The 57671-nt window shown below is 68.7% G+C and carries 43 protein-coding genes and 3 pseudogenes (2 of these 46 running past the window's edge); 22 read left to right on the top strand and 24 right to left on the bottom strand.

The features are described 5' to 3' along the window. The 9 genes from QEG98_RS25825 to QEG98_RS25790 all read left to right on the top strand — a co-directional run. Positions 1-797: the 3' portion of a hypothetical protein gene (locus QEG98_RS25825; RefSeq protein WP_316563178.1), read on the top strand. The gene continues 673 nt to the left of window position 1, outside the view; 797 of the gene's 1470 nt are visible here — the last part of the coding sequence; its start codon lies off the left edge, out of view; the stop codon is at positions 795-797. Then, a complete protein-coding gene (locus QEG98_RS25820) occupies positions 794-2569 on the top strand; it encodes an AAA domain-containing protein (protein WP_316563177.1) in 1776 nt (591 codons plus the stop codon). The genes QEG98_RS25825 and QEG98_RS25820 overlap by 4 nt, the downstream gene beginning before the upstream one ends. Continuing rightward, complete coding sequence (locus QEG98_RS25815; RefSeq protein ID WP_316563176.1) at positions 2479-4122, top strand: DEAD/DEAH box helicase; 1644 nt, start codon at positions 2479-2481, stop codon at positions 4120-4122. The genes QEG98_RS25820 and QEG98_RS25815 overlap by 91 nt, the downstream gene beginning before the upstream one ends. A 100-nt stretch (positions 4123-4222) precedes the next feature. After that, positions 4223-5647, top strand: coding sequence for a hypothetical protein (locus tag QEG98_RS25810; RefSeq protein WP_316563175.1), 1425 nt, complete (start codon positions 4223-4225; stop codon positions 5645-5647). Positions 5648-5652: 5 nt separating this feature from the next. Continuing rightward, on the top strand, positions 5653-8310 hold the full coding sequence (locus QEG98_RS25805; RefSeq protein WP_316563174.1) for an AAA family ATPase: 2658 nt from the start codon (positions 5653-5655) through the stop codon (positions 8308-8310). After that, positions 8307-10592 (top strand): hypothetical protein, encoded by a 2286-nt coding sequence (locus QEG98_RS25800; RefSeq protein WP_316563173.1) that lies wholly within the window; start codon positions 8307-8309, stop codon positions 10590-10592. The genes QEG98_RS25805 and QEG98_RS25800 overlap by 4 nt, the downstream gene beginning before the upstream one ends. 48 nt (positions 10593-10640) lie before the next feature. Next, entirely contained in the window at positions 10641-10826 is a 186-nt protein-coding gene (locus tag QEG98_RS25795) for a hypothetical protein (RefSeq protein WP_316563172.1), read from the top strand. A gap of 159 nt (positions 10827-10985) precedes the next feature. Next, positions 10986-11324 carry a helix-turn-helix domain-containing protein gene (locus tag QEG98_RS42185; RefSeq protein ID WP_410477838.1) on the top strand — a complete coding sequence of 113 codons (339 nt, stop codon included), beginning with the start codon at positions 10986-10988 and terminating at the stop codon, positions 11322-11324. A gap of 440 nt (positions 11325-11764) precedes the next feature. Beyond that, complete coding sequence (locus tag QEG98_RS25790; RefSeq protein WP_316563171.1) at positions 11765-12721, top strand: pirin family protein; 957 nt, start codon at positions 11765-11767, stop codon at positions 12719-12721. A gap of 6 nt (positions 12722-12727) precedes the next feature. Here QEG98_RS25790 and QEG98_RS25785 read toward each other — a convergent pair whose 3' ends face one another. Then, complete coding sequence (locus tag QEG98_RS25785; protein WP_316563170.1) at positions 12728-14683, bottom strand: RecQ family ATP-dependent DNA helicase; 1956 nt, start codon at positions 14681-14683, stop codon at positions 12728-12730. A gap of 186 nt (positions 14684-14869) precedes the next feature. Here QEG98_RS25785 and QEG98_RS25780 point away from each other — a divergent pair, with 186 nt between their 5' ends. Both QEG98_RS25780 and QEG98_RS25775 read left to right on the top strand, forming a co-directional pair. After that, positions 14870-16543 (top strand): amidase, encoded by a 1674-nt coding sequence (locus tag QEG98_RS25780; protein WP_316563169.1) that lies wholly within the window; start codon positions 14870-14872, stop codon positions 16541-16543. A gap of 153 nt (positions 16544-16696) precedes the next feature. Beyond that, the gene (locus QEG98_RS25775) at positions 16697-18175 is read left to right on the top strand and encodes a glycoside hydrolase family 6 protein (protein WP_316563168.1); all 1479 of its coding nucleotides are present in this window, start codon (positions 16697-16699) and stop codon (positions 18173-18175) included. A gap of 26 nt (positions 18176-18201) precedes the next feature. On the opposite strand, the gene QEG98_RS25770 is transcribed toward QEG98_RS25775, so the two are convergent. The 3 genes from QEG98_RS25770 to QEG98_RS25760 form a co-directional block, all read right to left on the bottom strand. Then, positions 18202-19665 carry an MDR family MFS transporter gene (locus QEG98_RS25770; protein WP_316563167.1) on the bottom strand — a complete coding sequence of 488 codons (1464 nt, stop codon included), beginning with the start codon at positions 19663-19665 and terminating at the stop codon, positions 18202-18204. 182 nt (positions 19666-19847) lie between these two features. Continuing rightward, positions 19848-20414: a hypothetical protein gene (locus QEG98_RS25765; RefSeq protein WP_201421337.1), complete on the bottom strand. Its 567-nt coding sequence runs from the start codon at positions 20412-20414 to the stop codon at positions 19848-19850. Between the two features lie 74 nt (positions 20415-20488). Then, on the bottom strand, positions 20489-20923 hold the full coding sequence (locus QEG98_RS25760) for a hypothetical protein (protein ID WP_011554819.1): 435 nt from the start codon (positions 20921-20923) through the stop codon (positions 20489-20491). A gap of 164 nt (positions 20924-21087) precedes the next feature. On the opposite strand from QEG98_RS25760, the gene QEG98_RS25755 reads away from it, so the two are divergent. The 6 genes from QEG98_RS25755 to QEG98_RS25730 all read left to right on the top strand — a co-directional run bounded on the left by QEG98_RS25755 (position 21088) and on the right by QEG98_RS25730 (position 28668). Next, on the top strand, positions 21088-23742 hold the full coding sequence (locus tag QEG98_RS25755) for an ATP-dependent Clp protease ATP-binding subunit (protein WP_316563166.1): 2655 nt from the start codon (positions 21088-21090) through the stop codon (positions 23740-23742). A 98-nt stretch (positions 23743-23840) separates the two neighbouring features. After that, entirely contained in the window at positions 23841-24473 is a 633-nt protein-coding gene (locus QEG98_RS25750; RefSeq protein WP_316563165.1) for an Isoquinoline 1-oxidoreductase subunit, read from the top strand. A gap of 53 nt (positions 24474-24526) precedes the next feature. After that, positions 24527-24931: a (2Fe-2S)-binding protein gene (locus QEG98_RS25745; RefSeq protein WP_244172106.1), complete on the top strand. Its 405-nt coding sequence runs from the start codon at positions 24527-24529 to the stop codon at positions 24929-24931. 10 nt (positions 24932-24941) lie between these two features. Then, positions 24942-27203 (top strand): xanthine dehydrogenase family protein molybdopterin-binding subunit, encoded by a 2262-nt coding sequence (locus QEG98_RS25740; protein WP_316563164.1) that lies wholly within the window; start codon positions 24942-24944, stop codon positions 27201-27203. A 357-nt stretch (positions 27204-27560) separates the two neighbouring features. Beyond that, positions 27561-28061, top strand: coding sequence for a flavin reductase family protein (locus QEG98_RS25735; RefSeq protein WP_090493046.1), 501 nt, complete (start codon positions 27561-27563; stop codon positions 28059-28061). A gap of 25 nt (positions 28062-28086) precedes the next feature. Beyond that, positions 28087-28668 carry a superoxide dismutase gene (locus tag QEG98_RS25730; protein WP_316563163.1) on the top strand — a complete coding sequence of 194 codons (582 nt, stop codon included), beginning with the start codon at positions 28087-28089 and terminating at the stop codon, positions 28666-28668. A gap of 45 nt (positions 28669-28713) precedes the next feature. Here QEG98_RS25730 and QEG98_RS25725 read toward each other — a convergent pair whose 3' ends face one another. The 7 genes and pseudogenes from QEG98_RS25725 to QEG98_RS25695 form a co-directional block, all read right to left on the bottom strand. After that, positions 28714-28986, bottom strand: coding sequence for a hypothetical protein (locus tag QEG98_RS25725; protein WP_316567967.1), 273 nt, complete (start codon positions 28984-28986; stop codon positions 28714-28716). A 98-nt stretch (positions 28987-29084) separates the two neighbouring features. Further along, positions 29085-29288: pseudogene (locus tag QEG98_RS25720) on the bottom strand (AAA family ATPase); the annotation flags it as partial. Between the two features lie 149 nt (positions 29289-29437). Continuing rightward, positions 29438-30766, bottom strand: a pseudogene (locus QEG98_RS42180) (AAA family ATPase); the annotation flags it as partial. 241 nt (positions 30767-31007) lie between these two features. Further along, positions 31008-33569 (bottom strand): AAA family ATPase, encoded by a 2562-nt coding sequence (locus QEG98_RS25710; protein WP_316563162.1) that lies wholly within the window; start codon positions 33567-33569, stop codon positions 31008-31010. An 11-nt stretch (positions 33570-33580) separates the two neighbouring features. Beyond that, on the bottom strand, positions 33581-34390 hold the full coding sequence (locus QEG98_RS25705; RefSeq protein WP_316563161.1) for a hypothetical protein: 810 nt from the start codon (positions 34388-34390) through the stop codon (positions 33581-33583). Between the two features lie 4 nt (positions 34391-34394). Then, complete coding sequence (locus tag QEG98_RS25700; RefSeq protein WP_316563160.1) at positions 34395-36656, bottom strand: AAA family ATPase; 2262 nt, start codon at positions 36654-36656, stop codon at positions 34395-34397. Between the two features lie 104 nt (positions 36657-36760). Beyond that, positions 36761-36940, bottom strand: a pseudogene (locus QEG98_RS25695) (hypothetical protein); the annotation flags it as partial. Between the two features lie 1294 nt (positions 36941-38234). On the opposite strand from QEG98_RS25695, the gene QEG98_RS25690 reads away from it, so the two are divergent. The 5 genes from QEG98_RS25690 to QEG98_RS25670 all read left to right on the top strand — a co-directional run bounded on the left by QEG98_RS25690 (position 38235) and on the right by QEG98_RS25670 (position 43478). Then, complete coding sequence (locus tag QEG98_RS25690) at positions 38235-39245, top strand: sulfate ABC transporter substrate-binding protein (protein ID WP_316567966.1); 1011 nt, start codon at positions 38235-38237, stop codon at positions 39243-39245. Positions 39246-39257: 12 nt separating this feature from the next. Then, complete coding sequence (gene cysT, locus QEG98_RS25685) at positions 39258-40100, top strand: sulfate ABC transporter permease subunit CysT (RefSeq protein ID WP_316563159.1); 843 nt, start codon at positions 39258-39260, stop codon at positions 40098-40100. Between the two features lie 5 nt (positions 40101-40105). Continuing rightward, positions 40106-40954 (top strand): sulfate ABC transporter permease subunit CysW, encoded by an 849-nt coding sequence (cysW, locus tag QEG98_RS25680; protein ID WP_090493258.1) that lies wholly within the window; start codon positions 40106-40108, stop codon positions 40952-40954. Next, complete coding sequence (locus QEG98_RS25675) at positions 40951-42018, top strand: sulfate/molybdate ABC transporter ATP-binding protein (RefSeq protein WP_316563158.1); 1068 nt, start codon at positions 40951-40953, stop codon at positions 42016-42018. Before cysW ends, QEG98_RS25675 begins: the two co-directional genes overlap by 4 nt. 92 nt (positions 42019-42110) lie before the next feature. Beyond that, on the top strand, positions 42111-43478 hold the full coding sequence (locus QEG98_RS25670; RefSeq protein ID WP_316563157.1) for a glycoside hydrolase family 16 protein: 1368 nt from the start codon (positions 42111-42113) through the stop codon (positions 43476-43478). Positions 43479-43496: 18 nt separating this feature from the next. Here the strand turns inward: QEG98_RS25670 and QEG98_RS25665 are convergent, their stop codons facing one another. From QEG98_RS25665 to tssM, 13 genes are all read right to left on the bottom strand, one after another. Beyond that, positions 43497-44054, bottom strand: a complete 558-nt coding sequence (locus tag QEG98_RS25665; protein WP_316563156.1) for a peroxiredoxin family protein — start codon at positions 44052-44054, stop codon at positions 43497-43499. A 59-nt stretch (positions 44055-44113) separates the two neighbouring features. Then, positions 44114-44479 (bottom strand): HPF/RaiA family ribosome-associated protein, encoded by a 366-nt coding sequence (locus QEG98_RS25660; protein ID WP_090493031.1) that lies wholly within the window; start codon positions 44477-44479, stop codon positions 44114-44116. 149 nt (positions 44480-44628) lie between these two features. Beyond that, positions 44629-45723, bottom strand: coding sequence for a hypothetical protein (locus tag QEG98_RS25655; RefSeq protein WP_316563155.1), 1095 nt, complete (start codon positions 45721-45723; stop codon positions 44629-44631). 8 nt (positions 45724-45731) lie between these two features. Continuing rightward, positions 45732-48389: a type VI secretion system ATPase TssH gene (gene tssH / locus QEG98_RS25650; RefSeq protein WP_316563154.1), complete on the bottom strand. Its 2658-nt coding sequence runs from the start codon at positions 48387-48389 to the stop codon at positions 45732-45734. 83 nt (positions 48390-48472) lie between these two features. After that, complete coding sequence (tssG, locus tag QEG98_RS25645) at positions 48473-49516, bottom strand: type VI secretion system baseplate subunit TssG (RefSeq protein ID WP_316563153.1); 1044 nt, start codon at positions 49514-49516, stop codon at positions 48473-48475. After that, positions 49480-51231 (bottom strand): type VI secretion system baseplate subunit TssF, encoded by a 1752-nt coding sequence (gene tssF, locus QEG98_RS25640; RefSeq protein ID WP_316563152.1) that lies wholly within the window; start codon positions 51229-51231, stop codon positions 49480-49482. Before tssF ends, tssG begins: the two co-directional genes overlap by 37 nt. 37 nt (positions 51232-51268) lie before the next feature. Further along, positions 51269-51664 (bottom strand): type VI secretion system baseplate subunit TssE, encoded by a 396-nt coding sequence (gene tssE, locus QEG98_RS25635; RefSeq protein ID WP_090493023.1) that lies wholly within the window; start codon positions 51662-51664, stop codon positions 51269-51271. Between the two features lie 83 nt (positions 51665-51747). Beyond that, positions 51748-52239 (bottom strand): type VI secretion system tube protein TssD, encoded by a 492-nt coding sequence (gene tssD, locus QEG98_RS25630; protein WP_090493021.1) that lies wholly within the window; start codon positions 52237-52239, stop codon positions 51748-51750. Positions 52240-52358: 119 nt separating this feature from the next. Further along, positions 52359-53843 carry a type VI secretion system contractile sheath large subunit gene (gene tssC, locus QEG98_RS25625; protein WP_011554794.1) on the bottom strand — a complete coding sequence of 495 codons (1485 nt, stop codon included), beginning with the start codon at positions 53841-53843 and terminating at the stop codon, positions 52359-52361. 25 nt (positions 53844-53868) lie between these two features. Then, complete coding sequence (gene tssB, locus QEG98_RS25620; protein ID WP_011554793.1) at positions 53869-54363, bottom strand: type VI secretion system contractile sheath small subunit; 495 nt, start codon at positions 54361-54363, stop codon at positions 53869-53871. A gap of 82 nt (positions 54364-54445) precedes the next feature. Beyond that, positions 54446-56392: a type VI secretion system protein TssA gene (tssA, locus tag QEG98_RS25615; RefSeq protein WP_316563151.1), complete on the bottom strand. Its 1947-nt coding sequence runs from the start codon at positions 56390-56392 to the stop codon at positions 54446-54448. 92 nt (positions 56393-56484) lie between these two features. Continuing rightward, on the bottom strand, positions 56485-57417 hold the full coding sequence (tagF, locus tag QEG98_RS25610) for a type VI secretion system-associated protein TagF (RefSeq protein ID WP_316563150.1): 933 nt from the start codon (positions 57415-57417) through the stop codon (positions 56485-56487). Position 57418: 1 nt separating this feature from the next. Beyond that, positions 57419-57671, bottom strand: the final stretch of a protein-coding gene (gene tssM, locus QEG98_RS25605; protein ID WP_316563149.1) for a type VI secretion system membrane subunit TssM. It continues 3440 nt past the right edge of the window; 253 of the gene's 3693 nt are visible here — the last part of the coding sequence; the start codon falls outside the window, past its right edge; it ends in the stop codon at positions 57419-57421.

Genomic DNA, 57671 nt, shown 5'->3' with positions numbered 1-57671 from the left:
CCGTTGCGCAGGGCGAGCCGGAGCAAGAGGAGAAGGCGCTACGGGGTGAGCTGCCCTGGATCGATCATCCCGAGGATGAGCGCAATCGCTCCAGCGTGGGCTTGCCTCGGGATTTCGTCCTGTCGAACAGGCTGAAAGAACTCTGTCAGCTTGCCTTCGGCAAAGGGCTGCGAGATCGCACAGCGCGCCCCGGGCTCTCGCTGTGGGCCGAGCGCCTGCATGCCGCCGCGGACGCCACGCTCTCGTGCCCGGGGTGTACCAGTACCTACTATGTGAACTCCCCGGACTGTCCCTGGTGCGGGGTGGCCAAGCCGCGCTACGTGCTGGCGAGCTTCTTCCTCTCGGACCCGGCGGTGGTCTCCTGCGAGAGCTGCAAGGCTGGTTACACTGTGGAGGAGGCAGAGTGTCCCCGCTGCCGCGCCCCCCGTCCCGAAGGGGTGACACGCCTGGCGCTGGTGCGGGGGCCAGACCCGAAGCGGACGCGGCTCACTCAAGCCGTGCTCACGGAGCACTCGCCGCTGCTCATCAGCGATCGGCTGTTGAAAGGCCAGATGGGGCGGGGCTCCCACACCCCCAGGGTCGAGGTACGGCTCGAGGGGGGCCGCTTGTGGCTCCGGAGCCTGGACGGTGTGGTGTACACGCTCGTCTCGATGAGCGGCAGCCGCAACCTGCCGGTCGGCCCTCAGGCCATGAACGTGCCGATTGATTCAGGCCGGGGCACGTGGCGGCTGCACCTGGGCAGCCTGGAGAAGCTCCACCGCATCGTCAACTTCGAGCTTCGTCAGGAGGGCACATGAAGATCCACGAGGTCCCCTGCGGAGAGAAGACCACCCTCGAGGTCAGGGCCGTAGGGGCCAGGGACTTCGGCAAGCCAGTGGCCCGCCTGGCCGAGGCGCGGCTCCAGTTCCCCGAGGGCCTGGACCAGGTGCTGCTGCAGGTGGGGAACCAAGCCTGGAGCGTCGAGGGTACGGACTCCCGGAGCGAAGGCCTGCTGGCCAAGCTCGCTGAGCGCAATCTCCCGCGCCTGTGCTGGGTGGCCCATGTGCTGCCAAAGCTGGGCGACACCCAGCGGCTCATGCTCCAGGTCCACGAGTTCCCCCAATCCTACACTTGGCCTGGCGACATGGACCTGGGCGTGGACGACAAGCTGCTGCAGGACATCCGGAAGAAGCGTCCGCAGTTGGACTCCGTACAGCGCGTGGTGCCCTGGCTGGCCGAGCGGGTGTTGCTGGCCACTCGCGAGCCGGGCTCGGAGCGGGTGTTTCTCTCTGGAGGCACGCAACCTCAGGCGGGACTCCTGGGGGCCTTCCGGTTGTATGGCCATGGCCTCAACGTGGATGTGGCGAGGGGGCCCGACGAACGGCTGCGCATCACCCGGGTGGTCGAGCAGCGCCAGCCAGAGCGCAGCGACGAGCGCCGGCCCGTGCTGATGGTGGAGGGGCGCTGGCGCTTCTGTGACATGACGTTGGCGGGCGAGTTCCGCGGCACGGCGCGCACCCAGCTCGACCAGTTGGTGGAGCGGGCGGACAGCTACCTCCACCTCTGGAAAGAGTACAACGCCCTGGAGCGCAAGAGCATCGAGCGTCGGGCACAGGCCTTTGGCACGCTGCGCTACACGCGGTGCGAGCAAAAGCCGAATGGCCTGTGGCGCTTTCACCTCCCGGAAGGGGAGGGCGCCGAGGAGAAGCTGCGGCAACTGCAGGAACTGGAGGAGGTGGACCTGGAGGCCAAGGTGGCGCACTTCTCCGAGCCAAGAAACGAGGTGTCCCCCGAGCAGGGGGCGCTGGCGAAGCCCCAGCAACGCAAGCGGCGCGAGCGCGTCTTCGCTGGGACCTTCGTGGGGTTCCAGTCCCATCAGCGCGTGCTCGATATCCGCCCTCGCTTCGAGGAGGGTGTGAAGCCGCCCGAGAAGGGAGTTCTCTCCATCGACAAGAGTGGGGATGACAAGCGCCTGGAGCGGCGAGAGGAAGCTCAGCGGCTCATCGCCTCGGCCCAGAACCCCATGCCGCAGTTGGGACTGCTGATCGAGGGGGAGAGTGTGCCCGAGCGCCGGCGCCGCCAGGAGAAGGTGCTGACACCCGCGGTGCTAGAGATCTTCGGGGGCAACCCCACCGAGAAGCAGCGCAGGGCCCTGGAGATCGCGCTGAACACCCCCGATATCGCCCTCATCCAGGGCCCGCCCGGCACTGGGAAGACCAAGGTCATCACCGCGCTCCAGGTGCGGCTGGCAGAGCTGGACGACATGGACATCATCTCTGGGCAGACTCTGCTGACGAGCTACCAGCATGACGCGGTGGAGAACGCCGCCTCCCGCACGCGGGTGTTCGGCCTGCCCGCTATCAAGGTGGGGCGCAGGCGGGGCCAGTCCGAGGCCGATGCGATGGATGGCTTCGAGAAGTGGCGCCGAGAGCGCGTCGATGCCGTACGCGCCGCGCTGGCTCGGGTGTCCGAGCGGCCCGTGTCGGAGGTACTCCGCCGGTGCGCAACCGTGCCGCGGCCTATGTGGGGGCGCCTCGCCAGGAGGGCGAGGCGGTGTCCCTGCTGCGCGAGGTGTCCCAGTTGGCGCTAGAGCACCTGCCGCCGCCGCTGCAAGACCGGCTGCTGGGCCTGCTCCAGCAGTTGCAGCGCGGGCCAGCGAGCCCCAGCGGGCAGCAGGAGGATGAGGCGCGGGCGCTGGAGGCGGTGCGGCGCCTGCGCACCGAGGCCATTCCCTTCTCGGATGATGGCCCACGCAACGCCCGCCAGCTGCTCAATCGGCTGGAGCCCCTCCAGTTGCTCACGATCGGGGACCGACAGCTGCTTGAGCACGCCTCAGGGTTGGACCCGGATGGGCCGCCGCCGGCGGCGGACCTACTAGCACAACTCAAGGGGTTGCAGGATCGGCTCCTGGACCGGCTGTCACCAGGCGCGCTGCCCGCGGGTGCGCCCGCCGTCCACGCGGATGTGGAGGCGCTACTCACGGACATCGTGGACGTGCTCTATCAGCGGGTCCGTCAGTCCGCCGCGGGGCCGGACGCGGTGCTCCACGACTACCTGGATGATCTGGAGCATGACGTGGGGGGCGTGCGCGACGCGGTCATGAACTACACGGTGGTGCTGGCGGCCACGTGCCAGCAGGCGGTGGGCTACGAGATGAGCCAGGCGAAGGGGGACGGCGTCCTGTTCCGCAACGTCATCGTCGACGAGGCCGCCCGCGCCAACCCGCTGGACCTGCTCATTCCCATGTCCCGGGCCGAGCGCCGCGTCATCCTCGTGGGAGACCAGCGACAGTTGCCGCACATCCTCGAGCCGGACGTGGAGAGCCAGCTTGAGATGGCCTCTCTTGGGACCCGGAAGACGCTGAAGAAGAGCCTGTTTCAGAGACTCTTCGATTTCTTGAAGGAACTCGAGGTCAAGGATCGCATTCCACGTACCGTCACGCTGGACGTGCAGTTCCGCATGCACCCGGTGCTGGGGGACTTCGTCAGCAAGACTTTCTACAAAGACGGCGAGCAGTTCCGTTCCGAGCGCCCACCGTCCGAGTTCGTGCATGGGCTGGAAGGCTATGGAGAAGCGGTGGCCGCGTGGGTGAACATCCCGATGGCTCAGGGTCGGGAGATCAGCGGGCGCAGCAAGTCCCGCCGGGCCGAGGCGCGGTGGATCGCGGACGAGGTGCAGCGGCTGACGAAGGCGCGGGACGATCTGAGCTTTGGAATCATCGCCTTCTACGCGGCGCAGGTGCAGCTCATCTTCCAGGAGCTGGAGAAGCGGGGCCTGGCGGACCAGGACGAGGATGGTAACTACCGCATCGCCTCCTCCCTTCGGTGGACGAAGGACCACCGGGAGCAGCTACGGGTGGGCACCGTGGATGCCTTTCAGGGCAAGGAGTTCGATGTCGTGCTGCTGTCGATGACGCGCAGCAACGACGTGCGCGCCACGGACGAGCTCTCGCAGCGCCGCAAGTACGGACACTTGATGTTGGAGAACCGCCTGTGCGTGGCCATGAGCCGCCAGCAGCGCCTGCTCATCATGGTAGGCGACGAGGGCATGCTGGCCACCAAGGAGGCCTCCTCGGCGGTTCCGGAGCTGGTGGAGTTCCGCAAGCTATGTGAGGGGAACCATGGCCGCGTTATTTCAACGTGAGGATCCCATCCTCTTGTTTCGGCTTCGCCCGGACCCGCCAGCGGGAGATCGCCGCTACCTGCTCTGGCCCGCCTGGGCGTGGCGTGTGGTGGCTCCCGAGGTGCGCGACCGGCAGCTCAACGTCCTTCAGAAGGCCGTACTGAGCCTGAGCCAGGCGGGGGTGGTGTCCGCCGAGAGGGTGAGCCGCACGCTCTGCCTCGAGCTGGATCTGGCAGCCTTCATCGCCAGCGAGCTTCTGCAGCGCAAGTGGACCGACTCCAAAGGGCAGATTACCCCCGAGGGGCGGCAGGTGCTGGAGGAGGAGACACTTCAGTCACGCAAGCTGGTCACCGGCTTCGTTTTTCAGGATCCATGGAGCCATGAGCTCTGGCCGCGCTTCGTCGAGACCTTGGAGTACGCGCGGACCACTCCGGGAAAGAAAGGCTTTCCAGACCTGATCCTGGGCTCGACGGGTGATCCCAAGCCGCCGCGCCCGGCCTACATGCACCTGCCAGTGGACGTGAACCCCGCCTCCAGCCCTGATGCGCAGGACATCATCGACGTGGCGCGCCGTCATCAGCGCGCCCTGCGCCATCAGGATCGCTCGGTGGATGCGGACGAGGAGGACAGCAGCACGTTCGAGCCGAACCCCGTCGACATCGACCGCGTCTCGCTCATCGAAGAGCGGCCCCTGCGCGTCTTCCTGAGCACACACATTTACCTGCCCAAAGACTCCGAGAAGTCGGTGGACTGGCAGGTGTGTGATCCGTTCGGGCTGGGCTCCAGCCCCCTGCTGCGCCGGGCCATCATCCGGCAACTGGAGCACTCCCCCCTGCTGCGTGAGCGGGTGGAAGGCTTGCTGAGCGACGCGCTGAAGGAAAACCTGGGGGAAGTGCGCGCCTGGATGGAGCGGCTTCAGAGCAAGGCGGAGCTGGCCCTTGAGAGGCGGCTGACTCCCGAGGTTCGTCGGCTGCCTTACCATGGGCAACTGCTGGAGCTGATGCTGGCGTACGTCGAGGCCGAGGAACTGGGGGAGGACAAGGCAGCCTCGAGATTCCCAACGGTGCTGCTGGCGGCGCGCAAGGTCGTCGAGGCGCTCTTCGCTCAGCTGTTCGAGGAGTATCCCGGCGTGGGGCTGACCCGGCGGCTCTCTCACGAGCAGGAGCACTGCGCCAGGGTCTATGATTTCACGGCGAAGGAGCTTGGCTTCCAGACACCGCTGCCACGGGCGCTGGCGAATGTGAGGCGCACGGATATCGAAGCCATCGTCAGGCGCAAGGACTTCTGGCGCCTGCGCTCATTGATTGTCGCCAACCTGCTGGCGGCCCGGGATGACTCCCGGCATCCACTGCGCAAGGTGGCTCGCCTCGAGCAACGGCTGTTCGCTGAACTGGACGACATTGCCACTGTCCTGGGCAGCCAGATGCACCATGGCTCCAAGGGACTTGGGGGGAGGGCTGTTCAGGACACGGTGCACCGGGTCTATCGCGTCGTGGGGCTCATCTCGGGGCTCGATGACGGTTCACGCAATCCACCGCTTCGGTAAGGGACATGGGAAAGAACAAGAACAAGAACAAGAATCAGTCCCCGCCTCCGCGGCAGCCCGCCCCGGCAGCAGCCATGGCCCAGAAGCCGGAGCAACTGGGTGCACAACCTCCAGGGCCGGAGCTCCCCGGGACGAAGTCCGATTCCCTGCTCGCCAAGGCCAAAGGGCTCTTCCAGTCCGTGACGGGGACAAGCACCCCTGAGCCTGAAGCGGACTCCGCGTCCACTGCCATTGCCTCCTTGGAGGCCCGGCTTGAGGAGGCGCTGGAGAAGACCCGCCTGACCTTCGAGGCGTGCCTGCAGCGAGAGCAGCAGGCGAGCACCGCCAAGCAGGACGCTCAGGCGGAGCAGGTGCGCCTGGCGGAGTGGGAGCAGAAACTGAAGGCCGAAAACGCCAGCGTTCAGCAGCGGCTCCAGGCGCTGGAGCAGCGGGGCACGGCGGTGTCTGAGCAGGAGACGTGGCTCCAGGCGCGGGAGGCGGAGCTCAAGCACTCACAAGGCCAACTGCTCCGTGAGCGAGAAGCGCTGAGGACCCGAGAGCTGAACGCGGAGGCGGGCTTCGCGGAGCAGCGGCGGCACTCGCTTGAGCAGCTGGAGCGGGAGGCGCAGGCGCTGCACCAGCAGCTCTCCGAGCAGCGGGAGCGGATCTCCAGCGAGCGGGCGGCGTGGGAGAAGGAGCGCACCGAAGCTCGGGAGAAGCTCGACACGGAGCAGCGCCAGAAGCGCGCCAGGCACGAGGACGAGCTCCAGAAGGAGGCCACCGCGCACGGCAACCAGCTTCGCAAGGAGCGCGCCGAGCGCGAGGAGGAACTGCGCGGGGAGCGCGCCGCGCACGATGCGAAGCTGCGGGACGCGTGGAACGAGCACGAGTCCGCACTGCGGGAAGCGCGCCGGAAGTTCGAAGCCGACCGTGCCCAGTTCGAGGAAGACAAGGGCAAGCTGACCAAGGAGCAGCGGCAACTCCAGTGGGATCGCGAGGACCTGAAGGACGACCGGAAGCACCTGGAGGAGCGGGCGCAGCAACTGGCGGCCCGGCAAGTGGAGGCGCTGCAGCATGTGCGCAACGCGGCCGAGGAGCGCTTGAAAGAAGCGCAAGCGGAGCGGGATCGGCTGACGAAGGTCCTCGCTCAGCGTGAGGAGGTGGACCGGCGCTTTGGGCACATGGCTCCCGAGGAGGTGCTGACGGAGCTGCAGGAACTGCGCGGCAAGCGGACCGAGTTGGAGCAGGCGCTCGCGGCCAGGCCCAGCACCCACGCGGCGGAGCGGCTGCTGGCGCTGGAGACCGAGAAGGACCAGTGGGAGCAGGCGCGCACCCAGCTCTACCAGGAGAACCAGTCGCTCAAACACGAGCTGTCACGCTACCGGATGGGGGTGGTGGAGCTGGAGACTATCCGCGACCAGAAGGCCATGCTGGAGAGCAGCCGGAATCTACTCCAGGCCAACATCAACGAGCTGCGCAAGGACGTCGATGACCGCATCCGCCGCTCGGACGGCCGCAGTCCGTTCCCCTCGCTCAGCGAGATGGACGCCACAGAAGAGCTGCAGAACCCCCAACTGGTGCGCGAGGAACTGCCGAAGCTCGATGAGTTCGTGCACGAGCTCCAGCACCGCATCGCGCGGGACCCCGAGGCGGTCAAGGCGGGCAAGAAGCTGATCTATCCCGTGGACATCATCCGCAGCTTCCTTGGCGGGGTGGCCATGAGCCCGCTGCTGTTGCTGCAGGGGATCAGCGGTACAGGCAAGACGACCCTGCCGCTCGCCTTCGCCCGGGCCATTGGTGCCGGCAACGAGGTCATCGAGGTTCAGGCGGGCTGGCGTGACAAGCATGATCTGATTGGCCACTTCAATGCTTTCGAGCGGCGCTTCTACGAGGAACCCTTCCTCCGGGCGCTCTACAGGGCCCGGTGCCCGAAGTTCAGGGACGTGCCCTTTCTCATCGTGCTGGATGAGATGAACCTGTCCCACCCGGAGCAGTACTTCGCCGATCTGCTCTCGGCCATGGAGCGTGAGGCGGGTAGCCAGAAGCTCCACCTGATGACTGCGTCCGTGGAGCCGGCGCCCCATGGACTGGAGGAGAAGGGCAAGCTCTTGCCCCTGCCGCCCAATGTCTGGTTCGTGGGCACGGCCAACCATGACGAGACAACGAAGGAGTTCGCCCCCAAGACGTATGACCGCGCGCATGTGATGGAGTTCGACAGCGCGCAGCATCAACAGCAGTTCGAGGCGAAGCCCTACGAGGCAGCCCCGCCGTTGAGCCTCCAGGCCTTGAGGAAGGCCTTCGCGCAGGCGAAGGAGAAGCACGCGGATCAGGCGAAAAAGGCGCACCTCTTTCTACGCAGCGAGCTCTCGCCGCTGCTCAAGGAGCGCTTCCGCATCGGCATGAGCAACCGGCTGGAACGCCAGTTGATGGATTACGTGCCCGTGATCATCGCCGCGGGAGGCACTCTGGGAGAGGCGGTGGACCACATCCTCGCGACGAAGCTACTGCGCGGTCTGCGCAACCAGCATGACACGCGCCCAGAGGATTTGATCGAGCTTCAGCAGCGGTTGCTGACGGCTTGGGCCAAGCCGCCAATCAATCAGGCTCAGCCCAAGGCATCGCTGAAGTTCATCAAGGATCAGCTCAAGCGGCTGGGCGCGCCTGACGAGGAGGAGGCCGCATGAGTCCCCGGTACCGTAACCGCCTCACGGAGGAGGTTGCCCTGGAGCCGGAGTTGCCGCTCCTGATGGGGCTCTGGCAAGTGGTGAGTGAGGGCCCGGAGATCTTCCTGAACACGGTGCCGCTGGCGAGCGGGGACTTCCTGGTCCCTGACCTTCAGGGGAACTGGAGCCTGCTAGACAGCGGCAGCGGGCGGCGGCAGGCCGGAAGCTTCGGCCGGTATCAGTTGCCCGAGGAACTGGAGGCACAGAGCCTGCGCGAGATGGGCAGAGGGCTCCAGGCGCTCATCGCGGGAGGAAAGGGTTGGCTGGAGTGGTCGGACGTGACGCCGGTCGTCCCGGGGATGTCGGAGGAGGTAGAACTCCAGAAGCTCGATCGGGCCATTGCCGAGCACTTGGGACACCTGAAGCAGGTATGCTGCGGGCCTCGCGCGCACCTGCGCGTGGAAATCGAGCGGGTGCCTGTCTCTCGCGCACGGCGTATTCCCAAGTCGGCGGCTCAGTACTTGGCCGCGCACACGGAGGACTGGGAGCGGCCCACTCTGCGCGCCGTGCACCCCAAGCGTATCCAGTCGTTGGTGCGCGACGACCTGCTGGACATCTACGAGAACCGGGTGGCGGCGCGGCTGGTGGATAACCTGCTGCGCTATGTCCGTGGGCGCATCCGCCGCGTCCGGAAGATGCGCCATGTCTTCGCAAGGACGAAGGCTTACGAGGCGCAGGCCGCCCTCTCGGGCTCGCACTGGCGGCGCAAGCGGGTTTGTGGACTGTGGGGTGAGGCCATTGATCTGGACGAGCGCCACCGCAAGGCGGAACTCACCCTCGAGCAGTTGGAACGGCTCCGGCTCAAGCTGTTGGCGTTGATGGACACGCCGCTCTACCGAGGAGTCCCCCGCCGGGCCCAGGTGAGCGACGCGCTGATCCTGACCAACATCCTCTCCAACGACCCCCACTACCGCCACGTGGCGCAGCTGTGGCGTGAGTGGCTCGAGTTCAACCGCAAGCGGACGCTCACACCTCAGGAGGTGTATCGCGGCCAGCAGGAATTCTGCCGCGGCTTCGACGTCTTCTGCCTGCTGCTGGTGATCCGGGCTCTTGAGCAGATGGGGTACGAGCCGCGAGAGCTTGAGGTCCCCATCCGTCCCGGGGTGGAGATAACGCTCGATGGCCCTGGGGGCTTGGCCCAACTGCGGTGGGAGCAGGAGGGGGTGCTGATATTCTCCACGGACGTGGGGAGCAGCCTGCGCGTGGTGCCCATGCCAGCGCTCATCTCGGCAAGCCCGGACGAGGGGGGGGCGCGGCAGCATCTTGAGAGCCTGGCACGCTTGAGCCCCGGCGAGATGGCGTCCACCCTGGTGCTTCACCCGACGGACACGGAGGAAGACGAAGAGCGGCTGAGCCCGGAGCTGCTCCAGCGCCTGCACACGCTGGGCAATGACCTGAAGAAAGAAGAGCGCGGGGGCCCCAGCATGCTACCGGTGGCGCCGTGGGACATCGGCAGCGTCGAGCGGGTGGTCCGCGCGTTGCGCTGGACGCTCAGTGCCCCGCTCTTCCTGAGCTATCCGCCCGAGGTGGAGTGCCCATCGCCCGAGGGGCTGCCGCTCGCCCAGGCTTCAGGTTGGCTCCAGCAGAGCGGGAGGAATTGGGTGGTGTTCCGGCCTCCCGCGGAGCATGAGTGGTCGGCGCTCAATACGGGAGAGGCGGTGCTCCGGGCGCAGCGCGAGCTTGAGCGCGCCCAGGCGTGGCATCAACAGGCCTCGGAGAAGGCCCGTGCAGCGGCACTCAAAGGCAGGGGCACGGGCACGGCCAACGCGCAGAAGAGCGAGTCGAATGCAGAGGTCGCCCGAGCGGAGAAGGCCCTCGGGCAGGCAGAGTCCTTTCACAACGCCCTGGAGCGGGCGGTGCGAAGGGCGAAGCTTCAGCTGAAGTGCCCCACCTGCGCGAAGTCGGTGGATCCCCAGCGCAACTTCCACCCAAGCCCAGGGGGGCACTTCCAGTGTGAATGCCCCGACTGCGAGGCGCGCTGGGGTACGCGGGGCTGTGGCGCCTGTGGAGAGCGCTTCCCCATGCTCCTGCCTGCCCTGAAGGATTGGAGCCCCGGCGACCCCACACCCGGCTGGGTGGACCAAGTGCTGGGAGGAGACGTGCTGGCCGTCCCCTGCGTACGCTCCTTGGAGCCCGGCACCTTCATCTGCTCAGCTTGTGGAGTGTGCTCCTGCGCCCAATGCCAGCAGCGCTCAAGTGGCGCGCAGGTCCGGGATGTGCCCCTGTCGGAGCCTGCCTCCTGACAACTGGACGTCTAGCCCAAGAAGTGAACGCCCGAGGAGAAGCTGCGCGTGCTAGCAGCGGCTCAGGGGCTCATCGGCGAGGAACTGGGAGCGCTGCTGCGGCGCGAGGGGCTGCATGAGGCGCAAATGAAGGAGTGGCTGCAGGCCGCCGCCGGAGCCCTCTCGGGCGCTTCCGCGGAGCCTCTGCCGGCAAAGGAGCGCGAGCGGCTGGGGCCGCAGCCGAGAAGCGAGTGAAGGAGCTTGAGCGCGAGCTGCACCGCAAGGAGAAGGCGCTGGCCGAGACGGCCGCGCTACTGGTGCCCGAAAAACTTCAGGCGCTGGGCTGGGACGAGAAGCCGCCGGCCGACGAGGACTACGCAGGGACGAGAAGAGCGAGAACTGACGCTCGCCCTCGTGGGCGAAGCCCTGGAGAATGGCGTGTGCTGGGAGGCCGTGTGCGAGCGGCTCGGGGTGGCCCCACGCACCATTCAACGTTGGAGGAAGCCGGAAACGGCGAGGACCGGCGGTGCGGCCCGCATACCCAACTGGCCAACCGTCTGTCGGAAGTGGAGCGGCGCCGCATCCTGGAGTTGGCCAACAGCGAGGAGTTCCGGGACGCCGCGCCCAAGCAGAGGGTTCTCGGCTGGCCTAGCGTGGCCGCGCCAAGGCCCCCACGCCCAGGCCTCGGGCCGAGCACACCGCCACTGGGCCCAACCAGATGTGGAGCTGAGACCTCATCTACCTGGGACATGACGGACCGCGACTTCGTGCGCCTGGGGCGCCACCCGCTTCATCGAGACGGAGAACCGCGCATGAGCGACGCGAGGGGAAGCTGGTATACGTGCGCTATGGCATGGTGACGCCGGGCAGATCCCCCGCCTGCGCGTGTCCCTGCACAACGCGGCCAACCTGCACACGCGAGCCCTGCAAGTACGGGGAGCCAAAGCAGCCTGCTTCCATGTGCCCCGTATGTGCCCCTCCGGCGCGGAATCAGGCGGAACCAGGGGGTACAAGGTGGGACAGGCCGGGATGACGAACCCCAGGAAAATCAAGGCGATAGCGGGTAAAGGCGCGTCCTGCTTGAGGTTTTCTATCGCCCTGCCCAGGGTTCGATCCCCGGCTCGTGCATGGACTCCGGGCGGCTCCCGGAGGAGGCTCGGGGGGACGCACACCCGGTTTCCGGCAAGGTCTTCATGAACGCCACCTCGCGCCGCCGTTTCCTCCTTCAGTCGGGTCTTCTCGTGGCCGCCTCGGCCATCGGGTGTCGGCGCTCGGAGGCTCCCGCGGTCATCCTGCAGTCGCAACGCAATGTGGTGCAGACGCTTGAGGGCATCCCCGCGACGGACGGAGCCGGCGTTCGCTTGACGCGGGTCATCGGGCAGCCCTCGCTGCGGAACCTCGACCCGTTCCTCATGCTCGACCGGTTCCACTCCGATGACCCCGGGGCCTACATCAACGGCTTCCCGAATCACCCCCACCGGGGCTTCGAGACCGTCACGGTCATGCTCGAGGGGCGAATGCGCCACCGGGACAGCCGTGGCAACAGCGGGCTCATCGCCGGAGGTGGCTCGCAGTGGATGACCGCGGGCCGTGGTCTCATCCACTCGGAGATGCCGGAGCAGGTGCAGGGGTTGATGTCCGGCTTCCAGCTCTGGCTCAACCTCCCCGCGAAGGAGAAGATGTGCCCGCCGGCCTACCAGGACCACACGCCAGAGCAACTCGCGGAGGAGCGCTTGTCTCCCTCGGGGAACCGCGCGCGTGTCATCGCGGGCCACATGAACGGGCTCCAGGGCCCCGTGCGCGAGCGCCCCACGCAGCCGCTCTTGCTGACCTTGGCACTCGAGGACGACCGTCCTTTCGAACTCGACACATCGTCGGACCACACCGCCTTCGCCTTCGTGTCCACGGGCGAGGTCGACCTGGGACCTGAAGACACGTCGAAGCCGGTGCGCGAGGGCTCGCTGGCATTGCTCGGCCCGGGGAGCCGGCTTCGCGTGCGCGCGAGGAATCGCCGGAGCGAGTTGCTCATCGCCGCGGCGATGCCCCTGCGTGAGCCCATCGTCCAGTACGGCCCGTTCGTCATGAACACCCGCGAGGAAATCCAGCAGGCCTTTGACGACTATCGCGCGGGCGTGCTCGACCAGGGGTGATGGTCGTCAAGCCACGGCCAACTGGCCACAGAAGTCCAACACCTCCTCGAAGGGCCAGCCCTCCAGTGCGCCGAACAACTTGTGGCCGCCGAGCTTCGCTCGCGTGAGGGCGGGGCTGCTCAATCCGCAGAGGAACCTCGCGGCCTGCCTCGGGTGCCCGAGTGACTCGGGATGTTTCGCGGCCAGGGCTCGGAAGCCCGCCACGTCGAGGCCTGCGGGCAGTGCCGGCCTCCGGCGCACCGCGGGAAGCACCTGGGCCTCCCCGGTCCGGCAGAAGGTGCAGTGCCCACACGGCTGCTCCCGTCGCTGACCGAAGTGGGCGACCAGCGCATTGCTCTGGCACCCCGCATGGGTGACGAGCTTCAGTACGTCCCGGACACGCGTGACCTCCTGGGCCTCGCGCTGCTGAAACCGCTGATGGAGGAGTGCGGTGAGCGCTGCTGCGTCCTCCTGGGGCCGCAGCCGTGTGAAGCGCTGACGCGGCTCGGAGACCTGGAGCAACACGAGCCCCTGTTCCTCGAGATATTCGATGGCCCGCACCACGCGCTCGCGGGGCTGCCGAAGCGAACTCGCCACCTCGGCCGGGTCGAGCGAGTACCAGGTGCGTCCTTTCTTCGCCTGGGTAAACACGTCGCGCAGGAACTGCCCCCGTTCTCCCTGGAAGCGCCCCACGAGCGCGTCGAGGGGAATGAGCGGCTGCACCTTGTAGCCCGCGTAGTACGGCGTGCCTTGCCTCAACACGCCTTCGAGCTCCAGGTACGTCAGCGCGGTGCGCAGCACGAGCGGCCGCACATCATGCCGGGTGGACAGAGCGAACATGTCGACGCTCAGCTCGGGACCCAGGCCGAGCAACTCGGTCACCAGACTTTGAATTGCTTCCCGCGTGGGTGTGTCTCCGAGCGCGAAGTTCTCCAGGCTGGGGACGTCGTCCGGACACGCGAAGAGCTCCACCACCGATGGCGCTCCATCTCGCCCGGCTCGGCCGATTTCCTGGCTGTAGCTCTCCAGGCCCTTGGGCAGGTTGTAGTGATACACGGCCCGTACATCCGCCTTGTCGATGCCCATCCCGAACGCGATGGTCGCTACGACGATGCCATTCGCGGAGGCCATCCAGGCTTCCTGCACCCGCTCACGGACCTCGGGCTCCAGTCCCGCATGGTACGCGCTGGCGGGGAGCCCTTCGGCGGAGAGGAACGCGGCCACGCGCTCGGCGGTCTTCTGCTGCGTGACGTAGACGATGGTGGGGCCGGGCGCTCGGGAGCCGAGCCGCCCCAGGAGGAGCGCGTCGCGGGCCTCGGCGTGAACCGGGGTCGTCTCCAGCGTGAGGTTCTGCCGGTAGAAACCCGTGACGACCGCGTTCTCCTCGGGGATGCCGAAGCCCTGGCAGATGTCTCGCACGACGGAGGGTGTTGCCGTGGCCGTGAGTGCGAGGATTCGCTCTGCCGATAAATCCCGCGCCGCCTTCGCCAGCTTCAGATAGTCCGGGCGGAAGTTGTGGCCCCATTCCGAGACACAGTGCGCCTCATCCACCGCGAACAAGGAAATGCGCAGCTCGCGGAGCAGGGCGGTGAAGCGCTCGTTGTTGAAGCGCTCGGGCGCCACGTACAAGAGCTTGAGCGAACCATCGCGCAGCGCCTTTGTGACTTCGCGTGAGTCGTCCACCGACAGCGAGGCGTCCAGCCGCGCGGCACGAATGCCCTGCCGGGCCAGGGCGTCAATCTGGTCCTTCATCAGCGCGATCAGCGGGGAGACGACCACCGTGATGCCCTCCAGTAGCAGCGCCGGAAGCTGATAGCAGAGCGACTTGCCGCCACCTGTGGGGAAGACCGCGAGCGCCGCGGCTTTCGGACCGAGCAGCGCATCGAGGACCTCACGCTGGCCAGGGCGGAAGTCCGTCAGGCCGAACCGCTCGCGCAGAACGGTATCGAGTGAGCTGTGTCGTGCGCCATCTGCCCTGTGCATGAAGCTCCTTTAACTCGCGAACTCCGGCAACCCACGCCCTCCATGGGTCCAGTCCAGCGACTCCGTCCCTGCTCACAGAGGGAAGAGCGTAGCCACGAAGTCCACGAGAACGCGAACGATGCGTGCCGCTGAATTGGCCACCATCGCCCATGCGGTATCGCCGGCTCGGGGATAGGCTGCGGCGCCATGACCTACCAACGCAACCCCGTGAAGGCGCCCCGTGTGTCGGGCCTGGCGCTCAAGGCTTTCGTGAACGCGCTCGAGAGCGGCGTCGGGTCGGTGATGCTGGACAAGCTGACGCGGGACAGCGGCATCGAGCGATGGCGTGAGCTCTCGGCGGGGGACGCGCCGCCGCTCCAGTTTCCATTGCCCCAGGGCACCGCCGCCACGGAGCCGCAGACGCCCACGGAGCAGGCCGCGCGCGCCATCGCCGCGTCCGCCAGTCCACCGGAGCGTGAGAGCGTCGCGGCCTATGTCCGCGCCTACCGCGAGGGCGCCACGAACCCGGTGGCCGTGGTGAATCGAATTCATGAGTCCATCGCCCGCATGGACAGTGGGAAGCAGCGCCTGGGCTTGTTCATCGCCCGCAAGCCGGACGAGGTGCACCGGGCCGCGGAGGCGTCCTCCGAGCGGCTGCGCGAGGGGCGTCCGCTGAGCGTGCTCGACGGCATTCCCGTCGTGCTGAAGGACGAGGTCGACCTGGCCGGGTTCCCCACCACGCTGGGCACGCGGTTCCGCACGCAGGTGGCCGCCGCGGACTCGACGGTGGCGGCCCGGCTCAAGGCCGCGGGCGCCATCATCCTCGGCAAGGCCAACATGAATGAGATTGGCATCAACCCCATCGGGTTGAATCCCCATCACGGCGCCGCTCGCAACCCCTGGGACACGGGCCGCATCACCGGTGGCAGCTCCAGTGCCTCCGCCGCCGCCGTGGCCGCGGGCCTGTGCCCCTTGAGCATCGGTGCCGACGGCGGCGGTTCCATCCGCATCCCCGCGGCCCTGTGCGGCATCGTGGGCCTCAAGGCGACGTGGGGCCGCATCCCGGAGACGGGCGTGCCCCCGCTGTGCTGGAACGTGGGCCACGTGGGGCCCATGGGGCTCACCGTGGACGATGTCGCCGCGGCGTATGCGGTGCTCGCGGGGCCGGATGGACACGACCTCGTCTCACAGGGGCAGTCGCCGCATCACCTGTCTGGCTACGAGGATGACGGCCTGAGCGGCGTGCGGCTGGGCATCTGCTGGGACTACTTCGAGGACGCCGACACGGACGTCGTCGCCCGCTGCAAGGAAGCCGTGGCCGCGCTGTCGGCTGCGGGAGCGCGCGTGGTGGAGATTCCGCCTCCCGACCTCAACACCGTGCTGTGGACGCACAGCTGCATCATCCTGAGCGAGATGTCGGAGGTGATGCTTCCCCACGTGAAGGCGCATCCGTCGGAGTTCGGGCTCGACACGCGCACCAACCTGGCCATTGGCCGGCACTTCCGGGCCACGGACCTGGTGCACGCTCTGCGGCACCGGCATCGCCTGACGCGTGAGCTGCTGGCGCAAATGGCGGGCGTGGACGTCCTCGTCACGCCGACGACGGCCACCACGGCGCCCCTCATTCCGGAGGCGGCGCTTCCGGATGGCGAGTCGAACCTGCCTGTCGTCGATGCCCTGATGCGCTTCGTGCGCCTGGCCAACCTGACGGGCTTCCCCTCGCTGTCGGTGCCAGCCGGCTTCGACGAAGAGGGGCTCCCGGTGGGTGTCCAGCTCACAGGCCGCCCCTACGAGGAACACCTGCTGCTGCGTCTGGGCCGCGTGGTGGAGCAGGCCTCCGAGTACCGCGTCCCGCCTGTTCATCTGCGCGCACTTCGGTGAAGGCTGCGGATTGAAGGGCTGAAAAACAAGAAAAACGTGCAAGTGTGGCGCCGCGTGCTCGCGGGGCCACCCACGGGCCACGCACTCGACACAGCCCGCGTCACTCCGGGCGCCGCTCCCTGGCGTCCTCGCGCGGGCGGGAGGAATGGCTTCGTGCAACCCAGTAACTCCGCCGGTTCGCCGTTTCGTCGCTTCACCGCTCCGGCCGCGCTGATGCTCGCGGCGGCCCTCACGACTGCCTGTGGTCCCTCGGAGCCGCCCGACCCGGCGGAGGCCGAGGCGCTCGGCAGTCGCACCGACGCGCTGACCGAGCTCGTCTCCAATGGCACCTTCAGCGGCGGCACCGTGTCGCCCTGGTGGAGCGGCCCCAACACACAGTCCCGCGTGGAGAACGCCCGCCTGCGCGTGGACGTGGGGGGCGGGACGGCCAACCCCTGGGACGCGCTGATTGGCCAGGATGACATTCCGCTGGTGAATGGCCGGGCGTACACGCTGTCCTTCACCGCTTCTGCTTCGGTGTCGACGACGGTCCGGGTGACGGTGCAGTTGGAGAGCGCGCCGTACACCGCGCCGCTGGACCGGCAGATTACGTTGGACGGCACGTCGCGGCGCTTCACGTTCCCCTTCACGTCGACGCTGGCCACGCAGGCGGGACAGGTCACCTTCCAGATGGGAGGCCGCGCGACGGGGTTCAGCGCGTTCATCGATGACATCTCGCTCACCACGGAGGACGGCGGCGGAGGCGGCGGGCCGCTGTCGATGACGAGTGGCTTCTACATCGACCCGAACTCCAACCCCGCCAACTGGGTCCGGGCCAACAGCGGGGACTCGCGCGCTGCGCGCATTCAGTCCTCCATCGCGAACAACCTGGCCGCACGCTGGTTCGCCGCTTGGAGCGGAGACATCACCACGGCGGTGTCCAGCTTCGTCTCGGCCGCGGACGCGGCGGACAAGCTTCCGGTGCTGGTGGCGTACAACATCCCTGGCCGGGACTGCGGGAGCCACTCGGGCGGAGGCGCGGGGTCGCCAGAGGCGTACCGGACGTGGATTTCGTCCTTCGCCGCCGCCATTGGCAACCGTCCCGCCGTCGTCATCATCGAGCCGGACGCCGTCGCCCAGCTCGACTGCCTGGCGAACGATGCCGAGCGTCAGACGCGCATCAGCCTGATTCGCTACGCCACCGAGCAGTTCAGGGATCGCGCGCCGAACACGTGGGCCTACCTGGACGCGGGCAACGCCTTGTGGATCAACGCCGACACCATGGCCCAGCGGCTGGAGAACATGGGTGTGCGCAACGTGCGAGGCTTCGCGCTCAACGTGTCGAACTTCTACACCACCGCGCAGTCGGCCTCGTACGCGGGCTCCGTCAACAGCTCGCTGAACAGCCGGTACGGCTACACCAGGCCCTTCGTGGTGGACACCAGCCGCAACGGCAATGGCTCCAACGGTGAGTGGTGCAACCCCGCCGGCCGGAAGATTGGCACGACGAACCAGGTGGGCGTGGGCGGCGCGGAGATGACCCTGTGGATCAAGGTCCCCGGAGACTCCGACGGCCAGTGCGGCGTCGCGCCCAACACACCCGCAGGCACGTTCATGCCGGACGTGGCCCTGCGGATGATTGACGGCCTCTGAGCGACGCACGGGGCGCCGCACGGACGTCAGTGCGGCGCCGCCACCTCGGTGGAGGACACCGTCGTGGTGCGTGGCACCTTGGGGAAGAACAGTCCCGCGGCGAAGGCGGCCACGGTGAAGGCGCAAATCAGCCAGAAGTTGATGCTCAGCCCGTCGCCCAGCGCGCCGCTCAGCGTCGCCAGCAGGTCCGCGGGCAGGTCCTGGCCATGGTCGGGGCTCATCAGGGCGTTGGCCGCCGAAATCGGCACCGTCGGGTCCTTGAGGAGCTGCGACACCATGACGCCGCCCATCAGCCCCACGCCAATGGCGCCGCCGATGGTGCGGAAGAACATGTTGCTGGCGGTGGCCACGCCGCGCAGCTCCCAGCCCACGCTGGTCTGCACGGCGATGAGCAGCGCGGTGGACGCGAAGCCCATGCCGATGCCGAACAGGCCCATGGCCACCTCCGGCAGCAGCTTGGGCGCCTGGGGCCCCAGGAGCAGCGCCATCAGCGACGTGCCCACCACCGTCAATCCCAGCCCGCCCACGATGAGCGGGCGGAAGCCCGTCTTGAGCAGCAGCTTCCCAGCGACGAGGGCCGCCAGCGGCCAGCCGACAATCATCGGCGTAATCATCCCGCCGGCCTCGGTGGGCGTTCCGCCCAGGACGCCCTGGACGAAGAGCGGAACGTAGGTGGTGGCCCCGAACATCGCCGCGGAGAAGAGCGCTCCCGCGATGGAGGAGATGACGATGGCCGGCACCTTGAAGATGGACATGGGGATGATGGGCTCGGCCACCTTGCGCTCCACCGCGACGAAGGCCGCGAGCAGCACGGCCGCAACGGGGAGGCCCCACAGATTCACGCCCACACCTTGCACGCCGACGAGCAGCGCCACCACCCAGCCGGTGAGCAGCGCGGCGCCCGCGTAGTCCAGCTTCTGGGGCTTCCGCTCCACGCGCTCATGGAAGTAGCTCAGGAGCAGGATGAGGCAGCCCACGCCCACCGGGACGTTGATGAAGAAGACCCAGTGCCACGTGAGGTACTTCACGATGAAGCCACCGGTGATGGGCCCAATCAGGCCCGCGATGCCCCACACCGCGCTGAACGCGCCCTGGACCTTCGCGCGCTCCTCCAGCGTGTAGATGTCCCCGATGACGGTGAGCGCCACTGGCTGCATGGCGCCCGCGCCCAGGCCCTGGAGCGTCCGGAAGCCGATCAACATGGCCATGGACGTGGACAGGCCACTGGCGATGGAGCCCACGAGGAACAACACGATGCCGAACACGAGCACGGGCTTGCGGCCGTAGAGGTCCGCGAGCTTCCCGTAGATGGGCACGGTGATGGTGGAGGACAGCATGTACGCGGTGAAGACCCACGCGTAGTGCTGGATGCCGCCCAGTTCGCCCACCACCGTGGGCATGGCCGTGGAAACGACAGTGGCTTCCAAGGCGGCCATGAAGAGGCTCAAGGCCAGGGCCAAGGTGGTGAGGGGACGATGAGTGGTTCGCATGAAGACGCCGGCGCGGGAGAGGCCCTCCTTAACGGCTGCGGGCGGGGGTCGCCAGCAACAAGCGGCCTCACGCCCCGGGTGGCCACTCAGCGTGCGGGCGCACACGGACTCGGAAACGAACGAAGGGCCAACCCCCACGTGTGTGGGAGCTGGCCCTGGGGGCTTCACCCGTCGATTCGGGATTACAGGCCGCGCATCAGCTGGGCCTGGGCGAAGGCCGCCATCTGCTGGGCGTTGAAGCGGCCCTCGGCGATGTCGCCCACCGTCTTCGCGCCCGTGCGGACCGTCTCCACCATGTCCGCCAGCTTGCCCACGGTGCCAGCCTTGCCGAACATCGAGGCAACGCCACCCAGCGGACCGCCAGCGACCATGGCCAGCCCGTTGTCGATGAACTTGTCGACGAACGGCTTGGCGAGCTGGCCGATGCCGAAGGGCATCTTGTCCAGCAGGCCGCCAATCATGCTCTTGAGGGGGCCGGTGATGGCGCTCATCGCCTTGTCGACCAGGCCGGACACCTGGCTCAGCGCGCTGCCAATCTTGCCGGCGATGCCGCCGATGCTGTTCGCCAGGCCGCCTACCGCCTTGCCGATGCCACCCAGCGCCTTGCCGATACCGCCCAGCGCGCCCGCGAGGCCGCCCGCCGCCTTGCCCGCCGCGTTGGCCGCACCTGCAGCGGCGCTCCGGCCAGCATTGCTCGCGCCATTCGAGCCACGGCTACCGTTCGAACCACCTGCGCCGCCAACGGACATGGGGGAAACCTCTATGAAAGGGGGTGAATGTAAGGATTGTCGGGGAGCGTGGGAGAAAGTTGCGTCAAATCCGCCTAAACGCGATCAGGCCCGCCCTTGGGCACGTGCTGGCGGAGCTTCTGGCTGGTCTCCTCGTCCACCTTCACCGGCTCCTGGCCCTCATCCCCCCGGAGTGACGGCTTGTTCGCGTCGTCCTGCTTCCCTTCGAAGCCACTGTAATAGGACTTGGGCGGGCCAATGCCCAGCTCGCCATTGGCGGCGGCGATGAAGAAGTTGGCGACGTCCTGGGTGGTCGGCGGGTTGTAGCCGGCGGCACGCAGCTCCTCGTCCGGCGCAACGATGAGCGTTGGCTCCTTGTCCGGGTTCTGGGCGTAGTCGAGGACCAGCTCGACGTAGGCCTCCAGCTCCATATCCAGGGACTTCGCGATGCGCTGGGTGTCTGGGTCCGCGAGCAGTTCGGCGCGGACATTCTCCACGGGGCGCTTCAGGCGGGGCTTCTGCTCGGACATGTCGGGGACTCCCGGAGGGCATAGAAAAACGGCTCTTCCGGCAGGTTAGCGTCCCCTGCAATGGTGGGCCACCTTGGACGCCCGGTCCTGCCCTGGGGCCGAGGTGAGGCGCACCGGCCGTCCCTAGCGTTGGCATTGAACCGTCGTTCGGGGGACCCGAAACCATGGCCAATGTCTGCGACCTCTGCCACCAGCGCCCGGCGACCACCCGAGTCACCCGCGTCATGGGGAACCGGCGGACCACCGAGTCCCTGTGTGACGTCTGTAGCAGCCAGCGCTCGCGCTTCGGCCGCATGGGCCTGGGCACGTCGCTCTTCGACCAGTTCTTCAGTGACTTCGGAGACGAGGACTTCGGGGGGCTGTCGCGTTCACTTCAGCAGCCGGTGGAGCGCTACGACATCACCGAGGCCTTCTCCGATGAGACGCGGCGCGTCCTGGAAGCGGCCTTCGAGGCGGCGCGAAGCGCGGGTGCGGCTTCCATCGACACGGAGCACCTGCTGGTGGCGCTCGCGAAGGATCCGCTGGGCCGGACCGCGCTCAGTCGCATGAAGCTGGACCCGGCCCGCGTCGCCGAGCGCGCCGAGTCCGAGATGCGCCGTGGGAAGCGCCCCATGGAGCGTCCCGAGCTGTCGCCGCATGCGAAGCGCGCCCTGGAGCTCGCGTACCAGGAGGCCTACGAGCTGGGACATTCCTATGTGGGGCCCGAACACGTGCTGCTGGGGTTGCTGCACGAAGGGGAAGGCCTGGCGTCGGAGATTCTGCGCGAGCAAGGGGCTCAGCACGGCAAGGCGCGCGCGGCCGTCGCGGAAGCGCTGGCACCTTCATCCGAGGCACGCCGGTCGCCCACGCCCACGCTGGACGAGTACTGCCGAGACCTGACGAGCCTGGCCTCGGAAGGGAAGCTGGACCCGGTGGTGGGGCGGGCCAACGAAATCGAGACCACGCTCGAAATCCTCTCGCGTCGCACGAAGAACAACCCCGTGCTCATTGGTGAGCCGGGCGTGGGCAAGACGGCCATCGTGGAGGGCATTGCCCAGCGCATCATCTCCGCCGCGGTCCCGGACACGCTGCGCGACAAGCGCGTGCTGCAATTGGACCTGTCCGGCCTGCTCGCGGGCAGCAAGTACCGCGGCGAGTTCGAGGAGCGGCTGAAGAAGGTCATGGACGAGGTGAAGGAGCACAGCGAGGACATCGTCCTCTTCATCGACGAGATTCACACCATCGTCGGGGCGGGCGCGGCGGAGGGGGCCATGGATGCGGGCAACATGCTCAAGCCTTCCCTGGCACGCGGCGAGCTGCACGTCATCGGCGCTACGACGTTGGACGAATACCGCAAGCGCATCGAGAAGGATGCCGCGCTCGAACGCCGCTTCCAGCCCGTGGTCGTCCCGGAGCCGACGGCCGAGCAGGCCATCGAGATTCTGCGAGGCCTCAAGGACCGCTACGAATCCCACCACCGCGTGCGCATCGCGGACGAGGCGCTGGTGGCGGCGGTGGAGCTGTCGGACCGTTACGTCACAGGACGCTTCCTGCCGGACAAGGCCATCGACCTGGTGGACCAGGCGGCGGCCCGCGTGCGCTTGCGGCTGACGCTGCCACCGGAGCGACTGGTGAACGCCGAGCATGAGGTGGTGAAGGTGAAGCGCTCGCTCGACGAGGCACGCGGCCGGAAGGCGGGGCCGCGCATCCAGGAGCTGGAGTCAAAGCTGAGCGCCGCCGAGCGCGAGGTCCAGAGCGCGCAGAAGGAGCGCCGCACGCAGAAGTCCGGTGAGACGCCGGAGGTCCGCGCCGAGGACGTGGCGGAGGTGCTGTCGCGCATGACGGGCATCCCCGTGACGCAGATGACGGAGGATGAGCGCAAGAAGCTGCTGGAGCTGGAGTCGCGGCTGCATGAGCGCGTCATCGGTCAGGACGAGGCCATCCGCGTGCTGTCCCAGGCCATCCGGCGGGCGAGGGCGGGGCTCAAGGACGAGTCGCGCCCCATCGGCTCCTTCCTCTTCCTGGGCCCCACGGGCGTGGGCAAGACGGAGCTGGCGAAGACGCTGGCGGAGCTGCTCTTCGGTGACGAGAAGGCGCTCGTCCGCTTCGACATGAGTGAGTACATGGAGAAGCACACCGTGAGCCGGCTGGTGGGCGCGCCGCCGGGCTATGTCGGCTACGAGGAGGGCGGGCAGCTCACCGAGGCCGTGCGGCGGCGGCCCTACTCCGTGCTCCTCTTCGACGAGGTGGAGAAGGCCCACCCCGACGTGTTCCACATGCTGCTCCAGGTGCTGGATGACGGGCGGCTCACGGACGCGCAGGGCACGGTGGTGAACTTCAAGAACACCGTCATCATCGGCACCAGCAACCTGGGCTCGCACCTCATCCAGGAGTCCACCGCGCGCAAGGAACCGCAGGAGCGCATGCGGGAGCGCGTCATGGGCGTGCTCAAGGGGCACTTCCCGCCCGAGTTCCTCAACCGCATCGACGAGACGGTGGTCTTCGAGCCGCTCAACCGCGCGCAGCTGCGCGCCATCGTGGACCTGATGCTGGAGAAGACGCGCCGCCTGCTGCACGGCCAGGGCATTGAGCTGGAGGTGACGCCCGCGGCGCTGGAGGCGCTGGTGGACAAGGGATGGGACCCGACCTTCGGCGCGCGTCCGCTGCGGCGTGAAATCCAGCGCGCCATCGAGGCACCGCTCGCGGAGAAGCTCATCTCGGGCGACATCCATGAGAACAGTCGCGTGAGAGCGGACTTCAAGGACGGAAAATTCCGGTTCGACGAAGTGGAGGCCGCTGAGGCGGAAGGCGAGCAGGTTGAAGCGAGTGCCGTTCACTGAACCGTCACGTGTGGGGTCATCCTGGCCCCCGAACATTCGCCTTGTAGTTGGTACAGACATGCCGGAGCCTTGGCGTGATGCAGCCATCTCTTCCGGTCATGGCCTCGCTCTCCGCTCTCCTGCTGGCGGGAGGGTGCAAGCGGGAGCCCGATGCCGCGGCGGCGCAAATTCCCGCGCTGCCCGAGGTTGCCCCCAACGCGCTGCGACCCGTGGAAGCCTTCGCGGCCATCCTGGACCGGAAGGAGCGCTCCCGCGCGCTCTTCCTGGAGGCCAGCCGCGTCTTCTTCCACCCGCGGTGCGCGAACTGTCACCCGGCGGGTGACAGCCCGCTGCAAGGTGACGACGGCCAGCTTCATGACCCGCCCGTGGTGCGCGGCCCCGAGGACCAGGGCGTGGTGGGCATGGAGTGCATCAGCTGCCACCAGGACAAGAACCAGGACCTGGCACGCGTGCCCGGCGCGCCGAAGTGGCATGTCGCCCCCATCGAAATGGCGTGGGTGGGGAAGAGCCCTCGTGAGGTGTGCGAGCAGCTCAAGGACATGAAGCGCAACGGCGGCAAGACGCCCGAGCAGATGATTCAACACAACGCCCACGACGCATTGGTGGCCTGGGGATGGAGCCCGGGCTCGGGGCGTGAGCCCGCTCCGGGGACGCAGGCGCAGTTCGGCGCCATCGTCGCGGCCTGGGTGGAGACGGGCTCGGAGTGCCCGAGCGAGGAGGCACGGCCGTGACGGTTCGCGTTCGCATCAACGGTGAGGAGAAGGAGCTGGACGTCGACCCGGAGATGCCGCTGCTGTGGGCGGTGCGGGACGTGCTCGGGCTCACCGGCACGAAGTACGGCTGCGGCCAGGCGCTGTGTGGCTCGTGCACCGTCCACCTCGACGGGCTGCCAGTCCGCGCGTGCGTGACACCCCTCCGCCGTGCGGAGGGGCACTCGGTGACGACCATCGAAGGGCTGTCGCCCGACGGCAACCACCCGCTGCAGAAGGCCTGGGTGGAGCTGGGTGTGCCGCAGTGTGGCTTCTGCCAGGCGGGGCAGATCATGTGCGCGGCGGCGCTGCTGGCGAAGAAGCCGCGGCCGTCCGACAAGGAGATCGACCAGTCGCTCGCAGGCAACCTCTGCCGGTGTGGGACGTACACGCGAATCCGCTCGGCCGTGAAGAAGGCCGCGGGCATGTCCGAGGAGTGACGAGGCCGCCATGACGAAGCTGCTCACGTTGATTAGCCGGCGCTCGTTCCTGGAAGGGCTGAATCTGTCCGTGGGAGGGCTTGCCCTGGGTGTCTTCTCCGGGGGCCTGGCCGCGGCGGCCAGTAATGCCTCCACGGCGAAGGGCGCTCCGGGGTTGAACCCGAACGTGTTCGTCCACGTGGCTCCGGACGGAGCGGTCACCATCGTCTGTGCCCGCTCGGAGATGGGGCAGGGCGTGCGCAGCTCGCTGCCGGTGCTCGTCGCCGATGAGATGGGCGCGGACATGGCGCGGGTGACGGTGGCCCAGGCCGACGGTGACAAGGTCTACGGCGACCAGAACACGGACGGCTCCAGCAGCGTGCGGGGCGTGTACGACGACATCCGCCGCATGGGTGCCACCGCTCGGGTGATGCTGGTGGCCGCGGCCGCCCGCCGCTGGAAGGTGAAGCCGGAGGCGTGCGAGGCCCGCGACCACGCGGTGTTCCTCCGCGACGGCAAGCGCTCGCTGGGCTTTGGCGAACTCGTGGCCGATGCGTCGAGGCTGCCCATCCCGAAGGCGAAGGACGTCAAGCTGCGGCCCAAGAGTGAGCTGCGGATGGCGGGCCGGCCCATGCCGCTGCTGGATGGCCCGGCCTATGTGACGGGAACCGCGGTGTTCGGCGCCGACATCCGTCTGCCGGGCATGCTCATCGCGGTGGTGGCGCGCCCGCCTGTCGTGGGCGGCAAGGTCGTTCGCTTCGACGCCACCCGCGCGCTCGCGGTGCCCGGGGTGAAGAAGGTTCTCGAGCTGCCCGCGCCGAAGCCGCCCTTCACGTTCCAGTTCTGGGGCGGCGTCGCGGTGCTCGCGGAGAACACCTGGGCGGCGATGCGCGGGCGCGAGGCTCTGGACATCACCTGGGAGGACGGGCCGAACGCCTCCTATGATTCGACGACGTACCGGGAGCTGCTGACGGCGTCGATTCGCGAGCCGGGAACGGTGGCGCGCAACGTCGGTGACATCGACGCGGCGCTCGCTTCCGCCGCCCGCGTCGTCCAGGCCGAGTACCACGTTCCCCACCAGTCCCACATTCCCATGGAGCCTCCCGTGGCCCTGGCGCGAGTGGAGAACGGGACGTGTGAGGTCTGGGCGCCCACGCAGCATCCGCAGGCCGCGCGCAGCGTGGCGGCAGCGACGGCGGAGCTGCCGGAGGAGAAGGTCCAGGTCCACGTCACGTTCCTGGGCGGAGGTTTCGGCCGCAAGTCCAAGGCGGACTTCATCGCCGAGGTGGTGTGGCTTGCGAAGGAAGCGGGCGTTCCGGTGCGCGTGCAATGGACGCGCGAGGACGACGTCCGGCACGACTACTACCACCCCGTCAGCGCGCAGCAGCTCACCGCTGGGCTGGATGCATCCGGCAAGGTCATCGCGTGGCGGCACCGCACCGCGTTCCCGCCCATCGCGTCCACCTTCGGGCAGGCCACGCGGCCCAGCCCGTCGGACCTCCAGCAGGGCGTGCTCGACCTGGCGCTCTCCGTGCCCAACGTCCGGGCGGAGACCTGCGAGGCGCCTCCGCACGTGCGCATCGGCTGGCTCCGGTCCGTCTACAACATCTTCCACGCCTTCTCCGTGAACGCGTTCGTGGACGAACTGGCGCACCTTCGTGGCACGGACTCGCGCGACATGCTCCTGGAGGTGCTGGGACCGCCGCGCAAGGCGTCGCTCCAGGAACTGGGCATCACCGCACTGCGGAACTACGGCGCGTCGGTGGAGGACCACCCCGTGGACGCGGGGCGCTTGCGCGGCGTCATCGAGCGCGTGACGGCGATGTCCGGCTGGGACGCGCGCAAGGCGAACGGCCGGGCACTGGGGCTCGCCGCGCACCGCAGCTTTCTCAGCTACGTGGCCGTGGTGGCCTCGGTGGTCAAGGATGACCAGGGGCGCATCCGCGTCGACGAGGCGTGGGTGTCGGTGGATGCCGGGACGATTCTCAATCCGGAACGCGTGCGCTCCCAGATGGAGGGCTCGATCATCTTCGGCATGAGCATCGCGTTGCATGGCGCCGTCACCATGAAGGGCGGCGTGACGGAGCAGTCGAACTTCCGCGACCTCAAGCTGGTGCGCATCGGCGAGGCGCCGCGGAAGATTCATGTCGACATCGTCCCCAGTGAGCTGCCGTCCGGGGGCATTGGCGAGCCCGGCGTGCCTCCGGTGGCGCCCGCCATCATCAACGCCATCTTCGCGCTCACGGGCACGCGCATCCGCGAGCTGCCGGTGTCCCGCACGCTGGCCGTCTGAGTGTCACGTCCGGTGCCTGGGGGGCTCCAGGCACCAGGACGGCGCGCCTCGGGTTTCGGGCGCAGGCTGCGTCAGGTGCTCCACCGCAGGCACTCAGCACGCCCAGCGGAATGCTCCACAGCAGTGCTCCCTTCCGGCTCCGACGCATCGTTCCGTCCTCATTGAGAAGGCGGAGGCGCGGGGGACTTGGGTGGATTCACTCCAGGTGTGGGTCATTCGCAGACCACGGAGGTCCGTTGACTTCGTTCAGGGCAGGTCTTCTGGTGGGTACACCAGACCCCTGCCATTGGAACAACAACCCGCCAATCTATTGGCAGGTGTGATGACAGGTGGGCGGAGCGCCTGTATCCAGGGGGCATGACGCAGAGCACGCCAGAAGGTGTGGACGCGCGCGGCTTCCGGGATGCCATGGCCCGGTGGGCCAGCGGCGTGGCCGTGGTGGCGATACGGGACACCGAAGGCCTGCGGGCGACGACGGTGAGCTCCTTCAGTTCCCTGTCGCTGGACCCGCCGCTGGTGGTGGTGGCGTTGTCGGATGCGTCCCGCACCTTGAAGCGGGTGGAGGTCTCCGGCGTCTTCACGCTCAGCATCCTGTCCGCCGCACAACGTTCCATCTCCGTGCAGTGCGCGAAGGGTGAGCTGGATGCGCAGTTCTTCGACGCGGACGCCTTCGTGCGGGACAGCCTGGTGGGGCTGTCATGCCAGGTCCATGGCCTGCACCGTTACGGTGACCACACGCTGATTGTCGGCCGCGTCACACGTCTTCATGAGGGACGTCCGCAGGAGCCCCTTCTTTATTGGGCGCGGGGCTATCGAACCGTGACCTCTCTGCCGCCGTCTGATAGCGATGGCGCCTGACCTCTCACACCGAAAGGAAACGACCATGCCGTTCACGTTGCCTGATCTGCCTTACAAGAAGGACGCCCTCGCGCCGCACATGAGCGCGGAGACGCTCGAGTTCCACCACGACAAGCACCACGCCGCCTACGTCAACAACCTGAACAAGCTCCTGGACGGCAAGCCGGAGGCGAACAAGTCGTTGGAGGAGGTCATCCTCAACAGCGACGGTGGCGTGTTCAACAACGCCGCGCAGGTGTGGAACCACACCTTCTTCTGGCAGTGCATGAAGCCCGCTGGCGGCGGCAAGCCGACGGGGGAGCTCGCGGCGGCCATCGACCGTGACTTCGGCTCCTTCGAGAAGTTCAAGGAGGAGTTCTCCACCGCCGCGGCCACGCAGTTCGGTTCGGGCTGGGCCTGGCTGGTGCTGGAGGGCGGCAAGCTCAAGGTCACCAAGACGGGCAACGCGGACCTGCCGATGAAGCACGGCCAGAAGGCCCTGCTGACCATCGACGTGTGGGAGCACGCGTATTACATCGACTTCCGGAACGCGCGTCCGAAGTTCATCGAGACGTTCCTGACGCACCTCGTGAACTGGGACTTCGTGGCCCAGAACTTCAAGGGCTAGGTCGCACCGCACAGCGTCCATCGCTGGCCTGGGCGGCCTCGGAGGTCATTCGAGGCCGCTCAACGCAATCCGCCCCTCAGCCCCCACTCGGAGCACCACCTGGGGCGGAGCGCTGGTGGCCTGAGCCGCCAACCACCGCGCCAGGGGCGCGACCACCTGTTGCTCCACGGCGCGCTTGAGAGGCCTGGCCCCATAGCGTGTGTCGAAGCCGCTGCGCGCCGGTGCTTCACCACGTCCTCGCCGAAGGTCACCTTCACGCCCCGGCGGCTGAGCCCCTCGCGAGAGAGGGCCGCCTCCAACGTGCGCCGGGCGAGTGATTCAATGACGTCCTCCGTGAGCGCGCGGTAGGGCACCACCCGGTCCAACCGGTTCAGCAGCTCCGGCCGGAAGAAGGCCGCCGCGGCCCCCAGGTAGTGCGCCGCCCGCTCCAGCGCGCCGCGCTCCCCGAAGCCCAGCGAGCGCCCCGCGCTGTCGGCGCCCAGGTTGCTGGTGAGCAGCACCACGGTGTTGCGGAAGCTGACGGTGCGGCCAGTGGCGTCCGTGAGCCGGCCTTCGCCGAGCACCTGCAACAGCAGGTCATGGACGCTCGCGTCCGCTTTTTCGATTTCGTCCAGCAGCACCACGCCGAAGGGCTGCTCGCGGACGCGCCGCGCCAGGCTGCCTTGTTGGCCTCCCGCTTCTCCCACCAGCCGGGTGGCGCTGCCGGCGCGGCGTACTCCGCCATGTCGAAGCGCGCCAGCCGGGCCACGTCGCCAAACAGGTACTCCGCCAAAGCGAGCGCCGACTCTGTCTTGCCCACGCCGGTGGGGCCCAGCAGCAGGAAGGCGCCCAGCGGACGCGAGGGGTCCGCCAGGCCCGTTTTCAGCGTGACGACCAGGTTGCGCAGGAGGAGGGTGGCCTCGTCCTGGCCCACCACGCGCTCGCGGAAGCGGCGGAGCAGGGCATCCGGGTCCAACCGGATGGCGGAGTCCACCAGCTCGAGCGGGTACCCGGTCCGGGTGCAGAAGGCGCGCGTCACCGAAGCGGCGTTCACTTCTCCGGTCGCGCCGGACTCCGTGCTGGCGGCGCGCAGCAGGGACACCGCGCCTCCGGGCGAAGGGCCCGAGCCGAAGCGCTCCGTGAGTTCGCCAGCCCGGTCCAACGCGTCGGGCGTGAAGCGCACCTTGCGAGCGCGGCCCACCCGATGCGAGGCCTGCTGAAGCGCGGTGCGTGCGGCCTGGGCCGAAAGGGGCGCCACGGCGATGTGCCGGAGCGATTGCAGGAACGCGGCGTGGGTCCGCTCCGCGCGGGCCACGTCCTCCGGTGTCGCCTCCAGGACGAGAGAGACTTCGCCACTTTCCAATGCGGGGAGCAACTGACGCGCCACATCCAGCCCCGTGTCGCCGCTCCCCAGGGACAGCAGTTCCGACAGGCTGTCGAGGTGCAGCACGGCCCGGCGAACACGCAGGGCCTCCACCATGTGCTTCACGCGCTCCTGCCACTGCCCCAGGTAGCGCATGCCCGCCATGATGCGGCCTCCGGAGGAGCTGAAGACCTCCAACCCGTGAAGCGGCGAACCCGTGGTGGCCGCCTCCGCACGTTGCACGAGCTCATGAACCAGGGCCGTCTTGCCCACGGACGACGGGCCCACCAGGAGCACGCTGGCTCGGGTGCGCGAGGTGACAGCCTCCGCGAGCCGAGACACCTCCAGGTCCCGTTCCCAGGCGCGTTCCAGCAAACCCGCGCGGGCTTCCTCATTGAGACACCGGCTGGCTTCCGCGAGCCCCGGTGGTGGCGCCTGGCGCCGCTGCGGCTTCGCGGCATCGAGCGCGCGGGCACGCGGCGTGTCCCGGAAGCGGACGGGCACTGACAGCGTCTCTACCTGTTCCTCGCCCACATAGGCCAGCGAGTGCAGTCGGTCGAGCGACGCGAGATAGAGCTCGTGGCGGACCAGCTCCTCGACGAAGGGCTCCAGGTCCGCCGCATCGTGCAGCGTGCCCTTGACGTCCACACGGGGCACCCACACGCGCAGGGACTGGCGCGTCGGTGCTCCCTTGCGTGCGGTGCGGGCCTTCACCCCGTGCGTGAGCACGGTGAGGCGCAGGGGGACGGACAGCATCTTCCCGTGTTCGAGCGCGCGCACCGTCAGCGTCGTCTTCCGCTGGCGCAAATCGCTCCAGTGGGTCTCCTCGTCCCAGAGCTCTCCTCGCTTGAGGAGCCGTCCCACCACCGCCGCGATGTCGAGCCTCGCGGCGTGCAGCGTCGGCGCGAAGGCCGCCAGGTGCGGGTGGGTGAGGACATGCGCCGCCACGCCCAGCCCGGGATAGGTGCGCACGAAGAGGTGGACGTTCTTTTCCATGTCAGTCGTGTCCCTGGCTGGGTTCCCGGAGCACCCTCGCGGCCCATGCGAGCGCCTCCCTGGGGCGGCGTCCGCTCGCGACGTGCGTGAGTTCGGTCGAGTCGTGCGGCCGTCCAGTCGTGACACCCTCGCGGCCACGCAGGATGACGTGGCTGGCCGCGCCCGCTGACGCGGCGCCGCTTCTACGGGCATCGCGTTCGCGGACGACTGCCTCATCCCATGCCGCCATCACGCGCGGCACGTCTTCCAGACTCCCGATGTCTTCGGACAGGTGCTCCAGGCGGACCAGAACCTGACGCGGCCCATCGCCATGGACGAGGTCTACCAGCGCATAGCCTCGAAGGGGCGCCAGCACCTCGCGCAGGCCGATGGCTGACATCCGCACGGCGACACGCCGAAGCGTCAGGTCCTCGGACCGCTCGTCTCCGGACTGGAACCACTCGGTGCGCCCGTCGGCATGGACGGCTTCCAGGTACATCGCCGACTCCCCGAGCGCGCTGGGGAGGGAGTGGGCCACGGTCCACACCGCGGATGGCGTCGCGTCGCCGAGCCCCTCCACCAACACCGTCACGACGTCCGTCCCCCGCGCCAGGTGCGTGAGCTGATGTTCGACCCAGGCGGTCTCGTCGCGAAGGGCCAACACCCGGGGCTGTGCGCGGCGGAGCTGTTCTTCGTTCGAGACGTGCAGCGGGCGCTCCTCATACACAGGGCGCTGCCGCAGGCCCAGGTGGCCCACGTGACTCGAGTGCGATGTCAGCATCTGCTTCACGGTGGACGCGGGCGACGGCGCGTCCTGGAAGTCGCGCGGGACCAGCTCGTAGTCGCGGATGTCCGTGGCCTCGAGTGCCAGGCGGTGCAGTCGCTCCGCCAGTTCTCCCGCCTCGGGCACCTCCTTCGACATCAACGCCTCCAGCCGCGAACGGGTCTCCTCGAGCAGGCGGGAAACCTCCGCCAGACTCCATGCAGAGGCAGGCCGCTCGGGTGCCCACGCAGGCGCGTTGACCAGCACCTCCACCGACACGCGCAGGTCATTGCCGTCCCGTAGCAGCTCCACGCGCGCGAGGTCGTCCGCGCTCCGCCGCACCAGGTGGTGGGCCAGGGGCAACGTGAGGCGCTTCTCCAGTGCGCGCTTGAGGGGGCGGGCTCCGTAGCGCGGGTCGTAGGCCTCCTCCACCAGCAGGTCCAGCAGGCGCGGCTCGACCTCCACCAGCACGTTGCCCTGCCGGATGCCATGGCGCGACAGCAGGGCTTCGAGCGCGAGGTCCACCACCACGCGCAGCGCGGCGGGCGTGAGCGGACGGAAGGGCACCACCCGGTCCAGCCGGTTGAAGAACTCCGGGCGGAACCAGGCACGCACGGCGGAGAGGTAGTGCGCCTCCGCGCTGTCCGCGGCGCGGTGGAAGCCGGTGTGGGTGGCGGCCTCGCGCACGCCGAGGTTGCTCGTGAGCACGACGACGGACTGCCGGGCATCCACCGTGCGTCCCGCTCCGTCCGTCAGCCGTCCCTCACCCAGGAACTGGAGGAGGGCGTCGAACACGCGGGGATGGGCCTTCTCCACCTCGTCGAACAGCACCACGCAGAAGGGCTGGGTGCGCAGCGCGGTGGTCAGCTCGCCGTCGGGCGCGCCGGGCCGCCCGAGCAGCCAGGTGATGCTGGAGGACGTGACGAACTCCGACATGTCGAAACGGATGAGCCGCTGCTCTCCGCCGAAGAGCGTCCGCGCGAGCGCCTTCGCCGTCTCCGTCTTGCCCACGCCCGTGGGGCCCACGAAGAGGTAGGTGGCCAGGGGCTTGTCGGACGGCTGGAGCGCGGACTGCAACGTGAGGATGGCGTCCACCACGGCTTCCACGGCTTCGGGCTGGCCCGCCACCTGCCGCTGCATCTCCCACGTCAGCGCTTCGCGCTTCTTCGGCTGGGCGCTGCCCAGGATGAAGTCCGGTAGGCCCGTCTGCTCCCGCATCGCGTCGATGACGTCCCCTGACGAAAATCGCCGGGTGCCCGAGGTGCTGACGCCCTGTCGGGCCATGACCCGGCGGAGCAGACGGACGGCCTTGCCCGGGAACGCCTCGTGCGACACGAAGCGCTCCTGCAACGAGAGCAGGGTCTCCAGCGCCAGCGGCGAGAGCCGGACCGAGCTGTCCGTGCCTTCCGCTTCCAGTTCGCGCACGGTGCCGAGGAGCGCAGGCAGCGTGGCACGCGCATCCAGCGCGGGGACGTGGATGACCCGGAAGAGCGAGGCGAGGGTGGGGGCTTCTTCCCGCACGCGCTCGAAGCGCTCGGGTGTGGACTCGGCGAGCACGGTGAGCTCGCCCCGGGCCATGTGGGGCTCCAGGAACTGCGCGACGTTGGTGCGCTCATTGCGCGTGCGGCCCGCGTAGACGAGCGAGGCCAGGTCGTCCACGTAGAGCAGGTCGCTGACCTCCATCAGCTCCTTCACCACGCCCCGCGCGCGGGCCTCCCACTGGCCCACGTACATCATGCCTGCGATGAACTGGTTGCCGTCCACGCGCCACACGTCGCGACGCACGCCCGCGGCGTCCTGCCGGGCGGTGAGCCGGCTCACCGCTTCATGAATCAGGGCCGTCTTGCCCGCGCCAGGGGACCCACCAGCACCAGCGCGGAGCCTTCGCGGCCTTCGAGCGCCTCTACGAGCTCGCGAACCAGCGCCTCCCGGCCGAAGCAACGCTCCAGCGTGCCGTCTCGGGCACCGTGGCTCAGGTTGCGCGCCACGGCCCGGAGCTCCACCAGGGTGAGGCGCCGCCGGTTGCGGCGTTGCTCCCGCTGCTCTGGCGTCTCGGGCGCGGTGTCTTCCTTCTCCGGGTTCTTCGCCCGGCGGCGTCGCGCGGGCAGGGCCGGTCGCGGCGGCGTGCGCGGGAGGACGGAGGGGGCATAGGCATCCACCTCCAGGAGCTCCAGTTGCTCCCGGCCCTGGGCCCAGTGCGCGTCCAGGGAGTCCAGGTTGTGTTCCAGACACCAGGCCACCAGCCGTCGCGCGAGCGCCTGGGGCAGGTCCCCGGGCTGGTTCAGCGCGAAGCGCGCGGCGGGGAGCCGGGTGGGGGTGACGACCCAGAAGGTGTCACGGGGCCACTTCTCCAGCAGCACGGACATGGTGCCCTGGAGGACGACGCGCCGGTTCTTCTCCCGGTCCCTTCCTTCCGCATCGACGGTGACGTGCTTGAGGGCGAAGTGGGGGGGAAGTTGGTACTGCGCCACCTGGGAGGGCGACTCGCGCTCGAAGCGCTCCATGACAGCGAGCGCGAGTTCGTCTCGCAGCATGGAGAGGCTGGGCCCTGCTTTGTGCAGCGCCGGGAAGAAGGTGGGCACCCAGGCCTCGACGAGCCGGCCGCTGAGCGGGGCCACCACGAAGGGAAGCTTCAGGTCCATGTCGTCAGTCCTCGTCCCGGCTGTTGAAGACGCGCCACTGCATCCAGGGCTCCAGCAGGGGCTCCAGGTCAGGCCCCTCCAGGCCGAAGCGCTGCTGCACCCCGGTGCGAAGGTCCGTCAGCGTCCCCTGGCCGGAACCGCTGCCCGACAGGCGCACCTGACGGACCTCGTTTTTCGGCAACTGCTTCTGCAACGCCTCCCGGGAGGCGAGGTCGAACAGCGAGAGGGGCCGCGGCTCGAAGTACGCATGCACCATCGAAATCTGACTGCCTTCGATGAAGCGATGCAGGCCGTGCTCGCCAGCGAGCAGCAGGGCGTGGGGGCCGCCCTTGACCTGAATCGCATAGGCGACCGGTTGTACGACGAGCTTGTCGAAGGTCTCATCGTCGGTCCACCGCCATTGCGGCGGCGGAGGGGTGCGATGGGCCTTTTCGCTGGGCTTGCGCTCGGGGACGGCGAGCAGGCCTCGCCGCTTCTCCATGGACGCCTTCTGGGTCCACCGCTCATAGGCCGTGGCGAGCATGCGCGCCTGCCTCCACGCGCCGCGGCCTGGCACCAGGTAGAGGGTCGCGCCATGTGACGGGGGAAAGAGGGAGGAGTAGATGCGTTGCCGGATGCGCGCGAAGGCCGCCTTCACCTGGCTCACCTCGCGGCTCAGGGACTCCACCTGCTCCACGGTCCTGGACAGGTGGGCCTCGAAGAGCAGGTCCTCAATGGCCTCCGCCTGCTGGGCGCACTCGCGAAGCGACTGTTCCAGCGCTCGCGCCTCCGATGACTTGCGCGAGTTTTCTTCGGCCAGCGCCCGCTCCTCCCAGTACGCGGTGTGCCGGGAGACCTTGTCGAAGACGGCCAGGACGCGGCGCAGGGAGTGCATGGGCGCGCAGCGGCTCCAACGCTGGACCTCCGCGCGCACGGTGGCTGCTTCCTCGAGGATCCGCTCGATGGCCTCTCGGCCTCCACCCTCGGCGGCGGCGCTCAGGGACTCGGCGCGCAGTTCGAGTCCCGTGGTTCCCGTGTCCACCGTGAGGCTCGCCGGCCCCGTGCGGGGATGCGCCGCGAGCCAGTCCGCCACGGGGACCACCAGCTCGCGCTCCAGCGCGCGCTTCAACGGGCGGGCGCCATACCGCGCGTCGAAGCCTCGCAGGGCCAGCCAGTCCTGGGCGGCGGGGGTGACCTCCAGCAGGGCATCATGGAGCGAGAGGCCGGGACGGCGGCACACGGCTTCGAGCTCGCGGACCACCAGTCGGCGCAGCAGCGGGGCGGACAGCGGCGAGAAGACGACCACGTCGTCCATGCGGTTGAACATCTCCGGCCGGAAGAAGCGCTGCACCTCGGAGAGGTAGTGCGCGCGCAGGGAGGCCATGTCCGGGGCACCGCCCGACGCATCGAAGCCCACGCGGGCGCGCAGGGTGTCCGCGCCCAGGTTGCTGGTGAGGATGATGAGGGCGTTGCGGAAGTCCGTGAAGCGCCCGGAGGCATCGGTGAGGCGGCCTTCGCCCAAGACGCCCAGCAGCGCATCGTGAACGGCGGGGTGGGCCTTCTCCACCTCGTCCAGCAGCACCACGCAGAAGGGCTGCCGGCGCACCGCCGAGGTGAGATAGCCCGGCGTCTCTCCGTCTCCCATCAACCGCAGCAGGGCGTCCGGACCGGCGTACTCACCCATGTCCAGGCGGACCATGCGCTCCTTCGCACCGAAGAGCAGCTCCGCCAGCGCCTTGGACAGCTCCGTCTTGCCCACGCCGGTGGGGCCCACGAAGAGCAGCACCCCCAGCGGGCGCCGCACGTCCGACATGCCGGCCTTGAGGATTGATACCACCGAGGCCGCGCGCTCCACGGCGGCGTCCTGCCCCATCACTCGCGAGGCGAGGAAGTCGCGCACGTGTGCGGACTCCATCGGCTGGTCGTCCCGGAGCAGGTGCTCGGGGATGCCGGACTCCGAGGCGAACTGGCGGGTGGCCTCCAGTCGGGTGACTGAGGTGCGCGAGGCTTGGGCACACGACGCCAGCAGCCGGCGCACGAAGGCCACGGTGTTGCCCACCTGGGCGCCGTAGGGGAGGAAGCGGCGGCATAGGAAGCGCGCCTCGTCGAGTGCGTCGGGCTGGACCTGCATCGCGGCGGCCAAGGCGTCGTCCTCCGCCACCTTGGCGACGATGCGGCCGAGCGCATCGGGCGTGGGCTCCGCGACGCGCACCACCGAGAAGAGCCGGGCGAAGCTGGCGTTGCGCTGCTCCACCTGGGCCCAGGTCTCCTCCGTGGCCTCAGCCACGACGGCCACGTCACGCGCCGCGAGGAGGGGAGCAGCAGCTGGGCCACGTTCTGGTCACTGTGGGCGCTCTTGCCCGCGTCGAGGAGCTCCACGGCATGGCCCAGGGACAGCAGGGCCCGGGCCGCGGTGGCCTCACGGAAGGCGCGCAGCACCTGCTGCTGCCAGTCTCCGAAGAAGCCCTCGCCCGCGATGAGCCGGCTTCCGTCGAGGAAGTAGAACGGGCGGGCGCGCTCGGCCTCGGTGGCGGTGGGGGCGCGCAGCGACTGGGCGAGCGCGTGGAGCACCGACGTCTTGCCCACGCCCGAAGGCCCCACCAGGACCACCGGTTCGGCGTCCTTGGCCGCGAGCCGGGTGCGGAGCAGGGCGACCAGCGCATCCTGTTCGTAGGCCGAGTCGAGCTGCCCTTCCTGCGCGAGCCGGTGCCGGCCACGCCGACGCTGTCCAGGGTGGGCGTAGGCGGCGGCTTCGCGGGCGGCTCACCCGGGCCCCGATGCGCGGTGCGGCGGCGTGGCTCCCAACTGTCCAGGTCCAGCGCCTCCGTGTCTTCGTCCTCGTCGTCCTCTCGCGTGTCGTCCTCCAGGTCGGCGGGCGCGTCCGGAGGGCGCGGCGGTGGACGAATGTCACGGTGCAGCTCGCGAGGCGTGAGGTCCGACAGGGCCACGGGGGTGGCCCGCACTTCGATTTCCAGCAGCGACTCGGGGCCATCCGGGCGCAGGGCAAGGCGCTCCGCGTCGGACATTCCCTCCAGGCGATCTCCCAGCAGCTCCTGGGCCTCGGCGGGGAGTGTCTTGCCCTGGAACCAGTGGTGGCTGTTGAGGCGGGGCGCGTGGAGGCCCAGGAAGGCATTGAGCGTGGGAGCCACCACGGCGGACAGCGTCAGCGGCGCGAAGTGATTCTGCTCGGCGCCCCAGACGGGAATCGCGGGCAGCTCCACCGTTTCGAGCGTCCCTCCGGTGGGGGCGATGAACTCCGGCACGCGCCGCGGGTGGACGCGGGAGAGTTGGTCATCCAGCGCGAGCGTCAGCTCCTCGGTGGCGGCCTCCAGCGAGTCCGCGTGCACCGCGAGACGGCGCAGCGCCAACGGCGTGAGCGTCACCCGGCCGCTGACGTGCCGCTGCAACCAGCATTGAAAACGGAAGTTCATGGGTGAGGGCTCAGGTGAAAACGGTGCCGTGCGTGACGGCATGAGCCAGCGGGAGCTGACCGGACCTGCTCACGATGCGGGCCCGGCCTGACAGGCCGTCGGATGCATCAAGGGCGAAGCGCCAGCGCACCGTCGGGGCGGGGTGGAAAAGGAGAGGGCGTTCCTGGAGGGCCCGGGTGGTCGCGTTGACAGCGTCGCGGGTGCCGGGGCATCGTGTGGGGACTGATGACGCGCTCGACCCACCAGACGTGTTGCTGCTGTCCGGCATCCGCGGTGGGCGTCCGTCCGCCAGTGGCCTGAGCGCCCCTGGCTGAGCTGTTTCCGGAAAGCCCACTGCCCGCGAGGGAGTGGGCTTTTGACTTTCTCGCGTGGCCCCTTGCTTCACCCCGAGGTCCCGCATGGAACGTCTCGCGCTGTTGCGCGCCAGGAACTGGATGCCGTTGGCCCTGCTGCTGTCCGTGGCGGGCTGTTCGCGCGCCTCCAGTGATGCGTCACCCGACGGGACGGTGACGTTGCTCAACGTCTCCTATGACCCCACGCGGGAGCTCTACGAGGACCTCAACGCGGCCTTCGTGAAGCACTGGGCGGCCACGCGTGGCCAGCAGGTGTCCATCCAGCAGTCCCACGGAGGCTCCGGCAAACAGGCCCGGTCCGTCATCGAAGGATTGCGGGCGGACGTGGTGACGCTGGCGCTCGCGTACGACGTGGACATGCTGCACGAGAAGGCGCAGCTCCTTCCGGCGGACTGGCAGGCACGGCTGCCTCACAACAGTGCGCCGTATACGTCCACCGTCGTCTTCGTGGTGCGCCAGGGCAACCCAAAAGCCATCCGTGACTGGGACGACCTGGTGCGCGAGGACGTCACCGTCATCACCCCGAACCCGAAGACGTCGGGCGGCGCGCGGTGGAACTACCTGGCCGCGTGGGGACAGGCGCTGAGAGGCGAGGGCGGTAGCGAGGCCCGGGCCCAGGCGTATGTGGAGAAGCTGTTCCGCAACGTACCGGTGCTCGACTCGGGCGCGAGGGGCGCCACCACCACCTTCGCCGAGCGGGGCCTGGGGGACGTGCTCCTCGCCTGGGAGAACGAGGCCTTCCTCCTCATCCGCGAGGTGGGGCAGGCGCGCTTCGAGGTCGTCATTCCCTCGGTGAGCATCCTCGCCGAGCCACCCGTCGCCGTGGTGGACCCCAACGTGGACCGCAAGGGCACCCGGGCCGTGGCGGAGGCGTACCTGGCGTACCTCTATTCGGACGAGGGCCAGGAGATCGCGGCGCGGCACCACTTCCGGCCACGCTCGGAGGTCGTCGCCGCGAGGCATGCGTCCGCCTTCCCCGGTCTGAAGCGCCTCACGCTGGCGGAAGTCGCGGGCGACTGGCGGCGGGCGCAGGCCACGCACTTCGCCGACGGCGGCCTCTTCGACCGCATCTACGCGCCCCGCGCGGACTGAGGACACCCCGCCATGTCCCATCCTACTCGCCACCGGGTGCTCCCGGGGTTCCGTCTGTCGCTGGGCTTCAGCTGGTTCTACCTGGGCCTCATCGTCCTCATTCCGCTCTCCAGCCTCTTCCTGCGGACCTTCTCCCTGAGCTGGGAGGAGTTCTGGGGCACCGTGACGACGCCGCGCGCGCTCGCCGCGTACCGGCTCAGCTTCGGGGCCTCGCTGGCCGCCGCGCTCGCCAACGTCGTCTTCGGCCTGCTGGTGGCATGGGTGTTGGTGCGCTACCGCTTCCCCGGCCGCGACGTGTTGGAGTCCCTGGTGGACCTGCCCTTCGCGTTGCCCACCGCCGTGGCCGGGCTCACGCTCACGACGCTGTTCTCCGCGAAGGGGTGGTACGGCCAGTACCTCGAAGCGCTGGGGCTCAAGGTGGCCTACACGTCCGTGGGCGTGGCCATCGCGCTGACGTTCATCGGGTTGCCCTTCGTGGTGCGCACCGTGCAACCCGTGCTGGAGGACATCGACGTGGACGTGGAGGAGGCCGCGGCCACGCTGGGCGCCTCTCCGTGGCAGACCTTCCGGCGCGTCCTCCTTCCCGCGCTCTTCCCCGCGCTGCTCAGCGGCTTCACGTTGGCCTTCGCCCGCGCGCTGGGGGAGTACGGCTCCGTCGTCTTCATCTCCGGCAACATGCCGCTGCGCACGGAGATTGTCCCGCTGCTCATCATCACCCGGCTGGAGCAGTTCGACTACGCGGGGGCGACGGCCATCGCCATCGTCATGCTGGGGGCGTCGTTCTCACTGCTGCTGACCGTCAACCTGCTCCATCGCTGGAGCCAGCGTCGGCTGGAAGCCCGGCCGGGAGCGTGAGCGCCATGCATCCATCCACCCTTGTCTTGCGCCGAAGCGCGCGCAGTCTGAGCGGCCCGGCGTTCGTCCGTTGGGGGCTCATCGGCGCGGCGGTGCTGCTGCTGGGCGTCTTCCTCATCGTCCCGCTGGTGGCCGTCTTCACCTTCGCCTTCCAGAAGGGCTGGGAGGCCTACGTCGCCGCCCTGACGCACCCGACGGCGCTGGCGGCCATGCGGCTGACGCTGCTGGCCGCGGCCATCGCCGTGCCCTTCAACCTCGTCTTCGGCCTGGCCGCGTCGTGGCTCATCGCGCGGTTCCAATTCCGGGGACGCTCGTTGTTGATGACGCTCATCGACCTGCCCTTCAGCGTGTCGCCCGTCATCGCGGGGCTCATCTTCGTGCTGCTCTTCGGCCGGCAGGGCTGGCTGGGGCCGTGGCTCCTGGACCACGACGTCCGCGTCATCTTCGCCGTGCCCGGCATCGTCCTGGCCACGGTGTTCGTCACCTTCCCCTTCGTCGCACGCGAGGTGCTGCCCGTGATGGAGGCCCAGGGCAGCGACGAAGAAGAGGCGGCGCTGACGCTGGGCGCGAGCGGCTGGCGCACCTTCCTGACCGTCACGCTGCCGAAGGTGAAGTGGGGCGTGCTGTACGGCGTCATCCTCTGCAACGCGCGAGCAATGGGGGAGTTCGGCGCCGTGTCCGTGGTGTCCGGCCACGTGCGCGGAGTGACGACGACGCTGCCGCTGCACGCGGAGATTCTCTACAACGAGTACGACCTGGCTGGCGCGTTCGCCGTGGCGTCGCTGCTGACGCTGCTCGCGCTCGTGACGTTGGTGGTGAAGAAGTTTGTGGAGTGGAGGAGTCAGCCGTCATGAGCATCGTCGTCGAACAGGTCGCCCGCCGGTTCAATCGGGGTGGCAGTCCCGCCGTGTCCAAGGTGTCCTTCCAGGCCCCCGAGGGTGCCATCACCTCGCTGCTGGGACCGTCCGGCGCGGGCAAGTCCACGCTGCTGCGGCTCATCGCCGGGCTGGAGATTCCCGACGAGGGCCGTGTCCTCATCGATGGCGTGGACAGCACGCAAATGCCAGTGCAGCAGCGTGGCGTGGGGGTGGTCTTCCAGAGTTACGCGCTCTTCAAGCACCTCACCGTCCGCCAGAACGTGGCCTTTGGCCTGGAGGTCCGGCGCGTTCCCAAGGCGGAGCGCGAGGCCCGTGTGGAGGAGATGCTCCGCATGGTGCAACTGGAGCACCTGGGCGGCCGCTATCCCGGCCATCTCTCCGGCGGGCAGCGGCAGCGCGTGGCCTTCGCGCGCGCGCTGGCCATCCGCCCCCGCGTGCTGCTGCTGGACGAGCCCTTCGGTGCGCTGGACACGCGGGTGCGCGAGGAGCTTCGGGAATGGCTCCATGCCCTGCACGAGCGCACGCGGCTGACGACGCTGCTGGTGACGCACGATCAGCAGGAGGCCTTGGAGATTTCCCAGCACGTGGTGGTGCTGAGCGAGGGCCGCGTGGCCCAGGCGGGCTCTCCCGCGGACATCTACGACCGGCCCGCGTCTCCCTTCGTCGCCTCATTCATTGGAGGCGCCAGCGTGCTGCGTGGCCACGTCCAGGCGGGCAGGGCGGCCATGGGGGCTTTGTCCGTGACGGCTCCCGCCGCTGCGCGCGAGGGCGAACCAGTGCATGCCTTTGTCCGTCCGCATGACATCAAGCTGGCGAAGGCAGTCGCGGGCGCGGCGAGCGCTTCCACCGCCACCGGCCGCGTCGAGCGGCTCAAACCGGTGGGAGGCTACGTGAAGGTGTTCCTCCGCCTACCAAGCGGGGACGAAGTCACGGTGGAGGTACCGCGCTCGGAGTTCGACGCGCTGGGCGTGGCGGAGGGGGACTCCGTGCGCGCCGACGTCCGGTCCGCCACCGTCTTCGTGGGGGACTACTCCATCTAGGTGGAAAGTCTTTGAAATCTGATATTTCAACTAAAGCTGCTTGTGTGGCGGAGGAGGGCGGCTATGTCCCAGGGGAACCCCTGGAGCGAGACATGCACAAACGACACGCATTGCGTTCGATGTTGTGGGCCGCGAGCAGTCTGGCGTTGGTTGGCGGCTGTTCCCCGGAGCCGGAGCTGTCCGACGCGGAAGCCCTTCCCCTGGTGACGCAGGCGCAGGGCGAGCGGGCCTATGACCCAGGGCCGGGCTGGAACCTGGCGTGGCAGGACGACTTCACGGGCAACAGCCTCAACTCCGCCAACTGGACGGTGCTGACGAGCAACTTCGACCCCGTCACCAACAACTGCAACTTCGGCACGGGGGAGCTGGAGTTCCCCCGCGCGCAGAACGTCACCGTCGCTGGCGGCAAGCTCATCCTCACCGCGCAGCGGACGGCCGACGCGCCGTTTGACTCACGCTGCGCGGGTTACGGGCCGCGTTCGTACTACTCGGGCCGCATCCACTCGAAGGGCAAGGTGGAGCGCCGCTACGGCAAGCTGGTAGCGAGCATCAAGGTGCCGTCCGGCTATGGCATGTGGCCCGCGTTCTGGACGCTGGGCGCGAACATCTCCAACGTCGGGTGGCCCCGGAGCGGCGAAATCGACATCCTCGAGTGGCACTCCAACGACGCGTCGTGGATGAAGTCCGCCGCGCACTGGTTCGCCAATGGCGCGCAGCAGAGCTGGGGCACGGGCGCCAACCGCGGGTACAGCATCGCGGACGGCTTCCACACGTACGAGGTGGAGTGGACGGCCAACCGGATGATCTTCCGCCTGGACGGCGAGATTCGCGGCAACGAGTTCGCCCACAACGAGGCGGCCTTCCAGCAGAACCACTACATCCTCCTGAACCTCGCTCTGGGTGGGAACTGGTACGGCCACCCGCACCCGGACGCCATCGCGCTGCCCTGGGGCCAGACGAAGACGATGGAGGTGGAGTGGGTGCGCTGGTACCAGCCAGGGAGCACGCCGCCGCCCGCGTCACTCACCAACGCCAGCTTCGAGAACGGCATGACGGGCTGGGCCACCTGGAGCCCCAACGGCACCGAGGCCGCGGACTTCAGTGAGACGTACAACGGGGGCCGCACCGGCGCCTATCACCTGACGCACTGGACGAACGGCACGCCCTTCGAGGTCTGGACATACCAGCCGGTGTCGGGCCTCGCGTCGGGCACGTACAAGGTCCGCGCGTGGGTGCGAAAGAACGGCGGGTTCGACCTGTCGCGTCTCCAGGCCAAGACGTGTGGCGAGTGCGCGCCCGTGTTCACCAACCTGGGGAACCATGGCGACTGGACGATGGTGGAGACGCCGCCCATCTCCGTGACGGGAGGCTACCTGGAGCTGGGCTTCCACACCCGCGCCACGTCGGGCAACTCCGCCAACTTCATCCACATGGATGACGTGGAGCTCATCCGCCTCTAGTCACGGCGTGAGCCAGGGCTAAAGCACCATTCGCCAGAACAGTCCGGCCAGGGTGGTGTAGCCCACCGCCGCGCGTTCCACGCGCCCCTCCGAGGAGATGAAGAACACGGTGGGGAAGCTGTTCACGCGAAAGGCGGATTGAATGGCGTCGTCCCCGAGGAGCACCGGGTAGTCCACCGCGTGCTCCCGGGCGAAGCGCCGCACGGCCTCCTCGTCTTCATAGGCCACGGCGACGGACACGACATGCGCGGAGTCCCCCGCGAGCTTGCGCAGCTGCGAGAGGTTGGAGGACTCCATTCCGCAGACGCCGCACCAGGGCGCCCAGAAAGCCAGCACCACCGGCTTGCCGCGGAGCGCGTCCAGCCGCACGGTGTCACCTGTCAGCGTCTGGAGGGTGAAGGCGGGCGCGGGTGTCCCCGCTCCGGGAAGGTTCCGGGCCTGCCACGCGGCCACCGCCGAGAAGAGGAGGGCGAACACGGCCAGGTCCACGCCCCATCGCACCCATCGCCGCTCCCGGGCACGGGCCCAGGTGGACTTCAGCCTCGCCAACATCCCCGTGCCGCCCTGCATGTGCATCCTTTCGATTCGGGACAGGCCACGGCCGCCCGGAAAGGGGCGGCCGTGCCTGCGTCACATCATGTCAGCGCGGCGGCCTCATCGGGCTGCCATGCTGCGTCACGCAGCCGGGCGCCGTCCTGGCGCTGCGCGCGGCCCACCGCTCGCGTGACGGCGTTGCTGGCGCGCTCCAGCGTCCGGTCGATGGCCGCCAGCAGGTTGGTGTCCGAGGATTCGATGGCCAGCTCCCGCCCGTGTTCCAGGCGGAGTGCCACGCGGCACACCTGGTCCACGCCGCCCTTGGGGCCGTTGGCATCCTCCAGCCGCACGACGACTTCCTTCACCCTGTCGGACAGCCGGTCCAGGGCGAAGCGCACGCGACGCTCGGCGTAGGTTCGAAGGGTCTCTGTGAGGGGGATGTTCCGGGCTCGGATTTCGACTCGCATCCAGGACGCTCCTTCCGGGGCCCACCATGGGCCCACGCCTCTATCTCTGTCGTCGTGACGCTTTTGCCGCAAATAGGAAAAGCCCCCGTGAGCGCTTCGGAAAACCGAAGGTTCACGGGGGCCGGTGGCGGGGCCATGAGGCCCTGGAATCACGGGCCGCTGGACGTCGCGGCGCTGCCCGCGGGCTTCTTGGCCGCCGCCTTGGCGGGTGGGCTGGCTGCGCCCGCCGCCGCGGGGGCCTGTGCCTTGCTGGCCGCCTCCGGGGCCGCGGCGTCCGTGGGGGCCTTCTTCGCGGGCATGGCCCAGATGGGGGCCTCCGGCACCGCGCGGGCACCAATGCGCACCTGCTGCTCCACCATGCGCGACCACAGTGACGCCTTGTTGCCTACCAACGCGTTGTTCGCCAACTCCAGGGTCCGTGTGTCCTGTGCGCGACGGTAGAGGCGTGGGGCCACGTCCGGCTGGGCCGGGTCGGAGTCGCTCACCTGCACCTGCTCCTGCACGCTGATGCCCTCCTCCGCGAAGGTGAGGGTGGACGTCAGCTCGAACTTGCGGCGCAGCCCGTTGGGCAGCTCGAAGGTCATCTCCCGGGACAGGGGGAACCACGCGGCGCCCAGGCAGGCGCGGCTCGCGTTGGAGACGGACTCGCTGAAGAAGCGGTTGGTGCGCAGCGGCATGATGCGCGCGTGTCGGCGGCAGACCTCCTCGTCGCCGGAGGTGCACGCGTCACCCTCCGCGACGAGGATTTGCGTGCCCTTCACCTTCTCCAGGCGCAGCTTGGTGTGCTTCGCCATGGCGCGCAGCGAGCCCAGGGCCTCCACGCGGAAGCCCTGCTCGGTGCTCTCCACCAGGGCCACCGGGCCCAGGGCCTCGCCGTTGGTGAAGCGCCGCGTCTGCACCCAGACCAGCCGCTGGCCCGCCTGGAGCGTCTCCAGGACGAGGTCCTCCTCGGAGAGCTTCTCCGCGGGAGGCAGGGCCTGCGAGTCCGGACCGGCCTCCACGCACTCGTCCGCGGCCGGGTCCTGCCACCACACCGGGGCACCGGCGCAGTCCACGCTGGGGCGCGGGTTGGCGCCCGTGTCCTTGTCGTAGCCGTGGAGCAGCAGCGCGAACCAGGTGTCCGGCGTGGGGAACGAGCGCGCGTTGGGGCCCGCCTCGGCGAAGCACATCGACGGCTTGGGGACGGTGGCGCAGCCGGCCAGCAGCGACAGCGCGACGGCGGAGGCCTGAAGCGTTCGTTTCATGGATTCTCTCAGGCCTCGGCGAACCGGAGGTCCCAGTCGCCTCCCTCGGTCAGGGCCACATGCAGCTTCGGGGGCACCGCGCCGCTCACCAGGTGCTGCAGCAGCTCGCGGGACAGCGCCGGCATCAGCGAGCCCTGGAGAATCTGCTCCATGTTGCGCGCCCCCATCTCCGACTCCGTGCAGCGGCGCGCGAGCTCGTCCAGCAGCTCTGGCGCCAGCGTCGTCTCCACGTTGTGGGCCGTGCGCAGCCGGCTCACCAGCTTGGCCAGCTTCATCTCGGCAATCTGGCGCATCACGTCGCGCTGCACCGGGCCGAAGGGGACGACCGTCATTCGAGCCAGCAGCGCCGGCTTGAAGTGCTGGCTGAGCGCGGGGCGAATCACCGACAGCACCTCATCGGAGGTGGGCTGCGCGCCGTCCTCGAACATCCGCATCACCAGGTCCGAGGCCAGGTTGCTGGTGAGGATGAGCACGGTGTTCTTGAAGTCCACCGCGCGGCCCTCGCCGTCCGTCAGCGAGCCCTTGTCGAACACCTGGTAGAAGAGGTTCATCACCTCCAGGTCGGCCTTCTCGCACTCGTCCAGCAGCACGACGGAGTAGGGCCGCTGACGCACGGCTTCCGTCAGCAGGCCGCCCTCGCCGTAGCCCACGTAGCCCGGCGGCGAGCCGATGAGCCGGCTCACCGTGTGCTTCTCCTGGAACTCGCTCATGTTGAGCGTCGTCATGAAGCGCTCGCCGCCATAGAGCGCGTCCGCCAGCGCCAGCGCCGTCTCCGTCTTGCCCACGCCGCTGGGGCCCACGAAGAGCATCACGCCAATGGGCGTGTCCGGGTTGCGGATGCCGGCCTGGGAGATGCGGATGATTTCCGCCACCTTCTTCAGCGCGGCCTCCTGACCCCGCACCCGGCCCCGGAGCTTGTCCTCCAGGTTGAGCACCGACTCCAGCAGGTCGCTGCGCATCTTCCCCACGGGCACACCTGTCCAGCCCGCCACCACCCGCGCGACGATGTCCGCGTCCACGTCCGCGTGTACCAGCGGCACCTCGCCGCGCGTGGCCGCCAGCTTCGCCGCCGCTTCGTCCACGGCCGCCTTCAGTGGCGCGGAGTCCGTGTCCGGAGCGGCCTCGCGCAGGGCCTTGCGGGCCGCCATCAGCGCCGCGACGGCCGTGCGCTCCGTCTCCCAGCGCGCGTGCAGCGTGGCACGTGCATCCACCGTGGCGCTCAGCTTCGCCTCGGCGGCCTCCAGGGACGTCTGTTCGTCCGGGCCGCCCGTGCCCTCGGCGAGGTCGCGCTTGCGCGTGTCGCGCTCGCGCTCCAGCGCCGAAATCTCCTGGTCCAGTTGCACCAGCTCCTCGGGCCGGGTGGACAGCTCAATCTTCACGCGGGCCGCGGACGTGTCCAGCAGGTCCACCGCCTTGTCCGGGAGCTGCCGGCCGGAGATGTACCGGCTGGACAGGCGCACCGCGGCGGTGACGGCTTCGTCGCGGATGATGACGCCGTGGGCCGCTTCGTACGTGGGGCGCAGGCCGCGCAGCATCAGCTCCGCGTCCTCCTCGCTGGGCTCCTCCACCTTGACCGGCTGGAAGCGCCGCTCCAGCGCGGCGTCCTTCTCGAAGTACTTCTTGTACTCGGCCCAGGTGGTGGCCGCGAGCGTGCGCAGCTCACCGCGCGCCAGCGCCGGCTTGAGCAGGTTGGACGCGTCCGTGCCGCCCTGCGAGCCGCCCGCGCCGATGATGGTGTGCGCCTCGTCGATGAACAGGATGATGGGAGTGGGGGAGGCCTTCACCTCGGAGATGACGGCCTTGAGGCGGTTCTCGAACTCGCCGCGTACGCCAGCGCCCGCCTGGAGCAGGCCCAGGTCCAGCCCCAGCAGCTCCACGTTCTTCAACGCGTCGGGCACCTCGCCCCGGACGATGGCCCAGGCCAGGCCCTCCACCAGCGCCGTCTTGCCCACGCCGGGCTCGCCCACCAGGATGGGGTTGTTCTTCCGGCGGCGGGAGAGGATGTCCACCATCTGCCGGATTTCGCGGTGCCGGCCGAAGATGGGGTCGATCTTCCCCTCGCGCACCCGGCCGGTGAAGGACGTGGCGAAGCGCTTGAGGGCTTCATCCCCTCGGCCGCCCGCGCCACCGGCCGCGCCTCCTGATGCGCCACTGGCGGCGGCATCCGCGGAGGCGACCTCGACATTCTCGGGCGAGGGCCGCAGCACCACGTCCAGCGAGCTCATCAGCTCGTCGCGGCTGATGGCGTCCAGCTCGGGGAACAGCTCCGCGGTGTAGCGCGCGCGCCGGCTGACGAACTGGGCGAACAGCAGGCCCGAGCGCAGCCGCGTGGCGCCCTGCTCCACGGAAGCCAGGAGCCACGCTTCCTCGAACCACTGGAACAGCGTCTCGGAGAAGACGGGTCGGCCGGAGCTGCCCGCGCGCAGGCCCTGGAGGGCGCGCTCCATGCTGGCCAGCAGGTGGCGGCGGTCCACGCCGAACTGCTGGAGGATGCGCGCGACGTCCGAGTCCTCCGGCTCCAGCATCTGCACCAGCATGTGCTCCGGGACGATTTCATAGAACCGTCCCGCGCTGGCCCGGGCCACGGCGGCCTCGAGCAGACGGGTAGAGGTGGGCGTCAGGCGACGGACAAGCGCTTTCGGATCGACGCGAATGGGAGCCCCCAAAAAGGAAAGCGGTGATGGACGATATATCGGGCGCGCCCTGGCGGCGTAAATCCCCGCGCGCCGCGCCCGCCTGCTCTAACAACTCATTTCACCACGGGGACACTCATCTGCGTCTGCTGACTCAGGCCCAGCCACGTGTCCCGCCCGAGCTGACTCGGCTCCCGGCTGGAGAGCCGGAACTGGTGCTGCACGCCTTCGGTGAGCCCCAGCTCCAAATCGTACTCCAGGGGGTCCCTCACGAAGAGGGCCACCACCTCTCTCACCAGTGGCAGCAAGTCCCCTTCCTGCATCAGCCGCTTGTAGGCGCGCGGCGGCAGCGGCCGGATGTGGATTTGAATCTTCCCCGTCCGGTCGAAGGCCTTGCCGCCCAGCAGCATGTTGCGCCCCAGCTGGTGGTTGGAGTGGCCCAGCCGCGCCCGGGCGTCGATGTCCACCCAGCGGCCCACGAACTGGCGCACCGACACCCTCGCGCCCTCCAGGTCGTCGCCCAGCACGTCCTCGAGCGCGACCTCCAACTGCTCGGACGTCCTCGCCCGGCTGGCCAGCAGCGGGGCGATCCGCAGCAGACGCCAGGTCGGCAGCGTGCCCTCCAGGGCCTTCTCGTAGGTGTCGAACCCGCCCAGCGCCAGCAGGCGCCGGGACCACTGGTCCGAGAAGGACGTGTCCGTCTCGCTGGTGACGCGGTACTTCGACTCGATGCGGTACAGCAGCGACAGCAGCCGGTGGTGGAACAGGTCCAGGAACTCGCGCCGCACCGGGTGGTCCGGGTCCTCCTGTGCGACTTCCTCGGCCAGGTAATGGGGCAGGGGACTCACCGAGCCCGTCAGGCCCAGGAAGCGTGTCACCACCTCGAAGAGTGGCCGCTTCGAATACGGGTCCTCCGCCCGCACCGGCACCTGGTGGAGCGTCACGGACGACACGTCGCCCGAGGGGAACCCCAGGGACGGGTCGTGCCGGAAGCGAATCATCTCCTCGTTGACGGGCCCCGCGCCGCCCACGCGCGTGGCCTGCGACGTCAGCCGCTCCAGGAACGCCACCAGGGGAAAGAAGCCCACCCGGGGCGCCAGCTCGGCCAGCTTCTGGGCCGTCTCTACAAAAGCGTCTGGGAGCCGTTCCTCGGAAGCCACGCGAACTCCGTCTGCGAGGGGTGAAGCCGGATGCTCAGCTCGTTGAAGGAGTTGATGGTGACGTGGGAGGCGAGCAGCTCCTCCAGCACGGAGCCGAAGAGGAACGAATCGCCCACGCCCATGAAGTTCTCTTCGTCCAGGTCCACGCGGGTGCGGTGACCCCGCAGCGGCGCGCCCTCCAGGAAGCGCGTCACCGGCTTTGTCTCCACCGCGCGGATGGCGTTGATGCGCAGGCGGCTGGCGCGCGCCGCCAGGTTGTCGGTGAGCGAATGGAAGTTGTACAGGTCCATCAGCCGGCGCAGCGCGGCCGCGTCCGCCAGCGAGTGCTGGTTGATGGCCAGGTGCGACAGGAGCCGCCAGTGCAGCTCGGTGCCCAGCGGCGCGCGCGCGGGCCGGCTCACCGGGGAGATGTTCTTGAACTTCGCCTGCGTGGGGCTGGCGGAGGTGGACGCCGTCAAGTCACCCACCTGCAGCCGCGAGGGCAGCGAGCGGTTGGTGCACGTCAGGTCCATGGACAGCGCTTCCTCGGCGTTGACCTCCGGCGCGACGTTCCGCGGCGTCTCCAGGGTGATGTACGTGTCGATTCCTTCGTCCAGCGGCGAAGGCGCCCGGCGCAGCCGATAGAAGGACTGCTCGGCGTCCCCGCCCGCGGTGTGGGTGAACTCGTAGAAGGGCCGATAGACGCGCCGCTCGTTGCGCCCGGCCTTCAGGCCCGTCACCGAGTCCACCGAGTAAACCTCCGCGTGGTTGGGGGGCAGGTCGGACGCGCGCAGCAGGTGCTCTCGGTCCAGCGTGCGGTGGAGGATGGGGTCCGCCGGCACGCTGAAGAGGTTCACCACGGGGGCGCAATGCAGCCGGAACATCTCCCGGTGGATGCGCGCATCCAGGGGCGGCGGTCGCTCCAGGTGGAAGGCAATCTCGAAGCGGTCCTCTTTCAGCCCGGCGGCGGCGTCCAGCCCGCGCACCTCGAAGAACAGGAACTTCTCCGGCAGCGTCAGGTACTCCTGGAGGTGCCGGTAGCCCTCGCTGGCGCGCGGCCAGGGCAGCAGCTTGAAGTCCCGGTGGAAGCCCACCGGTTGGATGGCATTCGCCGGCAGCTTGATGCCGTCGCCCTGGCCAGACGCGCCGCGCACGCGCACCTGGCGGCAGTAGCGGAGCAGCCACAACAGCACCACCGACGCGGCGGACAGGTCGGCGTGGATGAACAGACGCAGGCCTTGCTCGCGGAACACCTCCGCGCGGCCCTGCTCCGTCGTCTGGAAATAGAGGCGCAGCACCGGCGCGGTGATGGACGACCGGTCCAGGAGCGCGTCGGTGAGCTGCACCGGCAGCAGGTCCACGTCCGTGGTGGTGCGGAAGACGCAACTGGTGCCGTCAATCGGCTGGGACGCCACCTCCGCCCCGGCGGCCAGCCGCGAGCGGCCGCGCAGCGCGCGCAGGTGCGGGGTGAACTCGACGATGGTGGAGGCCGGCAGCGGGCGCAGGTAGTGCGGCAGCAGCAGCTCGGTGAGCCCGTGCACCAGCTCCGGTACGTCGTCGTCCACGCGCTCGCGGATGCGGGCCGCGAGGAACGCGAAGCCCTCCAGCAGCCGCTCCACGTCCGGGTCCGCGCCGCGCTCCACCAACAGGCCGGCGACAGAGGGGTTGGCCAGCCCGAAGGCTCGTCCCATCTCCCGCAGGTACGACAGCTCGCTCAGGTAATACTTGCTGAACATCCTCGCCCTCCGCCACGCACCCCTGGATTCACCCGGCTCACCACAGGTCCACGCGTCCGCCCGGGTGCACCTGGGTATGGAAACGCACCATGCCTCGTCGATCCCGCGTGGCCAACTGGGCGGTGATGTCGAAGCGCAGCGCCGTCGGGTCCACCGGGTCCGCGTTGTAGTGCACCACCACGCCCTTCAGGCGCGGTTCGAACTCCTGGATGGCCTGCCGGATGGACTGCGTCATCCGCGGTATCGCCGACGGGTAGGAATGGACGATGTCGTTCAGGTCCAGGATGCCGTAGCCCGGTGAGGCCACGGACTCTCCCTTGCGCGTGTTGAGGAGGTTGCGCAGGTGCTCGGCGATGGATTCAACGACGTCGCCAGGCGGGGCGAGTGTGCCGTTGCCTTCAGCGATGCGCGACAACAAGCCTCGGGAGCCCATGGATTTCCTTCAACAACGGAGTACCCCAACCCCCGGCCGCCCGCGGAGCCCACTTGCACGGACGGCCGGTGGAGGGACGGACATCAACGCTGGGTGTCCCAGGTGTCCTCGTGCGTGACGCCGCCCTGGGTGATGGTCCAGTTGATGGTGTGGAACACCAGCTGGATGGTCTCCATCGGGGGCAGGTTGGTGCTCGCCGGCACGAAGGAGTTCGGCACCGTCTGCTGGATGGCGTTGATGCGGGCCTTCTTGATGGACACCGTGTAGAACTGCTCGGTGGTGCCGTCGCCCGTCGGGTTCGGACGGAAGAACTTGAAGGTCGCGTCGATGACCTGGTTCTCGCAGAGGGCCTTCATCAGCAGCGGCGACGACTTGTCGATGCGCTTGGTGATTTCGATGCCCTCGTACTGACGGCGGCCCGTGGCCAGACCCGAGCCGGCCTCGCGAGCGGTGAAGACCTTCTGGCTGTACGCGACGCACTCGATGGAATCCGCGCGGCCCAGGCTGGTTTGCGTGCTGTCGCCCTTGATGTCGCTGCCGTTCGCCTTCAGGTACAGGTGTACTGATTCAGCCATGACTTCAACCTCGTCGCTTTGCGCGCGTCCGCGCGCTGGTGGACCCAGGCTCACCCTGAGCCTGGGCTTGTTGGAGCCCCTAAACTAGCTGAAATGACCGACGCTGGGTGAAACGGGCTCTACTCCTTGTCCAGCTTGCCCACGAGGGACAAGGTGAACGACGCACCCATGTACTTGAAGTGGGGGCGCACCTGCAGGCTGCAGCGGTACCAGCCCGGCTGACCCTCCACGTCCTCCACCACCACGCGCGCGGCGCGCAGGGGGCGGCGCGAGCGCACGGCGGGAGCGGGGTCGTCCATGTCGGAGATGTACTGGCTGAGCCAGTGATTGAGCTCGCGCTCCAGGTCCGACTTCTCCTTCCAGCTTCCAATCTGCTCGCGCTGGAGCACTTTGATGTAGTGCGCCAGGCGGGTCATGATGAACATGTAGGGGAGCTGCGTGCCCAGGCGGTAGTTGGTCTCCGCCGCCTTGCCCTCCGGGGTGTTGCCGAAGAACCGGGGCTTCTGCGTGGAGTTGGCGCTGAAGAAGGCCGCGTTGTCGGAGTCCTTGCGGAACACCAGGCCGATGAAGCCCTCCTCGGAGAGCTCGAACTCGCGCCGCTCGGTGAGCATGACCTCGGTGGGAATCTTGGTCTGGATCTCCCCCATGGCCTCGTATTGGTGCAGCGGCAGGTTCTCCACCGCGCCGCCGGACTGGGGACCGATGATGTTCGGGCTCCAGCGGAACTTGGCGAACGAGTCCGCCACGCGGCTGGTGAGCGCCACGGAGGCGTGACCCCACAGATAGCGCTCGTGGTGGCCCACGACGTCCTCGGTGAAGTTGAAGGCCTTCACCGGCACCGTCTTCTCACCGTAGGGCAGGCGCAGCAGGAAGCGCGGCAGCGCCAGGCCCACGTAGCGCGCGTCCTCGCTCTCACGGAACGAGTGCCACCGGGCGTACTGCGGACCCTCGAAGAGCGACTTGAGGTCCTTCAAGTCGGGCAGCTTGAGGAAGCTCTCCTCGCCAAACACTTCCGGCGCGGCATTGCCGATGAAGGGCGCGTGCGCCATGGCGGCCACGGAGGCGCACTTGCGGAGCAGCTCCATGTCCTGCGGGCCCACGTTGAAGTCGTAGTTGGCGGAGATGATGCCGTAGGGCTTGCCACCGAAGACGCCGTACTCGTTGGAGTACACGAGCTTGTACAGGCCGCTCTTGGTGACCTCGGGCGCGTCCTCGAAGTCCTTCTGCAGGTCTTCCTTGGAGGCGTTCAGCATCTCCACGCGCGTGTTCTCGCGGAAGTCGGTGCGGTCCACCATGAACTTCAGTGAGCGCCACGAGGACTCCAGCTTCTGGAACTCCTTCGCGTGGAGGATTTCGTTGACCTGGGAGGACAGGCGCTTGTCGATTTCGGCAATCATCGCGTCGACGAGCGCCTTGTCCACGCGCTCCTCGGAGCGGTTGGGCGCCAGCATCTCGGTGATGAAGGCCTGCACGCCGCGCTTGGCGACGTCGTAACCCTCGTCCTTCGGCTTCAGCTTGGCCTCGGACAGGATTTCGTCGAGCAGGGACAGCGAGGCGTCATTGGCGACGCCCGTGGACTTCTGGGTCTGGGTCTCGTTGGCCATGGTGATTCGGTTCCCCCGGAAAGGGCTACTTGGTCTCTTCGGTCAGACCCAGTTCCTTGATGAGCGCCTTGCGTCCGTCCTCGTCGGCGAGCAGGGCCTGGAGCTTCTTGCGGAACGCCGGCAGGTTGCCCAGGGGGCCCTTGAGGGCGTTGAGCGCGCTGCGCAGCTCGAGCAGCTTCTTCAGCTCCGGCACCTGATTGACGACGCTCTCGGGCGAGAAGTCATTCAGGTTCTTGAACTGGAGCGACACGTTCATCGTGGCGTTCGGGTCCGCCGAAAGCTTGTCGGCGGCGGTCAGGGTGACCTTGAGGTTCTGCTGGGCCATGACTTCGTTGAAGTTGGCCTTGTCCACGTTGATGGGCGCGCGCTGCTCCAGCGGACGGGCGTCTTCCTGACCCGTGAAGTCCCCCAGCATCAGCACCTTCAGCGGCAGCTCCACCTGCTCCTGCGCATTGCCGGTGGCGGGCTTGTAGACGATGTTGACGCGCTCGGTAGGGGCGACGGAACTCTCTTTGCTCATCTGCGGCTTTCTCCTTGAGAACTGCGTAGAAGACGCGGGCGTCGCATGAGGGAGAGCTTCGCCGCGGTACGACGGGTGTCTTTCAAGCGCCGACGCGCAGCGTGGCGGAAGAGTCCAGCAACGCTAGACGACGATACCGGTTTCGAAATTTCACTGCCACCGGTCCAGACTCCTTTTCGGCGGCGGTGCGGGTTTGCAGCCACCCCTCCAGACACGCGGCGGCGAGCGCTGGCTCCCAGGTGTCGAGCGCGTGGGTGGAGACCTCTTCGTCCAGCGCGTCATAGACGGCGCGCGCGAGCGGCAACTGGCCCGCATTGGCACACAACCGCGCCAGCTCCAGCCGGGAGATGAAGCGGGCGCGGCCGGTGCTGGCGGCCGTGACGGCAGCCTGCAACCGGGTGACAGCTTCGTGGACGCGGCCTTCCTCCAGCAACGTGCAGGCTTCGGCTTCCAGCGCCGCGCTGTCTGCATGGACAGACGGGCCCAGCGACAGGGGCCCCAGCGACAGGGCCGTGGACACTGACGCCACGGCGGCGGAAGGGGCCGGTGGGGGCGCGCTCGCGCGGAGGACGTGGTCGCGCAGCCAGTCCTGGGTGGCGTCATCCGTGAGCGGGCTTCCCAGGGTGGAGAGGAGCGTCTCCACGCCGCTCATCCGGCGGAGCTGGATGGCCAATTCCTGTACCAGCGCGGTGCGAGCCCCGGCGTACGCGGCACCCAGTCCCTCCAGGGCGGTGGCGCTGTACCGGTGGAGCGTCAGCGAGAAGCGGTGGCGGGCGAGGGCCGACTCGGACTCGTCCAGCAGCTCGCCCCAGCGCTGGTTCTGCTCCAGGGTCTCCAGCTTGCTTCCCAGCAGGTCCGGCAGTGGGTGAATCTGGGTGCGGCCATTGCCATCCGTGGCGGGCGGCTGGGTCAGGTGCAGCCACAGGCCCATGCGGTTGAGGCGGTAGGAGAGCGGATCCTCGGGGCTTGCCCGGCGAAGCGCTCCCGCGGCTCCCAGCAGCGCGCCGCCCACGGTGCGCAGGAAGTCGGTGATCGCCTCCACGCTGGACAGATCCGGCGCGGCGGGAAGCTCGGGGAGAGGCGGGACTTCGATGGCGGCGCGCGGTGGGGCGGGTGTGCCGTTAGCGGAGGCGCCGCCCTGGCTGGCTGCGCTGCCTTTGGCGGTGTCCTGAGCGGTGCTGCTTTTGGCCGGGGCGGGGGCGCTCTTTGTCGTGGGATTGCCCTGGGCGGTGTTGCCTTTGACCGGGGCGGCGCTGTTTCCAGCACCGCTGGCTTGAGCAGGTTTGCCTTTGGTGCTGGCATTGCCCGCCTCCCGAGCGGAGCGGTTGCCATTGCCGTTCGTGGGCGTTTCAGTGTTGTCCGGAGCCGCTCCTGGCCGCGAGGCAGGCGTAGCGTCCGCCGCGCGCACAGCGGTCTCTCCATCCTCGCCGGACGGGGTGTCCTCGTCCTGGGACGGCGCAGTCCCATCCACCGGCGTCTGCGAGGCGTCTGCGTCCTCCGAGGACGCGGTGCGTCCCTCCGGTACGCTCTCGGGTTCGGGCTCGGGGAGTCCGGCGCGGAGCCGGGCGATGGCGTCCTGGAGCGGCCCGAACGCAGGGGCCATGTCGGAGAACCGCTCGCGTGAGAGCTGGGCCAGGCGCTTCACCGCGACCGCCAGCGCATCCAGGGGCTCCGCGCTCACGGAGGCCTGGTCCACAGTGGGCAGGATGCGGCCCAGCCGGTCCACGAACCAGGCCACGGCGTTGGCCCGGCCGCGCAGCCGCTTCGCCTCCGGGAAGAGGTCCTGCCAGTAGCGCTCCGTCACCTCGGCGAGCACGGCCGTGCCGGTGGCCGCGCCGTCCAGGCCTCGCGTGGCATACAGGCCATAGGCCATGTACGAGGCGAGCCAGAGGTCCTTGGTGGTGTGCTTCAGCAGCTCGCTGGCGCCCTCGACGACGTCATCCCAGCGCACGGCGTTGCTGGCCGGAGACTCCAACTTCGCGACTTCCAGCGCGACGGCCTCGTATGCGGGCTCATGCTTCGCCTGCACGCCGGCCGGAGACGCCCCCGGCACGGGCTCGGCCCAGGGGCGGGCACGTTCACGAAGCTGTTCCAGGGAGGGAGGCATAGGCGTGGTGGGCTTCAGCGCGAAAGCGTCTGCAACAGCTGTTCCAGGGTGGTGGACGGCGCGTCGATGACCTGTCGCGCCGAGGCCGTGAGGCCCTTGCGCGCGTTGTCGATGGCGGCGGGGCGCTCGGTGCGCAGTGGCCACACCTGGGCGCCCGGACGGCTGGGCTGGGCCAGCGCGAGGAAGAGGGCAGGGGAGGCCGCTCCCAGGCTGATGAGCAGCCGGGGCTTCTCGCCCTCGGACCAGAAGAAGGCCGGCGGCTGGTGCGTCCACTTGAGCAGCCGCGAGGACAGCTCCAGCCAGGCTACGGGGCCCACGCGCGTGGTCAGCGGACAGTCCAGGGTGACGCCAGCCGGTGACTGCTCCTTGCCGCGCTCGCCCGCGCAAGCGGTGAGGAAGGTGTGCAGCGCGTAGTAACGCCCACCTTCCGGCGTGCCCTCCACCACCGGGCTCAGGAGGTCCACGGTGTGGTGCTCCGCCAGCACGGCGTTGAGCAGCCGCTTCGCGAGGCTGTAATCCCCTGGTCCCGGCAGGGGCAGCGCTGCCACGCGCTCCAGCAGTTGTGGCACCTCCAGTTCCGCGGCGGACTGGGCCAGCGCACCGGCGGCGCGCAGGAAGGGCTGGTACGCCTCCGGCGTCAACGCGAGCCGCGAGGCCGTCTCCGCCGAGGACACCTCGGTGAAGATGGCCAGCGGGAATGTCCGGCCCACGCTGTCCTGGCTGGGCGCCATCAACCCCACCAGCGCCTGCTTCTGGCCGGGCGCGGTGAAGACGAAACAGACGGGCTCGGCGGGTAGGTCCACCCGGGCTCTTCGCGAACGCTCCACACCCGCTTCCATCCAGCCGTAGAGCTGGAGGGCCAGCGGGGTGGCCGCGTTGTGGCGGATGAACTCGGCCTGTCGGGGCGTCTTGCCCAGCAGGCCGATGCGCGGCGACTGCACTGCCATGTCAATGAACCCTATCCGCCGCGATGGCCTGCGGCGCGCACTCGCCTTTGCGAGCGATGGTCGTCGGTGGCTGCAACCCCGGGTCGCGGAAGATGGCCAGCAGCTTGGACGTGTTGCCCGACATCCCGAAGAACGGGTTGGCGGTGCGCTCCGGACGGAAGTCGATGGAGACCAGCGCGCCGTTCATCTCCTCGATTTCCCACGTCGCGGTGAAGTAGCGGCCGTCCGCGCTGGGCTCGATGCGCTTGACGCGC

This window comes from Myxococcus sp. MxC21-1 (assembly GCF_032612255.1).
Taxonomy (GTDB): domain Bacteria; phylum Myxococcota; class Myxococcia; order Myxococcales; family Myxococcaceae; genus Myxococcus; species Myxococcus virescens.
This window is presented reverse-complemented; position numbering and strand designations above follow the sequence as displayed.

Excerpts from the sequence above, each read along its gene's own strand:
- tssD (WP_090493021.1), bottom strand. The coding sequence starts at position 52,239 with ATGGCTGAATCAGTACACCTGTACCTGAAGGCGAACGGCAGCGACATC.
- QEG98_RS25690 (WP_316567966.1), top strand. The coding sequence starts at position 38,235 with ATGCCGTTGGCCCTGCTGCTGTCCGTGGCGGGCTGTTCGCGCGCCTCC.
- tagF (WP_316563150.1), bottom strand. The coding sequence starts at position 57,417 with ATGGCAGTGCAGTCGCCGCGCATCGGCCTGCTGGGCAAGACGCCCCGA.
- QEG98_RS25740 (WP_316563164.1), top strand. The coding sequence starts at position 24,942 with ATGACGAAGCTGCTCACGTTGATTAGCCGGCGCTCGTTCCTGGAAGGG.
- QEG98_RS25730 (WP_316563163.1), top strand. The coding sequence starts at position 28,087 with ATGCCGTTCACGTTGCCTGATCTGCCTTACAAGAAGGACGCCCTCGCG.
- tssC (WP_011554794.1), bottom strand. The coding sequence starts at position 53,843 with ATGGCCAACGAGACCCAGACCCAGAAGTCCACGGGCGTCGCCAATGAC.
- QEG98_RS25750 (WP_316563165.1), top strand. The coding sequence starts at position 23,841 with ATGGCCTCGCTCTCCGCTCTCCTGCTGGCGGGAGGGTGCAAGCGGGAG.
- tssF (WP_316563152.1), bottom strand. The coding sequence starts at position 51,231 with ATGTTCAGCAAGTATTACCTGAGCGAGCTGTCGTACCTGCGGGAGATG.
- QEG98_RS25705 (WP_316563161.1), bottom strand. The coding sequence starts at position 34,390 with ATGGACCTGAAGCTTCCCTTCGTGGTGGCCCCGCTCAGCGGCCGGCTC.
- QEG98_RS25670 (WP_316563157.1), top strand. The coding sequence starts at position 42,111 with ATGCACAAACGACACGCATTGCGTTCGATGTTGTGGGCCGCGAGCAGT.
- QEG98_RS25735 (WP_090493046.1), top strand. The coding sequence starts at position 27,561 with ATGACGCAGAGCACGCCAGAAGGTGTGGACGCGCGCGGCTTCCGGGAT.
- QEG98_RS25790 (WP_316563171.1), top strand. The coding sequence starts at position 11,765 with ATGAACGCCACCTCGCGCCGCCGTTTCCTCCTTCAGTCGGGTCTTCTC.
- QEG98_RS25760 (WP_011554819.1), bottom strand. The coding sequence starts at position 20,923 with ATGTCCGAGCAGAAGCCCCGCCTGAAGCGCCCCGTGGAGAATGTCCGC.
- tssE (WP_090493023.1), bottom strand. The coding sequence starts at position 51,664 with ATGGGCTCCCGAGGCTTGTTGTCGCGCATCGCTGAAGGCAACGGCACA.
- QEG98_RS25755 (WP_316563166.1), top strand. The coding sequence starts at position 21,088 with ATGGCCAATGTCTGCGACCTCTGCCACCAGCGCCCGGCGACCACCCGA.
- cysT (WP_316563159.1), top strand. The coding sequence starts at position 39,258 with ATGTCCCATCCTACTCGCCACCGGGTGCTCCCGGGGTTCCGTCTGTCG.
- QEG98_RS25800 (WP_316563173.1), top strand. The coding sequence starts at position 8,307 with ATGAGTCCCCGGTACCGTAACCGCCTCACGGAGGAGGTTGCCCTGGAG.
- QEG98_RS25820 (WP_316563177.1), top strand. The coding sequence starts at position 794 with ATGAAGATCCACGAGGTCCCCTGCGGAGAGAAGACCACCCTCGAGGTC.
- QEG98_RS25770 (WP_316563167.1), bottom strand. The coding sequence starts at position 19,665 with ATGCGAACCACTCATCGTCCCCTCACCACCTTGGCCCTGGCCTTGAGC.
- QEG98_RS25660 (WP_090493031.1), bottom strand. The coding sequence starts at position 44,479 with ATGCGAGTCGAAATCCGAGCCCGGAACATCCCCCTCACAGAGACCCTT.
- QEG98_RS25675 (WP_316563158.1), top strand. The coding sequence starts at position 40,951 with ATGAGCATCGTCGTCGAACAGGTCGCCCGCCGGTTCAATCGGGGTGGC.
- QEG98_RS25785 (WP_316563170.1), bottom strand. The coding sequence starts at position 14,683 with ATGCACAGGGCAGATGGCGCACGACACAGCTCACTCGATACCGTTCTG.
- tssB (WP_011554793.1), bottom strand. The coding sequence starts at position 54,363 with ATGAGCAAAGAGAGTTCCGTCGCCCCTACCGAGCGCGTCAACATCGTC.
- cysW (WP_090493258.1), top strand. The coding sequence starts at position 40,106 with ATGCATCCATCCACCCTTGTCTTGCGCCGAAGCGCGCGCAGTCTGAGC.
- QEG98_RS25665 (WP_316563156.1), bottom strand. The coding sequence starts at position 44,054 with ATGCACATGCAGGGCGGCACGGGGATGTTGGCGAGGCTGAAGTCCACC.
- QEG98_RS25745 (WP_244172106.1), top strand. The coding sequence starts at position 24,527 with ATGCCGCTGCTGTGGGCGGTGCGGGACGTGCTCGGGCTCACCGGCACG.
- QEG98_RS25780 (WP_316563169.1), top strand. The coding sequence starts at position 14,870 with ATGACCTACCAACGCAACCCCGTGAAGGCGCCCCGTGTGTCGGGCCTG.
- QEG98_RS25805 (WP_316563174.1), top strand. The coding sequence starts at position 5,653 with ATGGGAAAGAACAAGAACAAGAACAAGAATCAGTCCCCGCCTCCGCGG.
- QEG98_RS25765 (WP_201421337.1), bottom strand. The coding sequence starts at position 20,414 with ATGTCCGTTGGCGGCGCAGGTGGTTCGAACGGTAGCCGTGGCTCGAAT.
- QEG98_RS25655 (WP_316563155.1), bottom strand. The coding sequence starts at position 45,723 with ATGAAACGAACGCTTCAGGCCTCCGCCGTCGCGCTGTCGCTGCTGGCC.